Raw genomic sequence first — 56,290 nt, 5'->3', positions numbered from 1 at the left:
CGGTCATCTGCAGAAGCTGCTGCGTTCCGGCCAGATCCGCATCGACGGCGGCAGGGTGAAGGCCGATACCCGCGTCGAAGCCGGCCAGACGGTGCGTGTCCCGCCGCTCGAAGTCGACAAGAAAGGCGAAAGCCCGCTGACCGGCCATTCGATACGCAACCAGGGCGACGCCGATGTCCTGGCCAAGATGCTGATCCATGAGGACCCGAAGGTCTTCGTCTTCAACAAGCCGGCCGGCCTGGCGGTGCAAGGCGGCTCCGGGGTCACCCGCAATGTCGACGACATGCTGGAAGCCTGGCGCAACCAGAAGGGCGAGAAGCCGCGTCTGGTGCACCGGCTCGACCGCGACACGTCGGGTGTTCTGGTTGTCGCCCGTACAAGGCTCGCCGCCATGAAGCTCGCCGAAGCGTTCCGGGCGCGTGAGACGAAGAAAACCTACTGGGCGCTGGTCAAGGGTGTGCCGCCGAAGCGCGAGGACAAGATCTCGACCTGGTTGATCAAGGAACCGACGCCCGACGGCGATCGCGTGCGCATCGCCAAGCATGGCGAAAAGGGCGCCGACCACGCCGTGTCCTACTACCGTATCATCGAGCAGGCTGCACAGACGATGACCTGGCTGGAGATGGAGCCGTATACCGGCCGCACCCACCAGCTTCGTGTCCATGCCGCGCATATCGGCTGCCCGATCATCGGTGACCCCAAATATTTCGAGGCCGACACCAATTGGGATTTTCCCGGGGGCATGCAGAACCGCCTGCATCTGCACGCCCGCCGCATCGTCATCCCGCATCCCGACAAGGGGTTTGTCGACGTCACCGCGCCGATGCCGCCGCACATGCGCCAGAGCTGGAACCTGATCGGCTTCGACGACGCAAGCGCAGAGGATTAAATGAGCGAGGGCGTAAACCATGGATGAAGCGTCGCTCGTTCGTCAGTTGGTGAACTGGTTGCCGTTCATCCTGATTCTCGTCGTCTGGTTCGCTTATATACGCCGCGTTGCAACCCGGCAGGGGTCGATGGCCGAAATCGGCCGTGAGAACACCGAAGCGGTAAGGCAGAATACCGAAGTGCTGAAGGCGCTGCTCGCGAAGCTGGAAAGCCAGTCCAAGCAATGACCGCAGCAACCGCAATGGACCGCCGCAGTTCCGTTGACGCTGCCGCCGCCGCCATCATGGTTGGGCTGACTTTTTCCTGGGGGCTGAACTACGTCGCCGCCAAGATCTCCTATGCCGGCTACGATCCCGTTTTCCTGTCGATCGCCCGCTCGGTGATCGGCGGCCTGTGTGTTTTCGGCTGGTGCCGCTGGCGCGGCATCGCGCTGTTCACGCCCGACAAGACCCTCGTCGCCGGCATTCTGGCAGGCGCGCTTTTCGGTCTCGAGTTCCTGTTTCTGTATGTCGGGCTCGAACACACCACCGTCGTGCGCAACACCTTGCTGGTCAACACCATGCCGTTCTGGATGCTGGTCGGCGGCCATTTCCTGCTGGGTGAAAGCATCACGGCACGCAAGCTCGTTGGTCTTCTGCTCGCTTTCGCCGGACTGGTCGCGGTGTTTTCCGACAAACTGAGCGCCAATGGCGGCGCAACATTGAGCGGCGATTTGCTCAGTCTCGGCGCCGGCATTCTGTGGGCCGTGACCAATATCGTCATCAAGCGGTCGAAGCTGGTCACGGCCAGCGCCGAAAAGCTGCTGCTCTATCAACTGGCCGGGGCCGCCGTCGTCGGGATTTTGGTGATGCCTTTTGCCGGCCCGCCAGTCCGCAGCTTTGCCGTTCTGCCGACCTTGGCTTTGTTGTTCCAGGCCGTCTACGTCGTCGCGTTCACCTATGTTCTGTGGTTCTGGCTGCTCCGGCGCTACCCTGCATCTGGACTGTCGAGCTTCACCTTCCTGTCGCCGGTGTTCGGTGTGCTCTGCGGCGCCGTCTTCTTGAACGAGCCGTTGACAGTTCGTATCTTCCTGGCACTCGGCCTCATCGCCGCCGGTCTTATCATCGTCAACCGGCCGGCCCGAAAACAAGCCCCCGGATGAGCATGCGCGACATATTGAACGACCTCGAAGCTGGAAAGCAGCTCTCCGATCCGGACCCGGTGCGTCGCGCCCAGATCCAGATGAAGACGCAACTGCCGAAGCGCTTCTACAAGTCTGTCGCGGTAGCACCGGTCGAAGACGGTTTTGCCGTCCATCTCGATGGCAAGCCCGTCCGCACGCCGGCCAAGGCGCTGCTGGCGCTGCCAACCGAAAAGGCGGCTGCTCTCGTCGCCGAGGAATTCGCCGCACAGGAGGAGACCATCGACCCGGTGACGATGCCGGTGATGCGTCTGGTCAATACGGCAATCGATGGCGTCGCCAGTGATCCCCAGGCGGTGCTGGAGGACATACTGCGCTTCGCCTCATCCGATCTGCTCTGCTACCGCGCCGATGCGCCCCAAGGACTAGTCGACCGGCAGAACGAGCATTGGGACCCGGTCATCGACTGGGTGCGCAGCGCACTCGGCGCCCGATTCCATCTCACCGATGGCGTGATCCATGTCGAACAGCCGCGCGAGAGTATCGCGCTGCTCGGCCAGCATCTTGCCCAACGTGCCGATCCGCTGCGCCTTGCCGCCATTCACGTCATGACCTCGCTGACCGGATCGGCGCTGCTGGCGCTCGCCGTCGACTTCGGCGAGCTCGACGGCGAGGCGGCCTGGGCTGCCGGTCATGTCGACGAGGACTGGCAGGCCGAGCAATGGGGCCATGATGCAGAGGCGCTCGCGCGCCGCGCTGCCCGCAAGCGCGACATGATGGCCGCAGTCAAGCTGCTCGAAGCTCTCAAAGGCTGACGGCACCGCCCGCCATTTCGCACTGCACATTAGACCAAAGTCATAATCCCAAAGGCGGTCTGCCTCTGGGCACTGCTTTCTGTCATTTTTTGCACCGGTGGCTGCACTGAGTCTGCGTTGCGAGGAAACGCGGACGATGACGCGCAGCATCGAGGGCTGACGGAATCACACGGGAGGATACGCTCATGGCAATGGCATCGACCGCCGGCAAAACAAGCCGCGGCATGACACGCGAGGAGAAGAAGGTCATCTTCGCTTCTTCGCTCGGCACCGTTTTCGAATGGTACGATTTTTATCTCTACGGCTCGCTGGCAGTATTCATTGGTTCGACTTTTTTCAGTCCAACCATTCCGGAAGCGACGCGCAATATTTTCGCGCTGCTGGCGTTTGCCGCTGGCTTCCTCGTGCGCCCGTTCGGCGCATTGCTGTTCGGCCGCATCGGCGACCTTGTCGGCCGTAAATACACTTTCCTTGTCACCATGACGATCATGGGCCTGTCGACCTTCCTGGTCGGCTTGCTGCCTGGCTATGCGACTTTGGGCATCGCCGCTCCCGTGATCCTGATCATCTTGCGCATGTTGCAGGGCCTGGCGCTCGGCGGCGAGTATGGCGGTGCCGCGACCTATGTCGCCGAGCACGCACCTGACGATCGCCGCGGCTACTACACGTCGTGGATACAGACGACGGCAACGCTCGGCCTGTTCCTGTCGCTGGTCGTCATTCTGATCGTCCAGGGGTCGATGGCCAAGGAAACCTACGCCGCCTGGGGCTGGCGCATTCCGTTCATCGTTTCTTTTCTGCTCCTCGGGATTTCGATATGGATCCGACTGTCGCTTTCTGAATCGCCGACCTTCCAGCGCATGAAGGACGAAGGCAAAGGCTCCAAGGCGCCGCTGTCGGAAGCCTTCGGCCAGTGGAAGAACGCAAAGATTGCCCTGCTGGCACTGCTCGGCCTCACAGCAGGCCAGGCCGTAGTCTGGTACAATGGCCAGTTCTACGCGCTGTTCTTCCTAACCAACGTGCTCAAGGTCGACGCGCAGTCGGTCAACATCATGATCGCAATCGCGCTAGCAGTCGGCTCCATCTTTTTCGTCGTGTTCGGCTGGCTCTCCGACAAGATCGGCCGCAAGCCGATCATCATGGCCGGCCTTGCGCTGGCGATCGTCTGCACCTTCCCGTTGTTTAAGGCGCTGACCTGGGCAGCCAATCCGGCGCTCGCCACAGCGCAGCAGAACACACGCGCGACGGTGACCGCGGCACCGGGAGACTGCAAGTTCCAGTTCAACCCGGTGGGCACTGCAAAGTTCACGACCTCGTGCGATATCGCCACGTCGTTCCTGACCAAGAACTCGGTGCCTTACGACGTGGTATCGACTGCGGCGCCTGGTACAGCCGCGTCGGTCAAAATCGGCAACGAGACGGTCGAGTCTTATGACGCCACGGCCGCCGGCGATCAGGCCAAGGCCAAGGATGCAGCTTTCGCCAAGGCGGTCTACACGGCACTTCGGGATGGCGGCTACCCGCTGAAGCGGGCAGCCGCCAAGGTGCCGGACCAGAAGCTCGAGGCCTTTATTGCGGCCAATCCTGAGCTGAAGCTCGATGCCGCGGCAATCCGCGCCGGCGACAAGGCTACCGTTCCGACTGACCAGGCGATCAAGGACAAGCTGCTGACTGCCGACGAGGCTGCGGGAGCCCCCGAGGTCACTGTCTACACCGTACCCGGCGGCGGTCCCTTCGCCATGTTTGCCGACCCTGCAGCGGTCAACTGGCCGATGACGATCGCCATCCTGTTCATCCTCGTGGTCTTCGTCACGATGGTGTACGGGCCGATCGCCGCGATCCTGGTCGAGATGTTCCCGACCCGCATCCGCTACACCGGCATGTCGCTGCCCTATCACATCGGCAATGGCTGGTTCGGCGGGCTGCTGCCGGCGACGGTGTTCGCGCTCAGCGCCTACAAGGGCGATATCTACTACGGTCTCTGGTACCCAGTGGTGATCGCGGCGATGTCGCTGATCATCGGCATGATCTTTATCAGGGACACGCTCGGAACGGACCTGCACACCAAACAGTAGCCGGCCCGTCCCGGTTCAAAGCAAAGCCCGGCGCGAGCGATCGCGCCGGGCTTTTTCAATTTATCGAGTGCAGGGCTTAGCTCTTCCGATCCTGTTTCGCTTCCTCGATCGCTGCCTCATGATACCAGGCACTTCCGAAATCCGTTCGGTTGCGCAAAGAAGCAAGTTCTGCCGCGAACTTAGCCTTTCCGCTTAAATTTGAGGCAGAGGCGCGCGCTGCCACCGGGAACATCAGGATTTTGGCCGACTGACGAGTGGAAGTGATTTCCATTGTCGGTTTCCTTTCTTCGACAGAACCTTGCCGATTCAACCTTTCCCCAACATAGGTTCAGCAACCGAATTAGGCAATATGATTACGAAAAGATCAGTACGTGCACATTATTTATGCAAAATGTGCTTGTGGATGATCCGAGCGCAGCATGACGGCGGACCAGCGATTTTGGGCGGATAGAACCTCACTTTTGCCGCATCCGTCGCCGGCGAGAATGGCACACGAATTGCATTTTAGTAATCCGGCAGGTCGGCTGCTGGATAGGCCGGCTCGCCCCGGCGCCATCCAGGGTTCGGTGATCAAGCAACGAGAGGCTAGAATGACGAAATACAAGCTCGAGTACATTTGGCTCGATGGATACACCCCGGTTCCCAACCTCCGCGGAAAGACGCAGGTCAAGGACTACGCCGAGTTTCCGACGCTCGACCAGCTTCCGCTGTGGGGCTTCGACGGTTCTTCGACCATGCAGGCCGAGGGCCACAGCTCCGACTGCGTTTTGAAGCCGGTCGCCGTCTATCCGGATCCCGCCCGCACAAATGGCGCGCTCGTCATGTGCGAGGTCATGATGCCGGACGGCGTGACGCCGCATGCGTCCAACAAGCGCGCCACCATTCTCGACGACGAGGGCGCCTGGTTCGGCTTCGAGCAGGAATATTTCTTCTACAAGGACGGCCGTCCGCTCGGCTTCCCCGAGAGTGGCTATCCGGCGCCGCAAGGCCCGTACTACACTGGCGTCGGCTATAGCAATGTCGGCTCCGTCGCCAGGCAGATCGTCGAGGAGCATCTCGACCTTTGCCTTGCCGCCGGCATCAATCATGAAGGCATCAACGCCGAGGTGGCCAAAGGCCAGTGGGAATTCCAGATCTTTGGCAAGGGCTCCAAGAAGGCCGCCGACCAGATGTGGATGGCGCGCTATTTGTTGCAGCGCCTGACCGAGAAGTACGGCATCGACATCGAATACCACTGCAAGCCGCTCGGCGACACCGATTGGAACGGCTCCGGCATGCATGCCAACTTCTCGACCGCCTATATGCGCGAAGTCGGTGGCAAGGGCTATTTCGAGGCGCTGATGGCAGCCTTCGACAAAAACCTGATGGACCACATCGCCGTCTATGGGCCGGACAACGACAAGCGTTTGACCGGCAAGCACGAGACCGCGCCCTGGAACAGGTTCAGCTACGGCATCGCCGACCGCGGCGCTTCGATCCGCGTGCCGCATTCCTTTATCAACAACGGCTACAAGGGCTATCTCGAGGATCGCCGTCCGAACTCGCAGGGCGACCCCTACCAGATCGCTTCGCAGATATTGAAGACGATCGCCTCCGTCCCGACCAGCGCCGAGGTTTCGGCCGCGGCTTGAGAATGCGTTCACGGCGCGGACCTCGGGTGTCTGCGCCGTGTGACTTTCTTTCCCATCGCATTGCATCAAAAAACCCCGGCGTCTCCGCCGGGGTTTTTTCTAGGTGACTATGAGGTTCGGGATCACACCGAATAATACATATCGTATTCGACCGGATGCGGCGTCATTTCGAAGCGCATCACCTCGGCCATCTTGAGCTCGATATAGCTGTCGATCTGGTCGTCGTCGAAGACGCCGCCGGCCTTCAGGAAGCCGCGGTCCTTGTCGAGGCTCTGCAGGGCTTCGCGCAGCGACCCGCAGACGGTCGGGATCTTCTTCAATTCCTTCGGCGGCAGGTCGTAGAGATCCTTGTCCATCGGCTGTCCCGGGTGGATCTTGTTCTTGATGCCGTCGAGGCCGGCCATCAGCATGGCGGCAAATGCGAGATAGGGGTTGGCACCAGGATCGGGGAAGCGGACCTCGACGCGCTTGGATTTCGGCGACGAGCCGAACGGAATGCGGCACGAGGCCGAGCGGTTGCGTGCCGAATAGGCGAGCAGCACCGGCGCTTCATAGCCCGGAACCAGGCGCTTGTAGGAATTGGTCAGCGGGTTGGTGAAGGCGTTGATCGCCTTCGCATGCTTGATGATGCCACCGATGTAGAACAGGCAGCTCTCGGACAGGCCGGCATATTCGTTGCCGGCGAAAGTCGGCTTGCCTTCCTTCCAGATTGACTGGTGGACATGCATGCCCGAGCCATTGTCGCCGAACACCGGCTTCGGCATGAAAGTGGCCGTCTTCCCATAGGCGTTGGCGACCTGGTGCACGACATATTTGTAGATCAGCATCTTGTCTGCGTTGCGGACCAGTGTGTCGAACTTGATGCCGAGCTCGTGCTGCGCGGCGGCCACTTCGTGATGGTGCTTTTCAACGCGCACGCCCATTTCGGCGAGCACAGTGAGCATTTCCGAACGCATGTCCTGTGCCGAATCGATCGGCGGCACCGGGAAATAGCCGCCTTTGATGCGCGGCCGGTGACCGAGATTGCCGGTCTCATAGTCGGTGTCGTCATTGGACGGCAGTTCGGTGGAATCCAGCCTGAAGCCGGTGTTGTAGGGATCGGCCTTGTACTTGACGTCGTCGAACACGAAGAACTCGGCTTCAGGACCGACGAAGATCTGGTCGCCGATGCCTTCAGCCTTCATGTAGGCCTCGGCCTTCTTGGCGGTGCCGCGAGGGTCGCGGTTGTAGGATTCTCCCGAGATCGGATCGAGAATGTCGCACAGGATGACCATGGTCGACTGGGCGAAGAACGGGTCCATATGCACCGTATCCGCATCGGGCATCAGCACCATGTCGGACTCGTTGATCGCCTTCCAGCCGGCGATCGAGGAACCGTCGAACATGACGCCATCGGCAAACATGTCTTCCTCGACCTCGACGACATCCATCGTTACGTGCTGCAGTTTGCCCTTCGGATCGGTGAAGCGCAGATCAACGAACTTCACGTCGTTGTCTTTGATCTGCTTCATGATGTCTTTGGCTGTCGTCATGTCCCTGCTTCCCTATGTGATGACGTTTGAACGTGGCCTTTTAACGGGAAAATTCAGACGGCGTCCATGCCGGTTTCGCCGGTGCGGATGCGCACCACTTCCTCGATGTTCGAGACGAAGATCTTGCCGTCGCCGATACGGCCGGTCTGGGCCGCCTTGCGGATAGCTTCGATCGCGGCTTCGACCGCATCGTCGCCGAGCACGACCTCGATTTTCACCTTTGGCAGGAAGTCGACGACATATTCGGCGCCGCGATAAAGCTCGGTGTGGCCCTTCTGGCGGCCAAAGCCCTTGGCTTCGGTCACGGTGATGCCTTGCAGCCCGGCCTCCTGAAGCGCTTCTTTCACTTCGTCTAGCTTGAACGGCTTGATGATCGCTTCGATCTTTTTCATGTAAAAAGTGGCCTCCACTGCCAAAAAAGACGGGTTGTGAGCCCCGCTTGCGCCCCAATCAAGCACGAACTGTGCCAATTGATGGAGCGCCGAGCAGCCTCACATGATTTGGATACCATGCCGCGCAGGAATGTACATTCGCATCATTCGCTGCGTCGGATGTGCCATGAACGCCGCGAGCCTACACACCGCCGGTCCTGCCGTCCGCACAAAAATTGGGCAGATCGGATATTTCATGAGCAGCTGCGCGCCCTCGTCCCGAACGAGGTGCGCCGCCAAATTTGCTTGGGGACCTTCGTTGTTTGCGTCGGATCAAAAACTGGACAATGCTTGGGGAAATGATGTGCATGTCGCCTGATATTTCATGAGCAACGAACTTTTGTCTCCCTCCGAAATGGCCGAGGCCGACCGGCTGGCGATTGCCGCCGGTCCATTCGACGGTATTGGCCTGATGCGCAATGCCGGCGCCGCGGTTGCCGCCGTAGTGCTCAAGCGCTACCCGGCGGCGGCACGCGTCCACGTGCTTTGCGGCCCCGGTAACAATGGCGGCGACGGCTATGTCGTGGCCCGCATCCTTCGGGAGAGCGCAGTCGATGTCTCTGTGTGGGCGTCCGGATCGCCCAAAGGCGGCCGTGATGCGGCACTCGCTGCCTCGGAATGCCCGGTTGAAGCTCGGCCGCTGTCGGATTTCGTTGCCGAGGTGGGCTCCGTCGTGGTTGACGCGCTCTATGGGGCGGGGCTGTCCAAGCCGCTGTCCGGCGACGCCGCCAAGGTGATCGACATTGCGGCCGAATTGAACTTGCCGGTTGTGGCGGTCGACCTGCCGTCGGGCGTTTCAGGGGAGAGCGGCAATGTGTTAGGAAAGGCCTTCCGGGCCCGGACCACGGTGACCTTCGCGCGAAAAAAGCCAGGCCATCTGCTGTTGCCGGGGCGCGAGCTGTGCGGCGACATCGAGCTCGCCGATATCGGCATAGACAACAGCATCGTTGCGCAGCTTCAACCGCGAACATTCGAGAACATTCCGGCGCTCTGGCTTGACCGCCTTCCGGTTCCGGCGGTCGACGCCCATAAATACAAGCGCGGCCATGTTGGCGTCTTTTCCGGCGGACCGTCGGCGACGGGTGCTGCGCGGCTGTCGGCGCTTGCCGCGGCCCGGAGCGGGGCAGGGGCCGTCACCTTGCTGTCGCCGGCGAACGCCATGCAGGTGAACGCGGCGCATCTGACCTCGGTCATGCTGCACAAGATAGACACTATCGCGGATGTGGACGAATTCGTCGGCAGCCGCCGCCCATCGGCCTTCGTGCTTGGCCCGGGATTTGGCATCGGGAAGAAAACGCGCGATTTTGCCCTGATCATACTCGGCAACGCCCATGGGCAGGGCAGCGGGATGGACGGGCTGGTGCTCGACGCCGACGGCATCACCTCATTTCGCGATGCGCCGGATGCCCTGTTCGAAGCCGCCCGTCGACCGAAAACGCCGGCTCTGGTGATGACGCCGCATGAGGGCGAGTTCGCCAAGCTTTTTCCCGATGTCGCCGGGCACCACGATTTGTCCAAGCTCGCCAAGGCCCGCGCCGCCGCTAAGCGTGCCAGTGCTATCCTCGTCTACAAGGGCGCCGACACAGTGATTGCGGCCCCCAATGGCCGGGCAGCGATCAACAGCAATGGTGCCTCATGGCTGGCTACGGCCGGTTCGGGCGATGTTCTGTCGGGCATCATCGCCGGGTTGCTGGCTCAGGGCATGCCAGCCTTCGAAGCGGCCTGTGCGGCAGTCTGGATCCATGCCGAGACCGGCAGCCGTTTCGGACCGGGGCTGATCGCCGAGGACCTGCCGCTGGCGCTGGTGGCGGTGCTGCGCGAACTCGTTGAAAGCCGCGGGATGGCTGCCGAATGAACCGCCTGATTGCGCTGCTCGTTGCGATCATTAGTGCCATGTCCATGGTACATGCCGCGAACGCCGAAACTCCGCTAACCATCGTCGACGACCCGGCCGTTCTCGCCGAGCTTGACAGCGACGGCTATGGTTTCGCCGGCATTTTCGGCGTCGATGGCAAGGGCGATTTGAAGACTCTCTACGACAAGGCGCCGGCCTATCATGCGATCGTCGAAACGATTGCAAGCGACGTCGCAGCATTGTGGGCCGAGATGAAGGCCGGCGGCCGGCCGCTTTACGAGGTGACCGACGGCAATGTCGGCCGTGTCATGGACATGCGCTGGCTGAGGACCGATGCCGCGCGCTTCCGTCTCGTCGGCATAGTCAACCGGCTCGATCGGCGCGACTTCGCCGCGCTGCAAGGCGACACGAGTTGCGGCGAAGTGCGCTTCATCTATCGCCTCGCCTACAGCTTCAAGAAGAACGGCAAGGTTTTGGCCTCGCGCCTGCCGTTCAATTTCAGTGCCATCTACAATGTCGCGCCGGATGCCGATGGCGGTTGTGTCGGCGTCGCCGGACGCTGGGCACCACAACTCGACGAGAGCGTCGATGCCGGCTGGCTGATCGGCGGGCCGCTGGAAAGAGCGGCGCTCACCTTCAAGCAGCTCGAGCTCAATGCGCAAGTGGTCCGCTTCCCCTCCGGCCAGGAGACCGAATTCGGCGGACAGGCCGCCTATCTCATGCGCATTTTCGGCATCGACGGCGGGGCTGTCAGTGAAAGACCGCTGGAAAACACGCCCGACACGGCACGTCTCGCCGACGACGCTGCGCTGAAAGCAAGACTTGCCGACTATGTCCGCACCAATGTCGCGGCAATCGACTCCGGCGTCTACCAAATCCCCGATAAATTCTTGGCAAAGAAGGTAGTCTCATGGTCGACTTTCGGCAGCGCAAGGCAGGCCAACCACCCGTTCACGCCACTGTTCCAGCCCGCGGATTTAGCCGGGCTTGATTATTCCAAGCGGAAGCTGGTGCGCACGCCAGAGGCATTGGTCGAGCGGCTGGACAATGGCGCCTGCCAAGGCTGCCATCAGGCGGGTTCGACCGCCGGGTTCCACTTTATCGGCCTGGATGACAAGACGACCTCGCCGCTCAACCGCATCGAGGTCGGTATCTCACCGCATCTTCACGCCGATGTCCCGCGCCGCGTCGCCTGGCTGCGCGCGACTGCCGGGGGCAAGGAACCGAACCGCTTCCGCCCGCTGTCCTTCGCGCCGCCGGCGACATGGAACGATGCCAGCGAAATTGCCTATTCGCCGGCCGAAATGGCGATGCCGTGCTTCATGCCGGAAGATGCAGCCCGTTTCGGCGCGACTTGGCAATGCGGCGGCGGCACCGTCTGCACGCCGCTGGCGACCGCGTCCGGCGTGCGCACCAAGCTGGCGCAATGTCTGTTGCCCAAGGACAGCGAAAACATATTCTCCGGCCATCCGTGCCTGACCGGCTCGATCACCAGCAACCCGGCGCAACCTTTCAATGACCGCTATATCATCACCGGCCAGTTCGCGGCGTTCGCGCCAGGCATTTCGCGTACTGGCTACACCTGCCGACCGCCGAAGATCGGCGTGCCGGCGGGTATCGCCTATCGCGGCTGCGACGATCGGGATCGCAGCTTTGCCGCCTTCAAACCGGGCAAGCCGATGCCGAACGAGATTTGCGGATTGGTCGGCGGCAAAAAATTCGACACCTGCGTGGCGACCAATAATTTCGACCAGTGCCTGGGCGGCGCTGTCAATCGTGGTAATCGTCCCGCCTGCTCGGCCGACCATTTCTGTCGCGAGGATTACATGTGCCAGTCGCTGCCGCCCGATACGCCGGGCATCGGCAAGGTGAAAGGCATCGGCTTCTGCTCGCCGACCTATTTCATCTTCCAGATGCGCATCGACAATCACGCCACGCCGTGGTCGGGCGCTGTCAGCGCGACGATGGGAGCCGGGTTCGGAGCGGCGGAAGCGGAATAGGCCGACGACTCTGACATTGGCCGCAGTAGCTCCAGGCGGACAGCTATCGATCGAGGTCGTCGGCGATGTTCGATGTCCATTCACCGTCGAAATGCCGGACGCGTTCGGCGACGATCGTATCGCTCAGCAAGCTCGACAAGGCGGAAACCAGAATTGGTTCTATCTTTGGAACCGAGCTAAATCCAAGAGCAATCAGACGGTCGGACCAGGGCGGATGGTCCGCGCTTTCGTTATCGGGCGTGTCCCACGCTTTTTGCGCATACTCCTGCAGGATGGGAAGTCTCGACAAGTGAACTGCCGCCGCGAGGATCCTTTCGAGTGGTGGACGAGGCGGCGTCATGGCGCCAAGCAGTTCACGCCGGATCGGACTGTAGACCTGATCATCGAAAAACGCACTGGCAGCACCGATCAGTAGCAGGGCGCGGGCCGCTTCATATGCGTCGCCGGACATCGCTGCATGGCGATCCGCGTCAATTTCCGCCCGCCGCGACAACCGTATTTCTTCGCGCTCCAGCGTGCGCGACAGCGGACCAAGCATCCAGTAGAACAGGCTGCCCGAAACGGTTTTTCCCGGAGGAGCGAAGTCGAAGATTAGATCGAAGCTTTTTTCGAGTTCGGCCAGGTTGAGGCCGCCGTTTGTGTCCTTGTTTCTCAGATGTGCGTTCTCATGGACCAAGATCGCGGCAAAAGCCTTTTGGTCGGTCACTGCGAGCAGAGGAAGGCCGATGGTGAGAATCGCCCTACGGCCAAGCAGCCCCAGAAACGGCCGCTCTTCACCGATACTGGCGTTGAGATCGGGGCTCAGCACGATGGTAGTCCGGCTGGCGCGGTGTTTGCCGGCAATACTCTCCCAGATGGCCCATAATTTCGGGGCTGATTCCCGAGCGATCCCCTCCACCTTGCTGGGTCGAAAACCGGCGAACAATGTCCCGATCAACAGAACCATGCCCAGCATCGCAGATGGGATCGCAATAGCGCCAGCCGCGATGACGGCGAGCGGATGCCGGTCGAGAAACCAGAACCATAAGACTATTGGGCAGAACAGCGGCAGAGCGAAAAGCAGGACGGCAAACCTGCCGAAGCGCGCTCCCATGTAGAGGATCAGGCGCGACATCAGCGCCTCACAGCGGTATATTGTCGTGTTTCTTCCAGGGGTTCTGCATGTGCTTGTTGCGCAGCATCCTGAGTGCGCGGGCGATGCGCCGGCGGGTCGAATGCGGCATGATCACCTCGTCCACATAGCCGCGCTCGGCGGCAACGAAGGGCGAAAGGAAGCGATCCTCGTAAGTCTTTGTATGCGCAGCGATTTTCTCCGCATCGCCGATGTCTTTGCGGTAGATGATCTCGACCGCGCCCCTGGCGCCCATCACGGCAATCTGCGCCGTTGGCCAGGCATAGTTCATGTCGCCGCGCAAATGCTTTGATGCCATAACGTCATAGGCGCCGCCATAGGCCTTTCTGGTGATGACGGTGATCTTTGGGACGGTCGCTTCGGCATAGGCGAACAGAAGCTTGGCCCCATGTTTGATCAGCCCGCCATACTCCTGCGCGGTGCCGGGCAGGAAGCCCGGAACGTCCACGAAGGTGACGATAGGGATCGAGAAGCAGTCGCAGAAGCGTACGAAGCGCGCCGCCTTGCGGCTGGCGTCGGCATCGAGCACGCCGGCCAGCACCATCGGCTGGTTGGCGACGAAGCCGACGGTGCGGCCCTCGACACGGCCGAAGCCGGTGACGATGTTTTTCGCAAAATTCTGCTGGATTTCGAAGAAGTCACCCTCGTCGGCAACTTTAAGGATCAACTCCTTGATGTCGTAGGGTTTGTTGGCATTGTCGGGGATCAGCCTGTCGAGCGACAGATCGTGATCGGTGACCGACTGGTGGCATTCGATCTCGGGAATTTCCGCCGTGTTGGAGGCGGGCAGCAGATCGACCAGCCGGCGCATCTGCAACAGCGCCTCGACGTCATTGTCGTAGGCTCCGTCGGCGATCGAGGACTTCGTCGTGTGGACGGAAGCGCCGCCGAGGCTTTCGGCGGTGACTGTCTCGTTGGTGACGGTCTTCACCACATCCGGCCCGGTGACGAACATGTAGGAGGTGCCGCGGACCATGAAGATGAAGTCGGTCATCGCCGGCGAATAGACGTCGCCGCCTGCGCAAGGGCCCATGATCAGCGAAATCTGTGGGATGACGCCGGAGGCCAGAACATTGCGCTGGAAGATCTCGGCGTAGCCGCCGAGCGCCGCCACGCCTTCCTGGATGCGGGCGCCGCCGGCGTCGTAGATGCCGATGATCGGCGCGCGGTTGCGCAATGCCATCTCCTGCACCTTGACCACCTTTTCGGCATGTGCCTCGGACAGCGAGCCGCCGAACACTGTGAAATCCTTGGCGAAAAGATAGACCGGGCGACCGTTGATAGTGCCCCAGCCGGTAACGACGCCATCGCCGGCGATCTTGGTTTTCTCCATGCCGAAATCGGTCGAGCGGTGCTCGACGAACATGTCGAACTCCTCGAACGAGCCTTCGTCGAGGAAGACGTCGATGCGCTCACGGGCGGTGAGCTTGCCCTTCTTGTGCTGGGCCTCGATGCGGGCTCGGCCGCCGCCCATGCGGGCGATCTCGCGGCGCCGCTCCAGTTCCTTCAGCACGTCCTTCATGACCGGTCCCCAAAACGGAAAGCTGGATTGTGGTAGTCGTGGCAGCAAGTGAGCGCAAGCGCCGCTTCGCCATGGCTTTTGCTGCGCTGCAGCATCCGACCCCTTGCATTCCGAAGCGAACTGGGCCATATGCGGCGGTATAGGCGCTTGGGCCGGGAAACTCCGGCCTTCTCGACGAATGAGACTGGTTGCGTCTGTTTTCCCTCTTCCCGACATACCGGCAAGGTGGCGAAAAAGCCCCGTGGCATGAAGCCTGCGGGCACGACAGCGCAGCCGTGTGGACGATGACGTCCGCCCGCCTTGTCGTTTCATGACAATTTTCGACGGCAGGTTGCGCCCTGCCGCCATCGATGTTTGCGGCCAGAAGCCGCATGAAAGAAGAATATTTTGACCAATGAAAACACTTTGACCGGTGAGAACACTGGGGAACTGACCGGTTTCGCCGCACTTGGAATTAGCGGTGCACTGCTCAAGGCCACCCATGGCGCCGGCTTTACCGATCCCAAGCCGATTCAGGCGCAGGCTATCCCGCCGCAGCTCGAAGGCCGCGACATTTTCGGCATCGCCCAGACCGGCTCGGGCAAGACCGCGGCGTTCGCGCTGCCGATCTTGTCGAAGATCATCGCGCTTGGCACCAAGCGCCGGCCGAAGACGGCTCGTGCGCTGATCCTGGCGCCGACGCGCGAGCTCGCCGTACAGATCGAGGACACCATCAAGATTCTCGCCAAGGGCGCGCATGTCTCGACCGCGCTGGTGCTTGGCGGCGTCTCGCGCTTCAGCCAGGTCAAGAAGGTTGCACCCGGCGTCGACATCCTGATCGCCACACCTGGCCGGCTGACCGATCTGGTGCGTGAGGGCGATCTCGTACTTGCCGACACCAAATGGCTGGTGCTCGACGAAGGCGACCGCATGCTCGACATGGGCTTCATCAACGACGTCAAGCGCATCGCCAGGGCGACGGCGCCGGACCGTCAGACGGTGCTGTTCTCGGCGACCATGCCGGCCGAAATCGCCGAGCTGGCGAAAGGCTTGCTGAAGAACCCGATCCGCGTCGAAGTCGCCCCCCACAGCACTGCGGCCGCGGAGATCGTGCAGGGCGTCGTCTTTGCCCGCACCAAGCAGAAGCGCCAGGTGCTGTCGACGATGCTCGCCGATGACGCGATGAAGTCCGTTATCATCTTTTCGCGCACCAAGCATGGCGCCGACAGGGTGACCAAGGACCTCGAGCGCGACGGCTTCAAGGCCGCCGTTATCCACGGCAACAAGTCGCAGAATGCCCGCCAGAAGGCGCTCAACGATTTCCGCGAAGGCTCGGTGCGAATTCTCGTGGCGACCGACATTGCAGCACGCGGCATCGATGTGCCCGGCATTAGCCATGTGGTGAATTTCGACCTGCCGGACGAGGCGGAGAGCTATGTCCACCGCATCGGCCGCACCGGCCGTAACGGCATGGATGGCATCGCCATCACGCTTTGCGACCCTTCGGAAAACGCCAAGCTGCGCCAGGTCGAGCGTATCATCCGCACCAAGCTGCCGATCGTTGCCGATCATCTTGGCAGCCCCGATCCGCAGCGCAATCCGGCCGAGAAGAACGAGCGCAGCTTCGAGCCGGCCAACGATCGCAACGACCACAACGGCCGTCGCGACGGCAGGCGTCCCGGCGGCGCCAACAAGGGCTTCGCCAAGAAGCGTTTCGGCGGCGACAAGCCGGCCTTTGCGGGCGACCGCAAGCCGGAAGGCGCCAAACCCTTCAAGGGCAACAACAAGCGCCGCTTCGGCGGCAAGCGGCCGGCTGCGCGGGCGGCATAACCTGACCGTTTTGCGTCCGGCCAAGCCTGGTTTGGTCACTCACGATTGAAAAGGGCGACCGGAGTGATGCTTCGGTCGCCCTTTGCTTGAGGCCTTTGGTTTACTTCACCACCGCCTCGACCCACACGACAGTCCGCTGCGCGAGGGAAGCCGTGGTCGATGGCGCGATCGCGTCGCCGGCAATGACGTGGCGCCCCAGCGACCCGCAAACACGATCCGTCGCCGCGTCACCGATCCTATTCGACCGGTGGCTTGCGGTCGAAATTCAGCGGCCGCGCATTCCAGCGGGTGACCGTGCTGATCACCCATCGGGAGAACGGCCTCGGCAGCATCCTGAGCAGCTTCAGCGTCCAGCTCAGGCGGCGTGGGAAAGTGACTTCGAAGCCGCCGCATTCGATGCCTTTCGCGATACGGCTCGAGGCCAGGTTGACCGGCATCAAGCCCGGCATCGGCAGGAAGTTCTTCTCAGTCAGCCGCGTGTCGACAAAGCCCGGATTAATCACCTGGATGCGGACGTTCATCTTGTCGAAATCGTATTTCAGCGACTCGGCCAGGATATTGACTGCCGCCTTGGTGCCGCCATAGGCAGCGGTAGTGGGCCAGCCGAAATAGGCGGTGACCGAACCGATCAGCACGACATGGCCGCGCGAGCGTACGCGCATGCGTTCGATGACCGGCACCAGGCCATTGATGATGCCGAAATAATTGACTTCGAAAGACCGACGGAAATTGCGCGCGACAAGATCCTCGCCCGGCGTTGCGATATAGCTTCCCGCGTTGAACACTGCCAACACGATCGGACCGAGATTTTTCTCGATCGCTGCAACCGTCTCTGCCATGCGTTTTTCGTCGGTCACGTCGCAAGGAAAGGCTGCGACACGCCCCGACATCTGCGCCGTTTCGACGATGAGCGTATCGATCGGATGGTCATCGGGCGCAGTCACCGCGATGACATAGCCCTGAGCGGCAAGATCCTTGGCCAGCGAACGGCCGATACCGCTGCTGCCGCCCGTAATCCAGGCGACGCCATGCTTCGGATTGGCCAAATAGAGTGTCATGCTGCGCCCCGCCGGCTCTTCTTAACCTGCGCTCTACCGGTGAAGAAATCGAATGAAAAGAGTGCTTTTCGGTACATCGTTGAAATGAATACCGGCTGGGCGCCCCTGGGTGCAGGAATTGCAGTGTGCGAATGCGACTGGACCAGGCAAATTCTTGCCTTGAAACCGAAGCTTCGGGTTTCTAGGGTTTCGCCGCACCCACAAAGGAATCTCCATGCCCCGTTCTGTGATCGACGTGATCGGCAACACGCCCCTGATCCGCCTCAACAAGGCCTCGGAAGAAACCGGCTGCGAGATCCTGGGCAAGGCCGAATTCATGAATCCCGGGCAGTCGGTCAAGGACCGCGCCGGCCTGTTTATCATCCGCGATGCGGAGCAGCGTGGGTTGCTGCGGCCCGGCGGCGTCATCGTCGAGGGGACGGCCGGAAACACCGGCATCGGCTTGACACTGGTTGCCAAGGCGCTCGGCTACCGCACGGTGATCGTCATTCCCGACACCCAGAGCCAGGAGAAGAAGGATACAATCAAACTGCTCGGCGCCGAGCTGATCGAAGTGCCCGCCGTGCCTTACAAGAACCCGAACAACTACGTGAAGCTGTCGGGCCGGCTGGCCGAGCAGATGGCGAAGACCGAGCCGAACGGCGCGATCTGGGCCAACCAGTTCGACAATGTCGCCAACCGTGACGGCCATATCCGTACTACGGCCGAAGAAATCTGGAACCAGACCGACGGCAAGGTGGATGGTTTCGTGTCGGCGGTCGGTTCCGGCGGCACTCTGGCAGGCGTCGGTTTCGGGCTGAAGGCCAAGAACAGCCAAGTCAAGATAGCGCTGGCCGATCCGCTGGGGGCTGCGCTCTATTCCTTCTACACCAGCGGCGAGCTGAAATCCGAGGGCAGTTCGATCACCGAAGGCATCGGGCAGGGGCGGATCACCGCCAATCTCCAAGGCTTTACACCCGATTTTGCTTTCCAGATCCCCGACGAGGACGCACTGCCGATCATATTCGACCTGATCCAGGAGGAGGGGCTTTGCGTTGGCGGTTCGACCGGCATCAACATTGCCGGCGCCATTCGCCTGGCGCGCGAGCTAGGCCCCGGCCACACCATCGTGACCATGCTTTGCGACTACGGCACGCGCTACCAGTCGAAGCTGTTCAATCCTGAATTCCTGCGCGAAAAGAAGCTGCCGGTGCCGGGGTGGATGGAGCAACAGAGCACGATTTCGGTACCGTTCGAAAGGGTTGCGTGATGGCGCACAAGACCGAAGCGCTGTTTCGTGACGACGCCTATCTGGGGACGGCCGACGCCACTGTCGTCGCAGTCAACGATCGCGGCGGCATCATTCTGGACCGGACGGTGTTTTACGCCACGTCGGGCGGGCAGCCGGGCGACACCGGCAGCCTCGAGCGCGCCGACGGCACCGGCATAGCGATTGCCGCTACGATCACCGGCGAAACCAAGGACGAGATCATCCATGTGCCGGCGCTGGAGCAGGCAGTTCCAAAGGTGGGCGAGCGCATGCGGCTCGCCATCGACTGGCCGCGGCGGCAGTTGCTGATGCGCATGCATTCTGCCTGCCACCTGCTTACCGTCGTCTGCCCGTTCCCGATCACCGGCGCGGCGGTTTCCGAGGACGACAGCCGTATCGATTTCGACATCCCGGACGCCGGCTTTACCAAGGAAGACGTGACGGCCAGACTGATGGAGCTGGTGCGGGCCGACCACCCGATCTTCACCCGGCTCATTTCCGACGAGGAACTGGCATACAATCCGGGCCTGGTGAAATCCAAGAATGTGCGGCCTCCGGCTGGCACGGGAAAGATCCGATTGGTCTGCATCGGCGAGAACGCCTCGATCGACAGCCAGCCTTGCGGCGGCACCCATGTAAAGAGCACCGGCGAAATCGGCGAGATCCATATCGGCAAGATCGAGAAGAAGGGCCGCGAGAACCGGCGCTTCCGCATTCGCTTTGGTCCTATGCCGCCAGCCTGATATAGGACTGCGACAGGCGGGACAGGAGAGAAAAGATGGCCGACGACAGTCCTTTCACCATCGATGCCGATTGGTTGCAGAAGCAGCTCGGCAAGCCCGGCCTGACGATTGTCGACGCGTCTTGGTATCTGCCGGCCCAAAAGCGCGACGCGCGCGCGGAGTATGACGCAGCGCATATTCCAGGCGCCCGCTTCCTTGACCAGGATGCGGTTTCGGACCCCGACGTGGCTCTGCCGCACACGCTGCCGTCGCCGCAGCATTTCGCGCAATATGTCGGCGCGATGGGTATTTCGGCCGATGACACGATTGTTGTCTATGACGGGCCAGGGTTCTTTTCTGCACCGCGCGCCTGGTGGTTGTTTCGCGTCATGGGCGTATTCCAGGTCTATATTCTCGACGGCGGCTTCGACCGTTGGAAAGCCGCCGGACGGCCGGTGACGGCGGAGCTGACGAAGATCGCGCCTTGCGTGTTTTATGCCAACTTCGATGCCGCCCGCGTCGCCAGCCTTGCCGATATGCGCCGGATCGTCGAGACGGGGGAGAGCCAGATCGCCGACGCGCGCTCGCCTGGCCGTTTTGCCGGCACCGAGCCGGAGCCGCGCCCCGGCATCCGCTCCGGTCATATGCCGGGCGCGCACAACGTGCCGTTTTCGGCGCTTTCGGAAAACGGCGAATTGTTGCCAAAGGACAGGCTACGCAACGTGATCGAAGGAGCGGGCATCGACCTGTCGAAGCCGGTCGTCACCTCCTGCGGGTCGGGCGTCACCGCGGCAGCCATCACGCTGGCTTTGGAGACGCTTGGCCATGCCGACAACAGGCTTTATGACGGTTCGTGGACCGAATGGGGCGGGCTTTCCGACACGCCCGTCGTGACGGGCAAGGACTGACGGTGATGGAAGACGGATCGCTGGAAGACATCGACGTCACCGTGACGTTTCTCGAAATGCATGTGCCGCCTGCCTATTCGCCGCCTCTGCCGTACAACCGCCAGATCGCGCTGCTCAAGACCAAAGACATTCCGCTGCATTTCTACCGCTATTTGATGGATCGGGTCGGCCGCAAATGGCACTGGGTCAATGTGCTGAGGCTGAGCGACGAGGAGCTTGCGGCGGGCATTCACCGCGAGGACCGCGACATCAGGGTGCTTTATCTGGATGGTGCGCCGGCCGGCTTCTTCGACCTCAAGCCGCATTTGCCGGAGGAAGTGGAACTCGCTTATTTCGGAATGATGGAGCACGCGACCGGGCAAGGCATCGGCCGCTGGTTCCTCGGTGCGGCAATCGCCGCGGCGTGGTCGCACGGGCCAAGGCGGGTAACCGTGCAAACCTGCACCCTCGATCACCCAGCAGCACTGCCGCTCTATCAAAAACTAGGCTTTACGCCAGTGGCGCAAAAAAAAGAGGTCGTGCATCCGATGTCTTTCGCCGAGCGCGCGGCCAGCGTCATGCGGCCCTGATTTCAGGCCCGTTCATCCAGGCTTCAGCTTGTCGTTGCCACGCCCAGGGTCTGGATCAACACTCAAAGGCGGGTCCGACTTGTATGAGCCGGGCACTTTCCATATCGCTGTCGTCTAAAAACCGATGGTGATGGAGGATCGCACGATGACAATACGGGCGGTAATGGCCGGTGCGACGGGCTGGGTCGGCAAGGCGCTAGTTCCGGCGATCGCGGCGCAAGGCGACATGGCGCTGGCCGGGGCCGTGTCCCGCAGCGGTGCTGGGCAGGATTCCGGTCTGCTGGTTGGCATGCCGGCTAATGGTATTGTCGTTTCGGCTTCGCTGGCCGAGGCGCTGGAGGCGCCGTCGGACGTACTGGTCGACTTCACCAAGCCGCATGTCGTGAAAGACCATGTGCTGCTCGCCATCGACAAGGGACGGCACGCTGTGATCGGCACATCGGGACTGGGTGCTGCCGACTATGCCGACATCGATGCCGCGGCGCGCGCCAACGGCGTCGGCGTCGTTGCCGCCGGCAACTTTTCCATCACCGCCACGCTGATGAAGCGGTTTGCACTTATGGCGGCAAAATACGTGCCGGATGTCGAGGTCATCGATTATGCCAGTGCAAAGAAGCCCGACGCGCCCTCCGGTACCGCACGGGAGCTTGCTGAGGCGCTGGCCGACATCCGCAAGGCCTCAACGGCAAAGCCGGTCTCCGAGGTCTCTGGCGTGCCGGCTACACGCGGGGGTGCGGTCGGCGCAGGCGAGGGGGTGCAAGTGCACGCGCTTCGCCTGCCGTCCTACATCCTGTCCTGCGAGGCGCTGTTCGGCCTGCCAGACGAGCGGCTGACCATCCGCCACGACGCCGGCTCGTCCGCGGCACCCTATGTGGCGGGCACGCTGCTCGCCATCAGACGGGTACAGCAGATCAAGGGTCTGGTTCGCGGTCTCGACGCGCTGATGGACTGATCCATTTCGGCAGGAATCGGGTGGGAAGCTCTGTCTTGCGAGCATAATTTCCGGTCAACGACACCGGAGATTTTGCCATGACGATAAGATTCAAAGCCTTGCCAACCGACGCAGTCCGGGCACTTCAGCGCGGCGGGGCGGATGCTTATGGCCTGATGCCAGAGCGGCAGATTTCGGACGGCGACGGCGTGCCTTGCCGTCATTGCTTGAAGAATGTTGCTGCGGGGGAAGCCTATCTTGTTCTGGCCTATAGGCCTTTTCCGGAGCTGCAGCCTTATGCCGAAACCGGGCCGATCTTTCTGCATGCGGAAGAATGCGAACGCGCTGCCGAGGTTGAGTTGCTTCCAGAAATGCTCGAAAGCAGCGATTACATCGTGCGCGGTTATGGCAAGGACGACCGTATTGTTTACGGTAGCGGCGGCGTCATTCCGACCGACGCCATTGCCGCACGGGCAGAGACGTTGTTCAAACGCGACGACATTGCTTACGTCCACATCCGCTCGGCCCGCAACAATTGCTATCAGTGCCGGATCGACCGCGCGTAACCGAACAGGCTGCACCGGCTTGGGCCTGTCGCACTCCCGTCGCATACAAGCGGTAGAAAGAGACTGTCGATCGATTTGCCGACCGCGGATGAATCGGCGGAAATCTCGATAACCGAGGAAGCGGGGCTTTGGCTCCGCTTTTTTGTGCCTGCATTGTTCGCAAAACAAAAAACCCGCCGGGATTAGCCGGCGGGCTTGAACGATTTGCCTGGAGGGCCTTAGTTGAACTTATACTTCGCACCGATACGGACGGTGTGGAAAGAAGGAGTGGTGGTGAGGACATCGCTCGGCCCTCCAAACTCCTCCAGAATATCCTTCTCGGCAAACTGCGAATAACGATATTCGAGACCGACAGTTACGTTGTTGGTCACGGCCGCTTCCAAACCACCACCGACCGAGAAGCCGCTCGAGCCCCAATCGATGATGTCGCCGATGGGTGAAGATGCGTTCAGATCGAAATGCTGCCAGCTGTAACCGCCAAGCACATAGGCGAGGGTTGATTCGTTGACCTTCAAACCGACCCGGCCCAGCACATCGAAACCATAGTCGGTGTCCAGATTAATGGACCCGCCGGGCACTTCCAGCTCCGAGGTCATGCCGGAGTAGCGAGCATCAACCATAACGCCGGCAACCCAGCTGCCGAAGTCATGATCGTAGCCGGCGTTCAATTCGCCAAACACGCCTTCGCCGCCGATACCGTTGAACTCCAGGTCGCCAAGCGGCGGAACATTGATCTGATGCACCGACGCACCCGCGCCGCCCGCACCGCCGATATAGAAGCCGGTCCAGTTGTAGGTAGGTGCCTCAAAGGAAGAGACACCGCCATTCTGGGCGCCAAAACGATAATTGGCTGCTACCTGGAACGTGTGACGCGATGTATCGAGGTTGATTGCGCCATCCGGTACACCGAACTCGGAAAGGACATCATCGTTGGTGCTGAATTGCGTAAAACGATATTCGGTTTTGATGGTCCAGTTGCTGTTGATGGCCGTCTCGACGCCGGCTCCGACGAAGTAGCCGCTCTGGTCCCAGTCGAAGTCAAAACCTGCGCTCGTGTCAAATTTGTATTTCTGCCATGAATAGCCACCAAGGACATAGCCCAAAGTGTTTGGCGTGAAGAGGTAGCCTGCCCGCAAGCCAGCGTCGAAACCATAGGTCTCTTTGACCGATGCGTCGAATCCAGCAACGTCGAGGGAGGTTTCGATGTTGCCGGCATGAGCGTCCAGAAGTCCGCCGATCAGGAACCGCGGCGCCACCATATAGTCATACCCAACGGTGAGTTCACCGTACAGGCCTTCGCCACCAATACCGTTGAACGACACCCCAGGAATGAAGTCGCTGCTCAACTCGTGGACGTTCGCCCCGGCGCCAACGCCAAAGCCGACGTAGATGCCACTCCAGTTGAAGCCCGCCGTCTCCACGACCGGTTCGACCACGTCGGCGGCATGAGAGACCGACCCAAGCGCCAGAACAGAAACTGCGCCGAGAAGAAGAGATTTCGTGAATTTTCTGCTGATCATTACCCTGCCCCTGGTGAACCCGGCATCTACGTAGCATCGGCTCATTGTGGCGGCTGTAACAAAAAAGCCACAGAAAGAGCACATTGCATCAAACGGGCACCAGATGCGGGCAAGACCGGCTGTAGACCGAGAAAATTGCCTGTGAACAAGCAGCCGCCGACAGCATCGGCGACTCATCAGGAACAAACGGTTGGAAATCAGGCCGCGAGAACGGCCTTCGGCTCGACCAGTTCGTAACCGAGCGCTTCGGCCACCGCGCGATTCGTTATCTTGCCCTTGTGGACGTTAAGCCCGTTGCGCAGATGGTGGTCGTCTACCAGCGCCTTGAGGCCCTTGTTGGCGAGCTGCAGGCCATAGTGCAGCGTAGCATTGTTGAGCGCGTGGGCCGAGGTGACCGGCACCGCGCCCGGCATGTTGGCGACGCAATAATGGATGATGCCGTCGACTTCATAGGTCGGCTCGGCATGGGTGGTGGCGTGCGAGGTCTCGAAACAACCGCCCTGGTCGATGGCGACGTCGACCAGCACGGCTCCTTTCTTCATGCCCGACAGCATTTCGCGCGTCACCAGCTTGGGCGCTGCTGCCCCCGGGATCAGCACGGCGCCGACGACTATGTCAGCCGAAAAACATTCTTCCTCCAGCGCCTCGACGGTCGAGTAGCGGGTGTGAACGCGGCCGCCAAAGATGTCGTCGAGCTGACGCAGGCGCGGGATCGAGCGGTCGATAATAGTGACGTCGGCGCCGAGGCCGGCCGCCATCCGTGCGGCATGCAGGCCGACAACGCCGCCGCCGAGCACGGTGACCTTGCCGGGGAGCACGCCGGGCACGCCGCCAAGTAGCACGCCGCGGCCGCCATTGGCCTTTTGCAGCGCCGTGGCGCCCGCCTGGATCGACAGGCGGCCGGCAACTTCCGACATCGGCGCCAAGAGCGGGAGGCCGCCGCGCTCGTCGGTGACCGTCTCGTAAGCTATCGCGGTCACGCCGGAGGCCAACAGGCCCTTGGTTTGCTCCGGATCCGGGGCAAGATGTAGATAGGTATAGAGGATCTGGCCATCGCGGAGCTGAACCCATTCGTTGGCCTGCGGCTCCTTGACCTTCACGATCATGTCGGACTTGGCAAACACGTCGGCTGCCGTCTTGGCGATCGTGGCGCCGGCAGCGCGATACGCGTTGTCATCGGCGCCGATGCCTGCACCGGCGCCGGTCTCGACAAGCACTTCATGGCCATGCGCGACATATTCGCGGACCGAGCCCGGTGTCAGGCCGACGCGGTATTCGTGATTCTTGATTTCCCGGGGGCAGCCGACGCGCATCTTTTTTCTCCTGATCCGGCCCTTTGGGGCTCGTTCCCTGTCTAGAGATAGTGAACCACGAATCGCTCGATAAGTGTTTGCGAATGCGCTTGCCTGAGAGGCGACTCTTCGATAATCGTTGCGCAAAACATTGCAATTGTCGCAGGAACTCGCAAAAATGCCGCTCGACAGGATTGATATCGCCATTCTTGAGACGTTGCAGAAGGATGGGCGCATACCCAATGCAGCGCTCGCCGAGAAGGTCGGCCTATCGCAGTCGGCCTGTTCGCGGCGGCTGGACAATCTGGAGAAATCCGGAACCATCCGCGGCTATCACGCCCGGCTGTCCAACGCTGCACTTGGGCACCAGATGACGGCGATCGTGCATATATCGCTGTCCGGGCAATTCGAGAAGACGTTGTCGGATTTCGAGGCAGCGATAAAGCGCTGCCCGAACGTCCTATCCTGCCATTTGATGTCGGGCGAATATGACTACATCCTGCGTATAGCGGCAAAGGATCTCGTCGACTACGAACGTATCCACAAGGAGTGGCTGTCGGCAATGCCGCATGTGACGAAGATCAATTCGTCTTTTGCCTTGCGCGAAATCGTCGATCGCACAGCGGTGGGAATGAAACCTGAACTCGCCTAGGCCCGAACTCGCCTAGGTGTTGACTGCCTCGGTCACCACACGGTCCATCGGAATGTCGTGCGGCTGCGGGTAGATGGTGACGATGCGCTGCAGTTCGTAGCCGACGCCGATGACCAGCGGTTTGAAGGGCATCGCGGCAAGCGTACGATCGAAGAAGCCGCCGCCATAGCCCAGGCGAAACTGCTCAGGATCGATGCCGACAATCGGCGAAATGACGATGTCGGGTAACACCGGATCGCCGTCAGCCGGTATCGGGATATTCCAGACGCCCTTCTCCAGCCGGTCTCCGTGGGTATAGGCGCGAAAGACAAGCGGCCGGTCTTTCTCGACGACGACGGGCAACGCCGTGCGCCCGCCCCGCGCGTCGACGGTTTCCATCCACGGGCGCAGGTCCGGCTCGCCGCGAAACGGCCAATAGAGGCTGACCACGCGGCCGGCGATGTCACCGATCATCGCGTCGAGCCCTTCGGCAATGCGCTGCGACATGGCTGCGCGCGTGTCGGCTGAAACGGCAAGGCGGGATGCGATCAATCGCTGGCGCTCGGCCTTGCGCCAGCGCCTTACGTCGGTCCAGTCGGATAGCGGCGCTTGGAACTCCGGGTCGAGCTCGTGCATAAAACAAGGCGGCGAGGCGTACTGCGCTGAGCCTTCATCTTCATCCCTAGCCATGCTTCACCTGCAATATACAGTTCCAACCAAGTCGTATCCTGGACGCAGGCTATATCTGGGAACGAGTCTGCAGCATGCGTATTCACGACATCAAGAGACGACTCCCAGTTAGTTGCAGCGCAGGCATTGCTGCACTGCACAACGACACTTACATCAGCCTTGGCGAGAGGGATGAGTGAGATGAACACAGCCAACCATCACGTCGTCGTCGTAGGCGCCGGATTCGGCGGTCTCGAATTCACCCGCGCACTTGCCCACGCGCCGGTGCGCATCACCATGATCGACAGGCGTAATCATCACCTCTTTCAGCCACTGCTCTACCAGGTGGCGACGACGGCGCTGGCCACCTCCGAAGTGGCCTGGCCGATCCGCCATCTCCTGCGCAAGCGCGATGACGTGACGACGCTGCTCGCCACCGTTACCGGCATCGACCGCACCGGCAAGCGCGTGCTGCTGCAGGACGGCGGCACGGTCGCTTACGACACGCTTGTGCTGGCGACCGGCGCGCGGCACGCCTATTTCGGCCATGACGAATGGGAACCGTTTGCCCCGGGCCTGAAGACGCTGGAGGATGCCACCACCATTCGACGGCGTATTCTTTTAGCTTTCGAGCGGGCCGAACGGGAAACCGATCCCGCCAACCGTCAGGCATTGCTGACGCTGGCGATCGTCGGCGGCGGGCCGACCGGCGTGGAACTGGCCGGCACTATTGCTGAGCTGGCGCACGACACGCTGCGCGGCGAGTTCCGCAACATCGACACGCGGCAGACGCGTGTGGTGCTGATTGAGGCCGGCGACCGCATCCTGTCCAATTTCGCTCCCGAACTCTCCGGTTATGCAACGAAGGCGCTCGAACGGCTCGGCGTGACCGTCGAACTCGGCCGGGCGGTTACGCGCTGCGATGCCGAGGGTGTCGTCTTCGGCGACACACACTTGCCGGCCAGGACAATCCTGTGGGCGGCGGGCGTCGCCGCTTCGCCGGCCGCCGAATGGCTCGGCGCGGCAGCGGACCGCGCGGGCAGAGTGCTTGTCGAGCCCGACCTGAGTGTGCCGGGAAACCGGGAGATTTTCGTCATCGGTGACGCAGCGCACGTCCTGCGGCCGGATGGCCGGCTGGTGCCGGGCGTCGCGCCCGCCGCCAAGCAGCAGGGACGGCACGTCGCCGCGACGATCAAGGCAAGGCTTGCCGGTGACGCGACACCGCGTCCTTTCAGCTACAGGCATGACGGCGATCTGGCGACGATCGGCAAGCGCGCCGCGGCCATCGATTTCGGCTGGATCAAGCTCACCGGCCGGCTTGCCTGGTGGCTGTGGGGCTTGGCGCATATCTACTTCCTGATCGGCTTTCGTAACCGGCTTGCGGTTTCCCTGAGCTGGCTATGGATCTACTTCACCGGTCAGCGCAGCGCGCGGTTGATCACCCAGGGCGACGACGATAAGGGCTGATTGTTCGCTGCCGGACATTCATCGGCGCGTCACCTCCTCTTGATGGAATCGGCTTCTGGACTCGGCTGGATTTCGGCGCGAAGCTTTGCTTCGGGCAGGACTTGTCACGTCGTGGAAGAAAGAGAAAACGAATGTCCCAACTGCGCCACCTCGTCTCACGCCGCGATTTCCTCGCCGGCGTTGCCGTGAGCGGAGCGCTGATTATGCTGCATCCGTTCTCCGCCCGGGCTCAAGCCAATCAGGCGCATCTGAGGATTATGGAGACGACCGACATCCACGTGAATGTGCTGCCTTACGATTACTACGCCGACAAAGCCAACGACACGATGGGGCTGTCGCGAACGGCATCGTTGATTGAAGCCGTGCGCAAGGAAGCAACCAACGCGATGCTGGTCGATAATGGCGACCTTCTACAAGGCAACCCGATGGGCGACTACATCGCCTACGAGAGAGGGATGAAGGATGGCGATCTGCATCCGGTCATGAAGGGCATGAACCTGCTCGGCTACGAATGCTCGACGCTCGGCAACCACGAGTTCAACTATGGCCTGTCGTTCATGGACAAGGTGCTGGCCGGTGCCAATTTCCCGTTCGTCTGCGCGAACCTGATCCGCGGCACCGAGCTCGCCGCGAACCCGCGCGACGACAAGCTCTATCTCAAGCCGTATGTCATCCTCGACAGGAAGATCAAAGACGGATCGGGCGCCGAGCAACCGATCAGGATCGGCATCATTGGCTTCGTGCCGCCGCAGATCATGGTCTGGGACCTGAAAAATCTCGAAGGAAGTGTCAAGACGCGCGACATCGTCGAGGCGGCCAAGGCGTGGGTGCCGCAAATGAAGGAAGAAGGCGCCGACATCGTCATTGCGCTCTCCCATTCCGGCATCGACGTGAAGCAAAGCGACATGATGGAGAATGCCTCCGTCTTCGTGGCAGGTGTCGAAGGCATCGATGCGGTGTTCACCGGCCACCAGCACCTCGTCTTCCCTGGCAAGAAGGACTTTCAGTTGCTGGAAGCCGTCGATCCGGCGAAAGGCACGCTGCAAGGCAAGCCCGCCGTTATGGCCGGCTTCTGGGGCTCGCATATGGGGCTGATCGATCTGTTGCTGGAGCGCGACGGATCGACATGGAAAATCGTCTCGGCGACCTCTGAGGCCAGGCCGATCTTTGAGCGGGTCGACAAGACGAACAAGCCGACCGTCGCGGACGACCAGCGCATCGTCGACGCGCTCAAACAGGATCACGAGGCGACGCTCGCCTATGTGCGCCGGCCTGTCGGCAAAACCTCGGCGCCGCTCTATTCCTATTTTGCGCTGGTCGCCGACGATCCATCGGTCCAGATCGTCAGTCAGGCGCAGACCTGGTACTTGAAGGACATCCTGAAGAACACCGAGTGGAAGGATATGCCGCTGCTGTCGGCGGCGGCACCGTTCAAGGCGGGTGGGCGCAACGGCGCCGACTATTACACCGACGTGCCGGTGGGCGATATCGCCATCAAGAACGTCGCCGACCTCTACCTCTATCCAAACACGGTGCGCGCCGTCGAAATCACCGGAGCGGAGGTGAAGGAATGGCTGGAAATGTCGGCCGGCATCTTCAACCGGATCGAACCGGGCAAAGCCGACCAGGCGCTCATCAACACTGACTTCCCATCCTATAATTTCGACGTGATCGACGGCGTCACCTACAAAATCGATCTGTCGCAGCCACCGAAATATGATTCGAAGGGCGGGCTGGTGAATGCTGGCTCGAACCGCATTATTGACTTGATGTTCAACGGCAAACCAATTGATCCCAAGCGGAAATTCGTCGTCGCCACCAACAACTACCGAGCCGGCGGCGGAGGCAATTTCCCGCAGATCAATGCCTCGAAGATCATCTACGAAGCGCCCGACACCAACCGCGATGTGATCGTGCGTTATATCGTCAGCAAAGGCACCATCAATCCGTCGGCGGACGCCAACTGGTCGTTTGCGCCACTACCGGGAACCAGCGTCGTATTCCAGACCGGCGCCAGGGCAAAGGATTTCATTGCGCAAGTGACGTCGCTGAAGATCGAGCCGGCGGGCGAGGGCGAAGCAGGGTTTGCCAAGTACCGCATCACTCTCTAGGTGAGGATTTGAGCGTCGACTCGAAACTGTCTCAGCGCTAAGATACTGTCCGGTATGGCAAACCTTTTTCCAGCAGATGGCCTTGTCACCCACGTGGTGCGAAACGCCGCTTGACGGCAGGCATGACCAGATCCAGTGCGTCCGTCGAAATCCCACCGGAATAATCGTCCGGCAGTTGGTCGATCGAGGCTGGGTCGTCGAGGCCTTGTGAAAAGCCGCCGCCGGAATAGGGACCGAGCAGGTAGACATGGCTGCCGACACCGTCCATACGGTCGAGAAAACGGTCCGGCCAGCCCCACATCCACTTTGCGATATTGACGGGGATGAGCAAAGTGCCCTGGCGGCAGGCATCAGGAACGTAGCCGCTCCAGCCGAGCGCAGTGTAGCGAAGAATGCAGCGCGTCAGGGATGCGCGGCTCAGCGTGTGCGTATCCGGCAATGCTGCCTTGACCGCGTCCATAGGCCTGTCGCCGCCATAGACCGTCAGATTGGGGCGCTCGGCCGGCGTCAATGTGGCGAGCCAGGGCAGCCAGCATCTCGCCTTCCTTGGGATCGTTGCTTTTGACGTTGATGTTGAAGCGCCGGTTCGGGAAGCGCTGCAAGACTTCATCCAGCGACGGCATCATGCCGACACCCTTGCCGCGAAACGGAAAGGTCTTGCCGCCATCGGCAGTGTAGCCATAACCAATATCGAGCGTCTTCAATTCGGACATTGCATGGCTGCGCGTTTCACCCTTGCCGTCGGTGCGACAATCCAGCGTCCAATCGTGGAAGACGGCGAACTTGCCGTCCGTGGTAGGATGGACATCAAGTTCGAGCGCGTCCGCACCGAGCGCGAAGGCGGCTTCCATCGACGGTATCGTGTTCTCGAGGAAGGAATGGCGCGGCGTCAGCATGCGAGCGGCCGTGCATGTTTCCGATCCGAGGTTCGTACGGTCGAAATCCTGAGCCAGGCCGCGATGCGCAAGCACCGAAGGGGTGCCGGCCGGCCGGCTCGAAAGCAGCGAGGTGTTGTTGAGCCAGATGCCGCCCGCAGCGACAAGAATTGCAACGAGGGAGATCGTCCGTCTGCGCATGATATGATTCCCATTGGCCGTTATGGCCGCATCCTGCGTCACGATCGGACTTTTTGACGGCCGGGCAGATCAAACGGCCGCTAAAGATTCCCGGGGAGGGTCCCCAGCAGCGTTGGAATCGTTATGGTTGCAGCCGTCCATATGCGCTAGTTTTAGTCATGCGTTATGTCATCGTCATCACGACCGTCACCTTTTTCCTGATCTGGGACGGCATTTACAACCAAGGCCGCTACCTCGACAGGACGGTCAGGGAGGTGACCCGCATCGTGCACTATGTAACCAGCATGGTGTAGTTTCTCTTCGCTGCTACGGTTCGCAGACGCGACAAACCTGCCGATTGACGGCACGCTGCCGCTGACACAAAAGAACGCCGGTCCAACGGTCGAGGAGGCTGGGTTGATCCGGCATATCGTTTTCTTCAGCGCACGGCATAAAGCGGATGTCGAGGCAGTGCGCACGGGCCTCCTGGCGCTTGGCAAGATACCTCATTCGCGTCATTTCGAGGTAACGCTCAACACCAAGGTCGACCCGCTCTCGGATGAGATCGATGTGGTCGTCTACGCCGAGTTCGAGGACGAAGCGGCGCTCGCCGCCTACAAGGCGCATCCGCTCTATGCAGAGACGACCAGCCGGGTCAAACCGCTACGCGAATTGCGTTATTCGGCCGACATCGTTGCAAGTTGACGAGCCGCCGTCCCCTAGGCGCTGATAATGGTCTTGCCGCTGAGGCGTCGGCCAAGCCCTTGAACCATTTTCAGGAATGAGGCACACCGCGCGGGACATGACCGAGAACACCTCCGCAAGGCCTCATCCGCTCGATCACCTGGTGCTGCCGACCGCGAGCCTCGATATTGCGCGGGCGCGCTTGACCCTGCTTGGCTTTACTGTTGCGCCGACAGGTATCCACCCTTTCGGAACGAAAAACTGCTGTGTCTTCCACACCGACGGCACCTATCTCGAGCCGCTCGTGGTCGCCGACAGACAGGCCGTGGCAAAGGCGATCGCGAACCGCAATGTCTTTGTCGCGCGTGATCGCACCTATCGCGAAGAAAACGGCGATGAAGGATTTTCTGCCGTGGCGCTGGGCACCGAAAGCGCCGCCGCGGACCACGCGCGTTACATGGAAGCCGGTCTGTCGGCGGGGGACGCGCTAAGCTTTTCGCGCGCCTTCACCGATGCGACGGGAAAGAGCGACACCGCATCGTTCAAACTGGCCTTCGCGGCTACAGGCAAGGCAACGGACGCTTTTCTCTTCGCCTGCGAGCGGATCAATGCGCCGAACGTCGACCGCACTGCGTTGCAGGGCCACGCTAATGGCGCAACCGGCATTGTCGAAGTCGTAGCAGTCACTGGCGAACCTTTCGAACAAGGCCGCTTGATTTCGATCGCAGCCGGAATCGAGGCGCAGGGCGGCACTGTCTATGAGCTGCCGAATGCCGTAGTGACCATTCTGGATCCTGCAGCCTATTCGGCACGCTTCGGCATTCCTGCCGGCGCGCCATCTGAACTCCGCTATGCCGGGATCGTCTTTTCGATTAGGCACGCCGACGCCGTCGCCAAGCTGTTTGCAGCCAATTCCGTCGAACACCACACGCGCGGCGGTGATATCATCGTGCCGCCGGCGCCAGGGCAGGGCGCCGCCTTCATTTTCCGGGAGATCGCATGAACAAGCTCAATCCACTGATGCCGAACTCTTCCGTTGCGGTCGGCAAAGTCATTTTCGGCAACAGCGCGCCCTTATCGCTGATCGCCGGTCCATGTCAGCTGGAATCGCGGCAGCACGCTTTCGACATGGCCGGTGCGCTAAAGGAATTGACTGAAAGGCTCGGCATTGGGCTCGTCTACAAGACCAGCTACGACAAGGCCAACCGCACCTCGCTTGGCGGCACGCGCGGCGCGGGACTTGAAGCGGCAATGCCGATCTTCGACGACTTGCGCAAGAATTTTGCGCTGCCGATCCTGACCGACGTCCACACTGAGGAACAATGCGCGATCGTCGCTCCGCATGCCGATATCCTGCAGATTCCTGCCTTCCTCAGCCGACAGACCGATTTGCTGATTGCTGCGGCAAGAACCGGCAAGGTGGTCAATGTGAAGAAGGGCCAATTCCTCGCGCCGTGGGACATGAAGAACGTCGTCGCCAAGATCATCGGCTCCGGCAACGCCAATGTCTTGGTGACCGAGCGCGGCGCATCCTTTGGTTACAACACCCTGGTGTCCGACATGCGGGCGCTGCCGATCATGGCCGAGATCGGTGCGCCGGTGATTTTCGATGCCACCCATTCCGTGCAGCAGCCGGGTGGGCAGGGCGGTTCGTCTGGAGGCGACCGGCGCTTTGTCGAGACGCTGGCGCGCGCGGCCGTCGCGGTTGGCGTCGCCGGCGTCTTCATCGAGACGCACCAGGACCCCGACAACGCGCCTTCCGACGGTCCCAACATGGTGCCGCTAAAGGATCTTCCCGCATTGCTTGAACGACTGATGGCCTTCGATCGCATCGCCAAGAGCGTGGGTTGAACCAGCAGTTGCGCCACAGCAGCGTCGTCAAGAAAACTTTGAAGAATTTCGAACCCGCCTGGAACCTTAGCCCGCGGCCCTCATTGTCAAAATCTAATGTCAACGACGACGAGGAGAACACCATGACGACCCAGACGGGACACACCGAAGCCATCGCCGCTTCGCGGGTTATCGGCACATCGGTCTACAACACGGAAGGCACTCATATCGGCGACATCGAGGACGTTATGCTCGACAAATTGTCGAACGGAATCATGTTTGCCGTGATCGGTTTTGGCGGATTTCTCGGCATTGGCGAGAAATACCACGCCATTCCGTGGGCGAGCCTTGATTATGACGAGGACAAGGGTGGCTATGTCGTGCCGTTCACCAAAGACCAGCTGATGGCCGCTCCTTCTTACTCGATCAACGAGCTGACCGGCGCCGACGGCGAGGCCGCACGTGACGCCTCATACAACTACTACAAGGTCGAGCCTTACTGGCATTGACCTTACTGGCACTGACTAAGTCTCCTGGAATCAAAAAGGCCCCCGGGAAATCGGGGGCCTTTCGATGTGGCGGGTTGCTACTGCGCAATCTGCAGGGCCGGCAAAGGCGACGATCCCTGCGGGGGTTGCTGATTGTCGCACGACGTCAGGAACGCAGCCGCGATCAGGAACAAACTCACAATACCGCTCAACTGGGACATGGCGAAACTCCTCCTGTTTCGCCCCGCGCGACAACAGCCATAAACCAGAAACCGGCATGCGGCCTATGACAAATGATGACAGTGTTTTGTGCTTCGTGAGTCCCAAGAGCGGCAATGGGCGCGGGGCAATATTTGCAACTGCCCCGATTGCGTTTTGCGGCGCTTTGGCTAAGAGGTGCGCGACGCTTCAATCGATCAATCGGGGACATCGCAATGACGGCCATCATCGACATTGTCGGGCGTGAAATCCTGGACAGCCGCGGAAATCCGACCGTCGAGGTCGACGTCGTGCTCGAAGACGGTTCGATGGGTCGCGCCGCGGTGCCGTCCGGTGCCTCTACCGGCGCGCATGAGGCGGTCGAACTGCGCGATGGCGGCCCCCGCTATCTCGGCAAAGGCGTGCTCACGGCGGTCGAGGCGGTGAACGGCGAGCTGTTCGAGGCGATCGGCGGCATGGAGGCAGAGAATCAGATCCATATCGACCAGACCATGATCGAGCTCGATGGTACGGCCAACAAGAGCCGGCTCGGCGCCAACGCCGTCCTCGGCGTGTCGCTGGCGGTGGCCAAGGCCGCGGCCGAAGCGGCCGACCTGCCGCTCTACCGTTATGTCGGCGGTACCAAGGCCCATGTGCTGCCGGTGCCTATGATGAATATCATCAATGGCGGCGCGCATGCCGACAACCCGATCGATTTCCAGGAATTCATGATCCTGCCGATCGGCGCGCCGACGCTGCGCGACGGCGTGCGCTGGGGCTCGGAGATCTTTCATACGCTGCGAAAGAAGCTGAAGGACGCCGGCCATAACACCAATGTCGGTGACGAGGGCGGCTTTGCTCCCAACCTGAAGAGCGCGCCGGCCGCGCTCGACTTCATCATGGAATCGATCGAGCAGGCTGGCTTCAAGCCTGGCGAGGAGGTTGCGCTAGGCCTCGACTGCGCGGCGACCGAATTTTTCAAGGATGGTAACTACGTCTATGAAGGCGAGAGGAAAACCCGCGACCCGAAGGCACAGGCCAGATATCTGGCCAAACTTGCTGCCGACTACCCGATCATCACCATTGAGGACGGCCTCGCGGAGGATGACTGGGACGGTTGGAAAATACTGACCGATCTCATCGGCAAGCAAACGCAGCTGGTTGGCGACGATCTGTTCGTCACCAACACGGCGCGGCTGCGCGACGGCATCCGCATGGGTGTCGCCAATTCGATCCTGGTCAAGGTCAACCAGATCGGCTCGCTTACCGAAACGCTCGACGCCGTCGAGACCGCGCACAAGGCCGGCTATACCGCGGTGATGTCGCACCGCTCGGGCGAGACCGAGGATTCGACCATCGCCGACCTCGCCGTTGCCACCAATTGCGGGCAGATCAAGACGGGCTCGCTGTCGCGCTCGGATCGCATGGCCAAGTACAACCAGCTCATCCGGATTGAGGAGGAGCTCGGCAAGCAGGCGCAATATGCCGGCAAGTCGATCGTGAAAAGCTGATTTCGAGAGAGAAAATCCGTGGCGGCGAGGGCGGGGACATTCCCGCCCTTTTTTGCTTCCTGGCTCTGAATCCAACAGGCTGTAACCGTCCATTAAGCACAATCGGGCGACAAAGGCGGCGTAGAGGATTCGGACCATGTGGACACGCCAGCACAAGCAAAGAAACACCGGCCGGCTGATCATCCCCTCGCTCTGCGTGGTGTTCCTGACTTATTTCGGCTTCCATGCCTATCATGGCGAGTTCGGGATATATTCCAAGTATCGGCTCGAAGCCGAGACTGCCGAATTGCAGGGCAGGCTCGATACCGTCAAGGCACGTCGGATCGATCTCGAGCGCCGCGTTCAGCTGATGCATGAGGGCACGCTGGAGAAGGACATGCTGGACGAGCAGGCGCGCAAGGCGCTTAATCTGTCCCACGCCGACGAGATCACCATCATGTTGCCGGTCGCAAGATAACCCGATTTCAGTTAATCGGCGATATTTGCAATGATTTTAATTGCTTAGATGCATGACAGCCATGCGTTTTCGGCATGGCGAAAGCCTTCCCTGCATGTTAGCCTGCCTCAAATCGGTGGGAGAACTGATCTCCCTCGCTGTCCGCCAAGAGACGCCAACAGGGAGTGATGCATGGCCACCGCCACCAGAAAAGCGCCTGCCAAATCCAAATCAGACGGCAAGATGCCGGGCCTTTCCACCCCGAAGCCTGTTGAATTCACCAAAGACCAGGAGCTTGCCGCCTACCGGCACATGTTGCTCATCCGCCGCTTCGAGGAAAAGGCAGGCCAGCTTTACGGCATGGGCTTCATCGGCGGTTTCTGCCACCTCTACATCGGCCAGGAAGCGGTCGTTACCGGCATGAAGATGGCGCTGATCGATGGCGACCAGATGATCACCGCCTATCGCGACCATGGTCATATGCTGGCGATGGAGTTGTCACCGCGCGGCGTCATGGCCGAACTGACCGGGCGCCGTAGCGGCCTGTCGAGAGGCAAAGGCGGCTCCATGCACATGTTCTCCAAGGAGAAGCATTTTTACGGCGGCCACGGCATCGTCGGCGCGCAAGTGTCGCTCGGCACCGGCATTGCCTTCGCCAACCGCTATCGCGGCAACAACAATGTGACGCTGACCTATTTCGGCGATGGCGCCGCGAACCAGGGCCAGGTCTACGAAAGCTTCAACATGGCCTCACTGTGGAAGCTTCCGGTGATCTACATCATCGAGAACAACCGCTACGCCATGGGCACCTCGGTCTCGCGCTCTTCGGCCGAGACAGATTTCTCGCACCGCGGCGCCTCCTTCAAGATTCCAGGCATCCAGGTCGACGGCATGGATGTGCGCGCCGTTAAGGCCGCCGGCGACCTCGCCGCCGAATGGTGCCGCGCCGGCAACGGGCCGCTCATTCTCGAAATGCAGACCTATCGTTACCGCGGCCATTCGATGTCGGATCCGGCAAAATACCGCTCCAAGGAAGAAGTGCAGAAAATGCGCTCCGAACGTGACCCGATCGAGCAGGTCAAGGCGCGGCTGCTCGACAAGAAATGGGCAAGCGAGGACGAACTCAAGGCCATCGACAAGGAAGTCCGCGACGTCGTCGCCGACGCCGCAGAATTTGCCCAGAACGACGCGGAGCCGGATCCGTCCGAGCTCTGGACCGACATCGTACTTTAACGAGAGGGAAAGGACATGCCGATCGAAATTCTCATGCCCGCCCTCTCGCCGACCATGGAAGAGGGTAATGTTTCCAAGTGGTTGAAGAAAGAGGGCGACAAGGTCGTAGCCGGTGACGCCATTGCCGAGATCGAGACCGACAAGGCAACGATGGAAGTCGAAGCCGTGGACGACGGCACCCTTGCCAAGATCGTGGTTCCTGCCGGCACCGAGGGTGTCAAAGTCAACACACTGATCGCTGTGCTGGCCGTCGATGGCGAAGACGTCGACGAGGCAGGCGAAGGTATCGGCGAGGAGGCCATTGAGTCGCAAGCGGAAGCGCCCGCGGCTGCTCCGGCCAAGAGCGAAGCTGCAGCACCTGTTGCCGCCGCGCCCAAGCTGGAAATTGTCGCCGATCCCGACATCCCGGCCGGCACCGAAATGGTCTCGACCACGGTGCGTGAAGCCTTGCGCGATGCAATGGCGGAGGAAATGCGCCGCGACGGCGATGTCTTTGTCATGGGCGAGGAGGTTGCCGAGTACCAGGGCGCCTACAAGATCACGCAAGGCCTGTTGCAGGAATTCGGTCCGCGGCGCGTGGTCGACACGCCGATCACCGAGCACGGCTTTGCCGGCGTTGGTGTTGGCGCGGCGATGGCCGGCCTGAAGCCGATCGTCGAATTCATGACCTTCAACTTCGCCATGCAGGCGATCGACCAGATCATCAATTCAGCCGCCAAGACGCTCTATATGTCCGGCGGCCAGATGGGCGCCCCGATCGTCTTTCGCGGCCCGAACGGGGCGGCTGCCCGCGTCGCTGCGCAGCATTCGCAATGCTACGCCGCCTGGTACAGCCATGTTCCCGGCTTGAAGGTGGTGATGCCTTATACCGCCGCCGACGCCAAGGGTCTGCTCAAGGCGGCGATCCGCGACCCGAACCCGGTCATCTTCCTCGAGAACGAAATCCTTTACGGCCACTCCTTCGACGTGCCGAAGATGGACGATTTCGTGCTGCCGATCGGCAAGGCGCGCATTCACAAATCCGGCAAGGACGTGACCATCGTCTCGTTCGGCATCGGCATGACCTACGCGATTAAGGCCGAGGCGGAGTTGCGTGGCATGGGCATCGATGCCGAGATAATCGACTTGCGCACCATCCGCCCGCTCGACTTCGACACGATCATCGCCTCGGTCAAAAAGACCAATCGCCTGGTGGTGGTCGAGGAAGGCTTTCCGCAGAACTCGGTCGGCGACCATATCGCCAATCAGGTCTCGCAGCGCGCCTTCGATTTCCTCGACGCACCGGTCATCACCATTGCCGGCAAGGACGTGCCGATGCCCTATGCGGCGAACCTCGAAAAGCTGGCGCTGCCCAATGTCGGCGAGGTCGTCGAGGCGGTCAAAGCCGTGACGTATCGCTGAGCAGGGCGGAGGACAAAATGCCTATCAACATCACCATGCCGGCGCTGTCGCCCACAATGGAAGAGGGCAACCTTTCCAAGTGGCTGGTCAAGGAGGGCGACAAGGTTTCGCCCGGCGACGTGATTGCCGAGATCGAGACCGACAAGGCAACGATGGAAGTCGAAGCCGTCGACGAAGGCACGGTCGCCAAGCTGGTGGTTCCGGCGGGCACTGAAGGCGTCAAGGTTAATGCGCTGATCGCGGTGCTGGCGGCTGAGGGGGAGGATGCGGCGGCCGCCGCGAAAAGCGGTGACGGCGCTGCGCCGGCAAAGGCTGAGGCTCCGAAAGCGGACGCCTCCAAAGCTGAAACACCAAAGCCCGAAGCGCCGAAGCAGGAGCCTGCCGCAGCTGCAGCTAAGGCGGAAGCGGCGCCGGCCGCCAACGGCCATGCAAACGGTGAGCGCATCTTCGCCTCGCCGCTGGCCCGGCGCATCGCCAGCGAAGCCGGTATAGATATCGCGGCGCTGACCGGCTCCGGCCCCCACGGCCGCGTGGTAAAGGCCGATGTCGATGCCGCAATTTCTGGTGGCGGCGCCAAGGCGGCACCAGCAAAAGCGGCCCCCGCTGGCGCTGCGGCGCCTGCCGCCGCAGCACCCAAGGCGATGCCGGACGAGCAGGTGCTCAAACTGTTTGCCGAAGGCTCCTACGAGTTGGCCCCCCACGACAATATGCGCAAGACCATTGCGCGGCGGCTGGTCGAGGCCAAGACCACCATCCCGCATTTCTATCTGACGCTCGACTGCGAACTCGACGCACTTCTGGCCCTGCGCACGCAGATCAATGCGGCCGCCCCGGTGAAGAAGACCGAGAAGGGCGAAACGCCGGCCTACAAGCTGTCGGTCAACGACATGGTCATCAAGGCTCTTGCCATGGCGCTGATAGCGGTTCCGGACGCCAATGCGTCGTGGACAGAAAACGCCATGATCAAGCACAAGCACGCCGATGTCGGCGTTGCCGTGTCGATCCCCGGCGGCCTCATCACCCCCATCATCCGGCGTGCTGACGAAAAGACGATGTCCGTTATCTCCAACGAGATGAAGGACCTTGCCGGCCGCGCCCGCAGCCGCAAGCTGAAGCCGGAAGAATATCAGGGCGGCACCACGGCGTTGTCCAATCTCGGCATGTTCGGCGTCAAGGATTTTTCTGCCGTCATCAACCCGCCGCATGCGACGATCCTGGCGGTTGGCGCCGGCGAGCAACGCGCGGTGGTGAAGAACGGCGAGATCAAGATCGCAACAATCATGTCGGTGACGCTGTCGACCGATCACCGCGCAGTCGACGGTGCGCTCGGCGCCGAGTTGCTCGTCGCCTTCAAGCGCATGATCGAAAATCCGATGGGCATGCTGGTCTAAGCAGGGAACAGGGCGGTGCGGAAATTCTACACCAGCCTTTTCGCCTCCATCCAATCCGGCTCGTAAACGATTATCGTACATTGGCTGTTCGGGCGGTAGCGATTGCGGATAGGTCTTTGTTGGAGCGGGGAAAACGCATGAAAACGGTCCTCTGCTATGGCGATTCGCTGACCTGGGGCTATGACGCGGCAGGCCTTGGCCGTCATCCGCCGGCGGATCGCTGGCCGAGCGTGCTGCAGGCAGCATTGGGCAGCGGCGTCGAGATCATCGCCGAAGGCCTGAATGGCCGAACCACCGCCTTCGACGATCACTTGGCCGGGGCGGACCGCAATGGCGCAAGGCTGTTGCCAACAATCCTGACGACGCACGCACCGATCGATCTGATCGTCATCATGCTCGGCGCCAACGATATGAAGCCGTGGATTCACGGCAATCCTGTCGCGGCAAAGCAAGGCATGCAACGCCTGATCGATATCGTGCGCGGTCACGACTACCCGTTCAATTGGCCGGCGCCGCAGATCCTGATCGTCGCGCCGCCCGTAGTCAGCCGCACGGAAAACGCCGAGTTCAAGGAAATGTTCGCCGGCGGCGATGACGCGTCAAAGCGGCTGGCGCCGCAATATTCCGCCCTTGCCGACGAGGCCGGCTGCGGCTTCTTCGATGCCGGCACGGTGGCCAAAACGACGCCGCTCGACGGCGTCCACCTCGACGCAGAAAACACGCGGAACGTCGGGCAAGCGCTGGCGCCGTTCGTGCGCCTCATGTTGGAATTGTGAAGGAGAAAGCCGTGGCTGAGAACTACGACGTCATCATCATCGGCTCCGGCCCCGGCGGCTATGTCACTGCAGTGCGTTCGGCGCAGCTTGGCTTCAAGACGGCGATCGTCGAGCGCGAGCACTTGGGTGGCATCTGCCTCAACTGGGGCTGCATTCCAACCAAAGCGCTGCTGCGCTCCGCCGAGATCATGCACTATTCGGATCATCTGAAGGACTACGGCCTGAAGAACGATGGCAAGGTCAGCGTCGACACAGCCGCCGTCGTCGATCGGTCACGAAAGGTCTCGCTGCGGCTCAACGGCGGCGTCGGTTTCCTGATGAAGAAGAACAAGGTCGACGTCATCTGGGGCGAAGCCAAACTGACCAAACCTGGCGAGATCGTCGTGTCGAAATCGTCGAAGAAGCCGATGGAGCCGCAGCCGCCGGCGCCGAAGGGCGTCAAGGGCGAGGGCACCTATAGCGCCAAGCACATCATTCTGGCGACCGGCGCCAGGCCGCGCGCGCTGCCCGGCATCGAGCCTGACGGCAAGTTGATCTGGACCTATTTCGAGGCGATGGTGCCGAAAGAGATGCCAAAATCGCTGCTGGTGATGGGCTCGGGCGCCATCGGCATCGAGTTCGCCTCGTTCTACCGCACCATGGGCGCCGAGGTGACGGTGGTCGAACTGCTGCCAGCCGTGATGCCGGTCGAGGACGCCGAAGTGTCGAAGTTTGCGCAAAAGCAGTTCGAGAAGCAGGGCATGAAGATCATCCTCGAAGCCAAGGTAACCAAGGTCGAGAAGGGCGCCAGTTCGGTCACCGCGCATGTCGAGATGAAGGACGGCAAGGTCGAGAAGATCACCGCCGATCGTCTGATCTCGGCCGTCGGCGTACAGGGTAATATCGAAAACCTCGGCCTCGAGACGATCGGCGTGAAGACCGACCGCGGTTGCGTCGTCGTCGACGGCTACGGCAAGACCAACGTGCCGGGCATCTACGCCATCGGCGACGTTGCCGGACCGCCGATGCTCGCCCACAAGGCCGAGCATGAGGGCGTGGTCTGTGTGGAAAAGATCGCCAATTTCCCCGGCGTGCATGCCACCGACAAGCTGAAGATCCCGGGCTGCACCTATTGCAATCCGCAAGTCGCCTCGGTCGGACTGACAGAAGCCAAAGCGAAAGCCGACGGAAAGGACATCCGTGTCGGCCGCTTTCAGTTCGCGGCAAACGGCAAAGCGATTGCGCTCGGCGAGGACCAAGGCTTCGTCAAGACCATTTTCGACAAGAAGACCGGCCAGTTGCTGGGTGCCCACATGGTCGGCGCAGAAGTAACCGAACTGATCCAGGGCTTCGTCGTGGCGATGAATCTGGAGACCACCGAGGAAGAGCTGATGCACACGATCTTCCCGCACCCGACGCTGTCAGAGATGATGAAGGAGAGTGTACTCGACGCCTATGGTCGCGCACTGAATGCATGATAAATTAGTTGGGCGAGTCTCACAGGGAAGACACAAAGGAACTCGACGGCAGAGCAATTCGTTTCGCAGGCATCATCCATCATACAAGGAGAGGGCATATGGAAATGAACGGCGTGGGCTGGGTAGCAGCCATCATCATCGGTGGCCTGGCGGGATGGCTCGCCGAGATGGTCATGAAGAGCAATACCGGCATCCTCATGAACATCGTTCTCGGCATTGTCGGCGCAATCGTGTTGAATGCCATCTTGCAGGCCCTGAACATCGGCATCTTCGGCGTCGGCTGGATCGCCTATCTGATCACCGGCTTCATCGGCGCCTGCATTCTGATTGCGGTCGGACGACTGGTGCGCCGCTAACCTCTGTCGGCACTTGCTATGCGAAAAAGGCCACCGCGGCATGCGTGATCGCGGCCTTTTTCTTTTCGCCGAAAAGTCCTAGATGACGTGGGTAGAGCGAGCGCTGGACAAGCGCTTGCCAATGAGCCGGGTTTCACATGGTCACCGTCCTCGACACGATTGCCAATGCGCCGCGCCTGCGGCATCCCGAAAAGGCGCACAAGCCGGATCAGGACGTACTGCGCAAGCCCGACTGGATCCGCGTCAAGGCGCCGATGTCGAAAGGCTATGCCGAGACGCGCGAAATCGTGAAGTCTCACAAGCTAGTGACGGTTTGCGAAGAGGCGGGCTGCCCCAATATCGGCGAGTGCTGGGAGAAGAAGCACGCCACCTTCATGATCATGGGCGAGATCTGCACGCGGGCCTGCGCCTTTTGCAATGTCGCCACCGGCATCCCGACCGCACTCGATCCCGACGAGCCGGCGCGTGTCGCGCATGCGGTCAAGCAGATGGGCTTGAGCCATGTCGTCATCACCTCCGTCGATCGCGACGATCTCGCGGATGGCGGGGCCCAGCATTTTGCCGATGTCATCCGTGCGATCAGGGCAGCAACCCCGTTGACGACGATCGAAATCCTGACGCCCGATTTCCTGCGCAAGGACGGTGCGCTGGAGATCGTCGTGGCGGCCAAGCCGGATGTTTTCAACCATAATCTCGAGACCGTGCCGTCTAACTATCTGACGGTTCGGCCGGGCGCGCGCTATTTCCACTCGATCAGGCTCTTGCAGCGGGTCAAGGAGCTTGACCCCTCGATCTTCACCAAGTCTGGCATCATGGTTGGCCTTGGCGAGGAGCGGAACGAAATCCTGCAACTGATGGACGACCTGCGTTCGGCCAATGTCGACTTCATGACCATCGGCCAATATCTGCAGCCGTCGAAGAAACACCATCCGGTGATCCGCTTCGTCACGCCTGAGGAATTCAAGTCCTTCGAGACGATCGGCAGGACCAAGGGCTTCCTGCTGGTGGCGTCGAGCCCGCTGACGCGCTCGTCGCACCATGCCGGCGACGATTTCGCCAGACTACGCGCGGCGCGTGAAGCGTTTCTCAGGAAGTCCGCCTAACAAACTGGTTTCATGCCACAATTCGAAGCCCATCGCCGCGTCGCGCATACGCCGGATCAGATGTTCGCTCTGGTCGCCGATGTCGAATCCTATCCGCAATTCCTGCCGCTTTGCGAGGCACTGACGGTTCGCTCACGCAAGGAACGCGACGGACGCACCTTGCTCATCGCCGACATGAGCATCGGCTACAAGGCGATCCGCGAGACCTTTACCACGCAGGTGCTGCTGAATCCGGATGAGAACGCCATCGATGTCAAATACATTGACGGCCCTTTCAAATATCTGAGCAATGTCTGGCGCTTCGACCCGGCGAACGGCAGCGGTTGCAACGTCTGCTTCTTTATCGACTACGAGTTCAAGAGCCGCATTTTGGGTGCGTTGATGGGAACCATGTTCGACCGCGCCTTCCGCATGTTCTCCGAGGCGTTCGAGAAAAGGGCCGAAATCATCTACGGCGCGCCATCGGCAGCCTGATCCGCAGCGAGCGCGCGCAGACCCAGCTCAAGCGCATGCCGGACTGTCTCCCGGCGGATGAAATCACGGCCCTTGTCGGCGAACAGCTGGCATTCGCTGACTACCGGCCGGCCAGCCAGGGCAACGCCGAACCAGACCAGGCCGACAGGTTTTTCCGCCGAGCCGCCGGCCGGACCGGCGATGCCAGTTACCGCCAGCGCAAGCCCGGCCGGCGAATGGGCCAAGGCTCCGGCCGCCATCTCCACCGCGGTCTCGCGCGAGACCGCGCCGTGCGCCTCGAGCGTAGCGGCCGAGACGCCGAGCATCTCGGTCTTGGCCTGGTTGGAATAGGTGATGAAGCCGCGATCGACCACCGCGGAAGAGCCGGCGATGTCGGTCAGGGCGGCGATGATCATGCCGCCGGTGCAGCTCTCGGCCGTCGCCAGCGTGATGCCGCGCTGCTGGCAGGCCTGAAGCAGGGCATCTGCGAGATCGCTATTGCTCACTCGGGGACATCCCCTGGAAACACGACGCTGGCGGTCGCGATGGCCGCTATGCCTTCCTCACGGCCGACGAAGCCGAGCTTCTCATTGGTTGTCGCCTTGATCGAAATGCGATCGCGCGAAATTCGCAGGATTGCGGAAAGCGTTTCGGTCATGGCCTCGCGATGCGGGCCGACGCGCGGCGCCTCGCAGATCAGGGTGATATCGACGTTGGCGATGCGCCCGCCGCGCGCGCGCACCAGCTTGGCCGCGTGTTCGACGAAGATGCGTGAAGCGGCCCCTTTCCACTGTGGGTCGGAGGGCGGGAAATGCGTGCCGATGTCACCGGCGCCGCAGGTGGCGAGCAGGGCGTCGGTCAAGGCGTGGAGACCGACATCGGCATCCGAATGGCCGGACAATTTCCTGTCGTGTGGAATGGCGACGCCGCACAGGGTGACATGGTCGCCGGGCTCGAACGCATGGACGTCATAGCCATTGCCCGTTCGGATGTCGGGAAAACGTGGGGCGCTAGAAAGCCGCTGATCCGCCATTGCAATATCCCGTGCCCAGGTCAGTTTGACGTTCTCCGGCGAGCCGGGAACGATCTTCACCGGAATATGCGCCCATTCGGCGATTGCCGCATCGTCGGTGAAATCCGCTTTGCCCAGATGATGAGCCTTTTCGTGCGCAGCCAGAATCGGCCAGAACGGAAAGCCTTGCGGTGTCTGTGCGGCATACAGCCCGGCCCTGGACACGGTTTCGCCGATCATGCCTTCTGCCGTTTCGCGCTTGAGCGTATCGGCAACCGGCAAAGCAGGCAGTGCCCCCTGGCGCTCGCCAATAGCGGCGATCGTGCGGTCTATCAGTTCCGCATCGACAAACGGCCGGGCCGCATCATGGATCAGGACCCGGCCCGGCGCATTGCTTCTCAACGCCAGCAATCCAAGGCGGACGGACTCCTGCCGTGACGTACCGCCGGTCACAGCGACGACACGGTCGGCGTTCGCACCGGCCGCACGGCGGAAAAGCGCGCCGTCGTCGGCATGAATAGCAACGACGACAGGTCCAATCTTCGGATGCGTCAGAAAGGCACCGAGCGTGCGTGCAACAACGGCGCCGCCGCCAATTTGCTGGTACTGCTTCGGCCCATTGACCTGTCCGGCGCGCGCGCCGCGGCCGGCAGCAACGATGACCACGGCGACCTTGTCGTCCGCAGCTTGCTTTTCGCTCACATCTCTCATGCCGAGACGCTTAACGCATGATCCCGAAAAGTGGTATCGCTTTTGAAAGGCCCAGGATTGATGCGGTGCGGCGATCCGTTTTTTTCCCAAATGCGCCTTAATGTCACGACATTGCGCGTTGCACATTGCCGTCGTTCTGGCTAGAGAATGTGCAGCAACCGAAGGTGCTTGGTTTTTGTGCATGCCTGATGTGACCAAATTAGCTTCGCCGCTGGATGTGGGTGGCGTGAGAATCCGCAATCGCGTATTTCTCGCGCCCATGTCGGGCATCACCGACGAACCGTTCCGGCAACGCGCGCATGCGCATGGCGCCGGGCTGGTCGTATCGGAAATGGTGGCGAGCGGTGAGCTTGCAAAGGGCAGGGCTGGTTCCGGCCTGCGCATCCGTCATTCCGGGCTGCCTGTCCACATGGTCCAGCTTGCCGGCCACGAGGCAATGCACATGGCCGAAGGCGCGCGAATCGCGGTCGGCGAAGGCGCCGACATCATCGACATCAACATGGGCTGTCCGGCCAAAAAGGTGACGGGCGGCTATGCCGGTTCGGCACTGATGCGAGACCTCGACCACGCGTTGTCGCTGATCGAAGCGGTAGTCGGCGCGATCGCGGTGCCAGTCACGGTCAAGATGCGGCTCGGGTGGGACGAAGGCGCGCTCAACGCGCCGATGCTGGCGCGACGCGCCGAGCAGGCCGGGGTGAAGATGGTGACGGTGCACGGCCGCACGCGTTGCCAGTTCTATCAGGGCAAGGCCGACTGGCGTGCCATCGCACGCGTCAAGCAGGCGGTCTCGATCCCGGTCGTTGCCAATGGCGATGTCGGCTCGCCGGCAGAGGCCGCGTCGATCCTCGAGCAGTCTGGCGCCGACGCGGTGATGGTCGGCCGCGCGCACTATGGCGCGCCGTGGACGGCCGGCAGCATTGTAGCGGCCGCGCTGGCCGAGCCGGTATCCAGCATGCCGGAAAGCCCGCAAGCGCTGGCCGACTACGTCATTGCCCATTACGAAGACATGCTGGCGCTCTATGGCGTGGAAAGCGGAGTGCGCCAGGCGCGCAAGCATCTCGGCTGGTATCTCGACCGCCACGCCGGCGGCACAAGCGACCACCGGCGCAAGACCATACTCACGTCTTTCGAGCCTGGGCGTGTCATTGCGTTGCTGCGCGACATGTTTTCAACCGCTCCCGAAGCGGCGAACCTGCGGAGTGCGGCATGAACGCCACCGTCACACAGAGCACGGATATGGCGGACGCCGCGCATATTGTGCTCAACACCATTCGCCGGCCGGTAATCATGGTCGATCCGCAAGGTTTCATCACCTTCGCCAATGCCGATGCCGAGGATTTTTTCCGGTCGAGCGCCACGATGCTCGCCCGCAACACGCTGCACAAGCTCATTCCTTTCGGCAGCCCGCTGCTGACGCTTGTCGACCAGGTGCGCGAGCGCCGGGCGCCGGTCAACGAATACCGGGTCGACGTGTCGTCGCCACGTCTCGGCATCGAGAAGGTGGTCGACCTCTACGTCGCACCAGTGACGGAATTTCCAGGCTCGGTCGTGGTGATGTTCCAGGAACGCTCAATGGCCGACAAGATCGACCGGCAGATGACGCATCGCGGTGCGGCACGCTCGGTCACCGGCCTCGCCGCGATGCTTGCCCATGAGATCAAGAACCCGCTGTCCGGCATTCGTGGTGCTGCGCAGTTGCTAGAGCTGTCGGCGTCCGACGAGGATCGCGCACTGACCAGGCTGATCACCGACGAGACCGACCGCATTGTCTCGCTGGTCGACCGCATGGAGGTGTTTTCCGACGAGCGGCCGATCGACCGCTACCCCGTCAACATCCATGTCGTGCTCGACCATGTCAAGGCAATCGCCAAGAACGGTTTTGCCAAGCGAATCAAGATATTGGAGGACTATGATCCATCATTGCCTCCGGTTTTTGCCAATCGCGACCAGCTCATCCAGGTGTTTCTCAATCTGGTAAAAAATGCCGCCGAGGCGATCGGCAGTGATCCGCAGGGCGAGATCATGCTATCGACCGCCTTCCGTCCGGGCATCCGTGTTTCCGTACCCGGGACCCAGGACCGCGTATCGCTGCCATTGGAATTCTGCGTGCGTGACAACGGTTCGGGTGTTTCCGAAGACATCCTGCCGATCCTATTCGATCCTTTCATCACTACCAAGCCGAACGGCTCCGGTCTCGGTCTGGCGCTGGTCGCAAAGATCGTCGGCGAGCATGGCGGCATCATTGAATGCGAATCGACCCCGCGCGGCACCACTTTCCGCATCCTGATGCCGGCGTGGAAAGAAACCCAGTTTGGCACCGACGACGACGGTGAAGGAGACCGCAAATGACCGTTCGCGGCAATATTCTCGTCGCCGACGACGATGCGGCCATCCGCACTGTCCTCAATCAGGCGCTTTCGCGCGTCGGCCATGACGTGCGCGTCACCTCCAACGCCTCGACGCTGTGGCGCTGGGTGGCGGCGGGCGAGGGCGATCTCGTAATCACCGACGTCGTCATGCCTGACGAGAACGCCTTCGACATGCTGCCGCGCATCAAGAAGGCGCGACCGGAACTGCCGGTCATCGTCATGAGTGCGCAGAACACGTTCATGACCGCGATCCGTGCCTCCGAAACCGGGGCCTACGAGTATCTGCCGAAACCGTTCGACCTGACCGAGCTGCTCAACATCGTCAACCGCGCTCTTTCCGAGCCGCGGCGGCCGAAGATCGATACGCGAGCCGACGAGCCGCCGGAAACGATGCCGCTGGTCGGCCGCTCGGCGGCCATGCAGGACATATACCGCATGCTAGCGCGCATGATGCAGACCGACCTGACGGTCATGATCAGCGGCGAGTCGGGTACCGGCAAGGAACTGGTGGCGCGCGCGCTGCATGAGTACGGCCGCCGCCGAGGCGGTCCGTTCGTCGCTATCAACATGGCGGCGATCCCGCGCGACCTGATCGAATCGGAGTTGTTCGGGCACGAGAAGGGCGCCTTTACCGGCGCGCAGAATCGCTCCACCGGCCGTTTCGAGCAGGCCGAAGGCGGCACGCTCTTCCTCGACGAGATCGGTGATATGCCGATGGAAGCGCAGACGCGGCTGCTGCGTGTGTTGCAGCAGGGCGAATACACCACGGTCGGCGGCCGCACGCCGATCAAGACCGACGTGCGCATCGTCGCTGCCACCAACAAGGACCTGCGCACACTGATCAATCAGGGGCTTTTCCGCGAGGACCTGTTCTACCGCTTGAATGTTGTGCCGCTCAGGCTGCCGGCGCTGCGCGAGCGGTCGGAGGACATTCCGGACCTCGTCCGCCACTTCTTCAAGCTCGGCGTCAGTGAAGGCTTGCAGACCAAGCGCATTTCCACCGGCGGCATCGAGCTGATGAAGCGCTACCCATGGCCCGGTAATGTGCGCGAACTCGAAAACCTCATCCGCAGGCTGGCCGCACTGTATTCGCAGGACGAGATTTCCGCCGAGATCATTGAGGCGGAGTTGAAGACCGGCGAAAGGCCTGTCGTTCCAGGTGGCGGCAACCTCATTCCCGATGACCTTTCCATCGGCCAGGCGGTGGAGCATTTCCTGCAACGCTATTTTGCCTCGTTTGCCGGCGACCTGCCCCCGGCCGGGCTCTATCAGCGAATCCTCTCCGAGGTCGAATATCCGCTGGTCCTCGCCTCGATGACCGCAACGCGCGGTAACCAGATCAAGGCTGCCGAATTGCTGGGGCTCAACCGCAACACGCTGCGCAAGAAGATTCGCGAACTCGGCGTCAACGTCTACAAATCGTCCAGGCAGGTCTAGACGAATCCCTTTACGAGCGCTTTCCAGGGGATCGATTGCCGAAAGATTTCCGTCTCGGCCACACTTGTTGCATAATCGCCACAATGCGTTGCATACATCCGACGTAATCACTGGCTCTAGACGGCGACATGGCCCTGCACGCACCGACACTGAGCAAATCGCTTTTCAGCAATACGGGCGCGCGAGACGGTCGCCGGCTGCTTGCGCTGCCGGGCGTGATCGCCATTGCCGGTGCGCTGGTGACGGCGGCGATCTCCTTCGCCATTCTGGTCGGCGCGACGCCGATCACGCCCGACGCGAGGACGACGCTGGCGCTGATTGCGCTTAATGCGGCGTTCGTCCTGTTTCTGATTTTGCTGGTCGGCCGCGAGGTGCACCGCATCCTGATGGCACGACGGCATGGCAAGGCTGCGTCGCGCCTGCATGTGCGCATCGTGGCGATGTTTGCGCTGGTCGCCGCCATCCCCGCCATCATGGTGGCGATCATCGCGTCGATCACGCTCGACATCGGCCTCGACCGCTGGTTCGAGATCCGCACCAAGACGATCGTCAATTCGTCGTTGTCGATCGCTGACGCCTATGTGCAGGAAAACGCGCGAAATCTTCAGGGCACAACGTTGTCGATGGCTTACGACCTCGACGCTTCGCGCACGCTTTATGGCCTCGATCGTACCGGTTTCCTCGACCTCATGAACAAGGAGGCGGTGGGTCGCTCGCTGGCGCACGCAGCACTCATCAAGCCCGATGGTTCCTTCGTCATGAGCGCCAAGACCGACGCGGACTTTGCCATGCCAGAGCCGCCTGAGGGCGCCGTGGCAAGCGCTGCAGACGGCAAGCCGGTGCTGATAGAACCGCGCACCCGCAACATCATGGGTGCCATCGTCAAGCTGCGCGAGATCGACGGCCTCTATCTCTACACCATCCGCCTCGTCGATCCCGAGGTGATCAAGGCGCGGCAGATCGTCAAATCCAACACAGCCGAATATCGCGGTCTCGAAGACAATCGCCGCACCTCGCAAGTGGCTTTCGCGCTTCCCTATCTGTCGTTGACACTGATCATTATCCTGTCCGCCATCTGGACCGGCATTGCGGTGGCCGACCGCCTGGTGCGGCCGATTCGTCAGCTCATCGGCGCGGCCGACGAGGTCGCTACCGGCAATCTCGACGTAGCCGTGCCTGTCCGCCCCTCCGACGGTGACGTCGCCTCGCTCGGCGACACCTTCAACAAGATGCTGATGGAGCTGAAATCGCAGCGCAACGAGATCCTGTCGGCCAAGGATTTGATCGACGAGCGGCGGCGCTTTTCGGAGGCGGTGCTTGCCGGCGTCACCGCCGGGGTCATCGGCGTCGATCCATATGGCATCGTCACCATCGTCAACCGTTCGGCCGAAACGATGCTGGCCATATCCGCGCCGGCAGCGCTTGGGCAGAACCTTTCCGCGGTGCTGCCGCATGTCGGCCGCGTCTTCGAGATCGGCCGCAAATCGGGCAAGCCGGTCTATCGCGAACAGGTTACCTTCTATCGTGCCGGCACCGAACGGACCTTCAACGTGCAGATCACGATTGAAGCCGGCGACGACGGTTCGGAGGATAAGTCCTACGTCGTGACAGTCGACGACATTACCGATCTGGTCCAGGCACAGCGTTCCTCTGCATGGGCCGACGTGGCGCGGCGCATCGCCCACGAGATCAAGAACCCGCTGACGCCGATCCAGCTTTCGGCCGAGCGCATCAAGCGCCGTTACGGCAAGGTCATCACCGAGGACCGTGAGGTTTTCGATCAATGCACCGACACCATCATCCGGCAAGTGGAGGACATCGGCCGCATGGTCGACGAGTTCTCGGCGTTCGCCCGCATGCCGAAACCGGAAATGAAGGCAACCGATCTGCGCGATTCGTTGCGCGAGGCCTCGTTCCTGGTCGAAGTAAGCCGCGCCGACATCACCTTCGAGCGCGTCTTCGGCAATGAGCCGCTCAAAGGCACGTTCGACAGCCGCCTGATGGCGCAGGCGTTCGGCAACGTCATCAAGAATGCTGCCGAAGCCATCGACGGACTTGATGCAGAGGATCGTCCGCACGGCATAATCCGGATTCAAGCCGGGCGTCAGAATGGCGCGATTCGAATCGACGTCATCGACAACGGCAGGGGCTTGCCGCGCGAAAACCGGCAGCGCTTGCTCGAGCCTTACATGACGACACGCGAGAAAGGCACCGGGCTTGGCCTCGCTATCGTCAAGAAGATCGTGGAGGACCATGGCGGGCGACTCGAATTGCACGATGCACCAGCGGACTTCCACGATGGGCGGGGTGCAATGATCAGCATCATCCTGCCGGTTGCCGCCACAGTTCCGATACGCGGCGAGGGCAAGACGGAACACGAAAAAGAAACTGAAAAGGTCGGTAATGGCGTCTGATATTCTCATCGTCGATGACGAGGAAGACATCCGCGAACTCGTCGCCGGTATCCTGAGCGACGAAGGTCACGAAACACGCACGGCGTTTGACGCCGACAGCGCGCTGGCGGCGGTCGCCGACCGAGCACCCCGGCTGATCTTCCTCGACATCTGGCTGCAGGGTTCGCGGCTCGATGGCCTCGCTTTGCTGGACGAGATCAAGACGATGCACCCGAACCTGCCGGTGGTGATGATCTCGGGCCACGGCAATATCGAAACGGCGGTCTCGGCCATCCGCCGCGGCGCCTATGATTTTATTGAAAAGCCGTTCAAGGCCGACAGGCTGATCCTTATTGCCGAACGGGCGCTTGAAACGTCCAAATTGAGACGCGAGGTTTCGGATCTCAAGTTGCGCAGCGGCGAGACTTTCGACCTCATCGGCATGTCGTCGGCAATGAGCCAATTGCGCCAGACCATCGAGCGCGTCGCGCCGACCAACAGCCGCGTCATGATTATCGGCCCCTCCGGCTCGGGCAAGGAACTGGCGGCGCGCGCCATCCACGCATTGTCGGCGCGCAAGAGTGCACCTTTTGTGACGCTGAGCGCCGCCAACATCACGCCTGAGCGTATGGAGATCGAGCTGTTCGGCACCGAATCGAACGGCGTCGAACGCAAGGTCGGCGCGCTGGAGGAAGCCCATCGCGGCATTCTCTACATCGATGAAGTGGCCGACATGCCGCGCGAGACGCAAAACAAGATCCTGCGCGTGCTGGTCGAACAGCAGTTCGAGCGGGTAGGGGGCACCAAGCGGGTCAAGGTCGACGTGCGCATCATCTCGTCGACCTCGCAGAACCTCGAAGCCATGATCGCCGACGGCCGTTTCCGTGAGGACCTTTATCATCGCCTGGCCGTGGTTCCGGTCATGGTGCCGGGACTGGCCGAGCGTCGCGAGGACATTCCTTATCTGGTCGACAATTTCATGAAGCAGATCGCTCGCCAGGCCGGCATCAAGCCGCGTCGCATCGGCGACGACGCGCTGGCGGTGCTGCAGGCGCACAACTGGCCGGGCAACGTTCGGCAGTTGCGAAACAATGTCGAGCGTCTGATGATCCTGGCGCGTGGCGACGATGTCGATGCGCCGATCACCGCCGACCTTTTGCCTGCCGAGATCGGCGACGTCATGCCGCGCACTCCAAACAAGTCCGATCAGCACATAATGGCGCTGCCGCTGCGTGAAGCACGCGAACAATTCGAAAAGGATTATCTGATCGCCCAGATCAACCGTTTTGGCGGCAACATCTCGAAGACGGCAGAGTTTATCGGCATGGAACGCTCTGCATTGCACCGCAAGCTGAAGTCGCTGGGCGTCTGACAGCCAAACCAGTCGTGGCCCACGCAATTATCGGTTACTGCGGTCCTTGGAATCGCATAAGAAAGCTGGGACTTCTTCCAGGGATTTGCCATGCCGCGCATTGCCTATGTTAACGGGCGCTATGTCGCTCACGCCGAAGCTTCCGTGCATATCGAAGACCGTGGCTATCAATTCGCCGATGGCGTCTACGAGGTCTGCGAGGTGGCACGAGGCTTCATCGTCGACATGTCGCGCCATCTCGCTCGATTGAACCGCTCACTTACCGAACTCTCGATCGATTGGCCGATCACGCGCGGCGTGCTGCCGCTCGTCATGCGCGAGGTGGTGCGCCGCAACCATGTCGTCGACGGTCTGGTCTACGTCCAGGTGACACGCGGCGTCGCCAGCCGCGAGTTTTTCTTCCCGCCGGCGGGCACGAAGCCGTCGCTGGTGGTGATCGCGAAAAAAGCCGATCCTGCAGTTGCCGCGAAGCGGGCCGAGAGCGGGATCCGGGTCATCACGGTGCCGGAGAACCGATGGGATCGGGTCGATATCAAGTCGGTCGGGCTGCTGCCGAACGTGCTGGCCAAGCAGAAAGCCAAGGAAGCCGGCGCTCAGGAGGCCTGGTTCGTTGATGTTGACGGTACCGTCAAGGAAGGTGGATCGTCGAACGCGTGGATCATCACCAGGGACGGCGTGCTGGTGACACGGCCCGCCGAGCACGGCATCCTGCGCGGCATCACCCGCACGACGCTGTTCGATGTCGCCGCCAAGCTCGGCCTGAAGATTGAGGAGCGCGGCTTTTCGGTTGCCGAAGCCAAGGCCGCGCGCGAGGTTTTCATCAGCTCTGCAACCACGATTGCCATGCCGGTGGTGGCGATCGATGGCGCTCCCGTCGCCAACGGCCACCCGGGCTCGATAACAGTTTCATTACGGCAGGCCTTTTTTGACGTTGCGGAAAAAAGTCCAGCCTGATAACCGCACAGATGGAATGAACATCAATATATCTCGTTCTGCTTGTCGTTACTGACGGCAAGATGGTGTTTGCGTGCTTGACATGTGCCGGCTAATTTGGCGCATTGGCCTGCAAACCGAAGGGGATCGGCGAAAGACAAGAACAATGGCGGAACGATCGCAAAATCTCCAGGACCTGTTCCTGAATTCAGTTCGCAAGAGCAAAAACCCACTCACCATCTTTCTCATCAACGGCGTGAAGCTGACCGGCGTGGTCACTTCGTTCGATAATTTCTGTGTTCTGCTGCGTCGCGACGGCCATTCCCAGCTTGTCTACAAGCACGCTATTTCCACGATCATGCCGAGCCAGCCGGTTCAGATGTTCGATGGTGAGGAAAGGCAGGGCGCCTGATTGGCACATGAGAAAGACGCGGACCGCAGCGTTCGCGGAAAACCAGCACATCAGACCGGGACAGAGGCCAACGGTCGGACCCGGGCGGTGGTCATCGTGCCGGTGCTTACCCGGCAGCCGCGTGGCGACGACGATACCAATCGTCCGCGCCTGACCCGTTCCGCCGAGGCCCGTCGCGACGAGGCGGTCGGCCTCGCCAGCGCCATCGACCTTGACTTGGTCCACACGGCGGTGTTGACCGTCAATGATCCACGTCCGGCGACCCTGCTCGGCAGCGGCAAGGTCGCGGAGTTCGCCGAGATCGTCAAAGAGGGCCACGCGGAAGTGGTCATTGTCGATCATCCGCTGACCCCGGTACAGCAGCGCAACCTCGAAAAAGAGTTGAACGCCAAGGTGCTCGACCGCACCGGGCTGATCCTGGAGATTTTCGGCGAGCGCGCCCGCACCAAGGAAGGCACGCTGCAGGTCGACCTTGCCCATCTCAACTACCAGAAGGGCCGCCTTGTCCGAAGCTGGACCCACCTCGAGCGCCAGCGCGGCGGCGCCGGCTTTCTCGGCGGTCCTGGCGAGACCCAGATCGAGTCGGATCGGCGTGTGCTGCAGGACAAGATCACCAAGCTGAAGCACGAGCTCGAAACCGTGCGCCGCACCCGCGACCTGCACCGCGCCAAGCGCAAGAAGGTGCCATTTCCGGTGGTGGCGATCGTCGGCTACACCAATGCCGGCAAGTCGACGCTGTTCAACAGGCTGACCGGAGCAGGGGTGTTGGCCGAAGA

53 protein-coding genes and 1 pseudogene (2 of these 54 only partly in view) are annotated in these 56,290 nt (G+C 61.4%); 41 read left to right on the top strand and 13 right to left on the bottom strand.

The features are described 5' to 3' along the window. The 5 genes from NKH83_RS19845 to NKH83_RS19825 all read left to right on the top strand — a co-directional run. On the top strand, positions 1-889 hold the 3' portion of the coding sequence (locus NKH83_RS19845) for an RluA family pseudouridine synthase (protein WP_352801477.1). It extends 92 nt beyond the left edge of the window; only the last 889 of its 981 coding nucleotides appear in the window; its start codon lies beyond the left edge, outside the window; it ends in the stop codon at positions 887-889. 19 nt (positions 890-908) lie between these two features. After that, a complete protein-coding gene (locus tag NKH83_RS19840; protein ID WP_254817160.1) occupies positions 909-1,115 on the top strand; it encodes a hypothetical protein in 207 nt (68 codons plus the stop codon). Next, complete coding sequence (locus tag NKH83_RS19835; protein ID WP_352645829.1) at positions 1,112-2,029, top strand: DMT family transporter; 918 nt, start codon at positions 1,112-1,114, stop codon at positions 2,027-2,029. The genes NKH83_RS19840 and NKH83_RS19835 overlap by 4 nt, the downstream gene beginning before the upstream one ends. Before the next feature lie 2 nt (positions 2,030-2,031). Further along, positions 2,032-2,823 carry an ATP12 family chaperone protein gene (locus tag NKH83_RS19830; protein WP_352806832.1) on the top strand — a complete coding sequence of 264 codons (792 nt, stop codon included), beginning with the start codon at positions 2,032-2,034 and terminating at the stop codon, positions 2,821-2,823. Between the two features lie 185 nt (positions 2,824-3,008). Next, on the top strand, positions 3,009-4,898 hold the full coding sequence (locus tag NKH83_RS19825) for an MFS transporter (protein ID WP_352478803.1): 1,890 nt from the start codon (positions 3,009-3,011) through the stop codon (positions 4,896-4,898). 76 nt (positions 4,899-4,974) lie between these two features. On the opposite strand, the gene NKH83_RS19820 is transcribed toward NKH83_RS19825, so the two are convergent. Next, on the bottom strand, positions 4,975-5,169 hold the full coding sequence (locus NKH83_RS19820; RefSeq protein WP_292660390.1) for a DUF2735 domain-containing protein: 195 nt from the start codon (positions 5,167-5,169) through the stop codon (positions 4,975-4,977). 319 nt (positions 5,170-5,488) lie between these two features. Here NKH83_RS19820 and NKH83_RS19815 point away from each other — a divergent pair, with 319 nt between their 5' ends. Next, a complete protein-coding gene (locus tag NKH83_RS19815; RefSeq protein ID WP_254817165.1) occupies positions 5,489-6,529 on the top strand; it encodes a glutamine synthetase beta-grasp domain-containing protein in 1,041 nt (346 codons plus the stop codon). A gap of 122 nt (positions 6,530-6,651) precedes the next feature. Here NKH83_RS19815 and glnA read toward each other — a convergent pair whose 3' ends face one another. Then, positions 6,652-8,061: a type I glutamate--ammonia ligase gene (gene glnA / locus NKH83_RS19810; RefSeq protein WP_254817166.1), complete on the bottom strand. Its 1,410-nt coding sequence runs from the start codon at positions 8,059-8,061 to the stop codon at positions 6,652-6,654. Between the two features lie 53 nt (positions 8,062-8,114). Further along, positions 8,115-8,453: a P-II family nitrogen regulator gene (locus NKH83_RS19805; protein ID WP_019857988.1), complete on the bottom strand. Its 339-nt coding sequence runs from the start codon at positions 8,451-8,453 to the stop codon at positions 8,115-8,117. 364 nt (positions 8,454-8,817) lie between these two features. Here NKH83_RS19805 and NKH83_RS19800 point away from each other — a divergent pair, with 364 nt between their 5' ends. Then, entirely contained in the window at positions 8,818-10,347 is a 1,530-nt protein-coding gene (locus NKH83_RS19800; protein ID WP_352478805.1) for an NAD(P)H-hydrate dehydratase, read from the top strand. Then, positions 10,344-12,347: a hypothetical protein gene (locus NKH83_RS19795; RefSeq protein ID WP_352806826.1), complete on the top strand. Its 2,004-nt coding sequence runs from the start codon at positions 10,344-10,346 to the stop codon at positions 12,345-12,347. Before NKH83_RS19800 ends, NKH83_RS19795 begins: the two co-directional genes overlap by 4 nt. A 43-nt stretch (positions 12,348-12,390) precedes the next feature. On the opposite strand, the gene NKH83_RS19790 is transcribed toward NKH83_RS19795, so the two are convergent. Next, on the bottom strand, positions 12,391-13,461 hold the full coding sequence (locus NKH83_RS19790; protein WP_352806823.1) for a M48 family metallopeptidase: 1,071 nt from the start codon (positions 13,459-13,461) through the stop codon (positions 12,391-12,393). 7 nt (positions 13,462-13,468) lie between these two features. Further along, entirely contained in the window at positions 13,469-15,001 is a 1,533-nt protein-coding gene (locus NKH83_RS19785; protein ID WP_352806820.1) for an acyl-CoA carboxylase subunit beta, read from the bottom strand. Positions 15,002-15,388: 387 nt separating this feature from the next. On the opposite strand from NKH83_RS19785, the gene NKH83_RS19780 reads away from it, so the two are divergent. Next, entirely contained in the window at positions 15,389-16,810 is a 1,422-nt protein-coding gene (locus tag NKH83_RS19780) for a DEAD/DEAH box helicase (protein WP_352806817.1), read from the top strand. Between the two features lie 236 nt (positions 16,811-17,046). On the opposite strand, the gene NKH83_RS19775 is transcribed toward NKH83_RS19780, so the two are convergent. Then, complete coding sequence (locus tag NKH83_RS19775; protein ID WP_352806815.1) at positions 17,047-17,868, bottom strand: SDR family oxidoreductase; 822 nt, start codon at positions 17,866-17,868, stop codon at positions 17,047-17,049. Between the two features lie 214 nt (positions 17,869-18,082). Here NKH83_RS19775 and NKH83_RS19770 point away from each other — a divergent pair, with 214 nt between their 5' ends. The 6 genes from NKH83_RS19770 to NKH83_RS19745 all read left to right on the top strand — a co-directional run bounded on the left by NKH83_RS19770 (position 18,083) and on the right by NKH83_RS19745 (position 22,813). Continuing rightward, the gene (locus NKH83_RS19770; RefSeq protein WP_352478810.1) at positions 18,083-19,117 is read left to right on the top strand and encodes a cysteine synthase A; all 1,035 of its coding nucleotides are present in this window, start codon (positions 18,083-18,085) and stop codon (positions 19,115-19,117) included. Next, positions 19,117-19,860, top strand: a complete 744-nt coding sequence (locus tag NKH83_RS19765; protein WP_352806812.1) for an alanyl-tRNA editing protein — start codon at positions 19,117-19,119, stop codon at positions 19,858-19,860. Before NKH83_RS19770 ends, NKH83_RS19765 begins: the two co-directional genes overlap by 1 nt. Positions 19,861-19,895: 35 nt before the next feature. Then, positions 19,896-20,747, top strand: a complete 852-nt coding sequence (gene sseA / locus NKH83_RS19760; protein ID WP_352478812.1) for a 3-mercaptopyruvate sulfurtransferase — start codon at positions 19,896-19,898, stop codon at positions 20,745-20,747. A gap of 5 nt (positions 20,748-20,752) precedes the next feature. Beyond that, positions 20,753-21,316, top strand: a complete 564-nt coding sequence (locus tag NKH83_RS19755; RefSeq protein WP_292655364.1) for a GNAT family N-acetyltransferase — start codon at positions 20,753-20,755, stop codon at positions 21,314-21,316. A gap of 145 nt (positions 21,317-21,461) precedes the next feature. Then, a complete protein-coding gene (gene dapB / locus NKH83_RS19750; protein WP_352478813.1) occupies positions 21,462-22,268 on the top strand; it encodes a 4-hydroxy-tetrahydrodipicolinate reductase in 807 nt (268 codons plus the stop codon). 77 nt (positions 22,269-22,345) lie between these two features. Continuing rightward, positions 22,346-22,813: a DUF1203 domain-containing protein gene (locus tag NKH83_RS19745; RefSeq protein WP_254817179.1), complete on the top strand. Its 468-nt coding sequence runs from the start codon at positions 22,346-22,348 to the stop codon at positions 22,811-22,813. A gap of 218 nt (positions 22,814-23,031) precedes the next feature. Here the strand turns inward: NKH83_RS19745 and NKH83_RS19740 are convergent, their stop codons facing one another. Both NKH83_RS19740 and ald read right to left on the bottom strand, forming a co-directional pair. After that, the gene (locus NKH83_RS19740; RefSeq protein ID WP_352478814.1) at positions 23,032-24,333 is read right to left on the bottom strand and encodes an outer membrane protein; all 1,302 of its coding nucleotides are present in this window, start codon (positions 24,331-24,333) and stop codon (positions 23,032-23,034) included. 197 nt (positions 24,334-24,530) lie between these two features. Continuing rightward, complete coding sequence (gene ald, locus NKH83_RS19735; protein WP_352478815.1) at positions 24,531-25,646, bottom strand: alanine dehydrogenase; 1,116 nt, start codon at positions 25,644-25,646, stop codon at positions 24,531-24,533. Between the two features lie 157 nt (positions 25,647-25,803). Between ald and NKH83_RS19730 the strand changes: the two genes are divergently transcribed. After that, positions 25,804-26,277, top strand: a complete 474-nt coding sequence (locus tag NKH83_RS19730) for an Lrp/AsnC family transcriptional regulator (RefSeq protein ID WP_023675099.1) — start codon at positions 25,804-25,806, stop codon at positions 26,275-26,277. Between the two features lie 12 nt (positions 26,278-26,289). Here the strand turns inward: NKH83_RS19730 and NKH83_RS19725 are convergent, their stop codons facing one another. Next, entirely contained in the window at positions 26,290-26,946 is a 657-nt protein-coding gene (locus tag NKH83_RS19725) for a 5-formyltetrahydrofolate cyclo-ligase (protein ID WP_352478816.1), read from the bottom strand. 180 nt (positions 26,947-27,126) lie between these two features. Between NKH83_RS19725 and NKH83_RS19720 the strand changes: the two genes are divergently transcribed. After that, complete coding sequence (locus tag NKH83_RS19720) at positions 27,127-28,392, top strand: NAD(P)/FAD-dependent oxidoreductase (protein WP_352806806.1); 1,266 nt, start codon at positions 27,127-27,129, stop codon at positions 28,390-28,392. Positions 28,393-28,523: 131 nt separating this feature from the next. Continuing rightward, positions 28,524-30,503 (top strand): bifunctional 2',3'-cyclic-nucleotide 2'-phosphodiesterase/3'-nucleotidase, encoded by a 1,980-nt coding sequence (locus NKH83_RS19715; RefSeq protein WP_352478818.1) that lies wholly within the window; start codon positions 28,524-28,526, stop codon positions 30,501-30,503. A gap of 85 nt (positions 30,504-30,588) precedes the next feature. On the opposite strand, the pseudogene NKH83_RS19710 reads toward NKH83_RS19715, so the two are convergent. Further along, positions 30,589-31,579 (bottom strand): annotated as a pseudogene (locus tag NKH83_RS19710) (glycerophosphodiester phosphodiesterase family protein). A 158-nt stretch (positions 31,580-31,737) separates the two neighbouring features. Between NKH83_RS19710 and NKH83_RS19705 the strand changes: the two are divergent. The 5 genes from NKH83_RS19705 to NKH83_RS19685 all read left to right on the top strand — a co-directional run bounded on the left by NKH83_RS19705 (position 31,738) and on the right by NKH83_RS19685 (position 34,581). Continuing rightward, positions 31,738-31,872 (top strand): hypothetical protein, encoded by a 135-nt coding sequence (locus NKH83_RS19705; protein ID WP_292655342.1) that lies wholly within the window; start codon positions 31,738-31,740, stop codon positions 31,870-31,872. A 103-nt stretch (positions 31,873-31,975) separates the two neighbouring features. Beyond that, on the top strand, positions 31,976-32,263 hold the full coding sequence (locus NKH83_RS19700) for a Dabb family protein (RefSeq protein ID WP_254817185.1): 288 nt from the start codon (positions 31,976-31,978) through the stop codon (positions 32,261-32,263). Between the two features lie 97 nt (positions 32,264-32,360). Further along, a complete protein-coding gene (locus NKH83_RS19695; RefSeq protein WP_352478819.1) occupies positions 32,361-33,245 on the top strand; it encodes a VOC family protein in 885 nt (294 codons plus the stop codon). Beyond that, entirely contained in the window at positions 33,242-34,093 is an 852-nt protein-coding gene (kdsA, locus tag NKH83_RS19690; RefSeq protein ID WP_254817187.1) for a 3-deoxy-8-phosphooctulonate synthase, read from the top strand. The genes NKH83_RS19695 and kdsA overlap by 4 nt, the downstream gene beginning before the upstream one ends. 122 nt (positions 34,094-34,215) lie before the next feature. Beyond that, complete coding sequence (locus tag NKH83_RS19685) at positions 34,216-34,581, top strand: PRC-barrel domain-containing protein (protein ID WP_352478820.1); 366 nt, start codon at positions 34,216-34,218, stop codon at positions 34,579-34,581. Between the two features lie 77 nt (positions 34,582-34,658). Here NKH83_RS19685 and NKH83_RS19680 read toward each other — a convergent pair whose 3' ends face one another. After that, positions 34,659-34,781, bottom strand: coding sequence for a hypothetical protein (locus NKH83_RS19680; protein ID WP_084642452.1), 123 nt, complete (start codon positions 34,779-34,781; stop codon positions 34,659-34,661). A gap of 213 nt (positions 34,782-34,994) precedes the next feature. Between NKH83_RS19680 and eno the strand changes: the two genes are divergently transcribed. The 10 genes from eno to NKH83_RS19630 all read left to right on the top strand — a co-directional run bounded on the left by eno (position 34,995) and on the right by NKH83_RS19630 (position 44,896). Beyond that, positions 34,995-36,269: a phosphopyruvate hydratase gene (eno, locus tag NKH83_RS19675; protein WP_352478821.1), complete on the top strand. Its 1,275-nt coding sequence runs from the start codon at positions 34,995-34,997 to the stop codon at positions 36,267-36,269. Positions 36,270-36,405: 136 nt separating this feature from the next. Beyond that, positions 36,406-36,726, top strand: coding sequence for an FtsB family cell division protein (locus tag NKH83_RS19670; protein ID WP_352478822.1), 321 nt, complete (start codon positions 36,406-36,408; stop codon positions 36,724-36,726). A 222-nt stretch (positions 36,727-36,948) separates the two neighbouring features. Then, complete coding sequence (gene pdhA / locus NKH83_RS19665; protein WP_245274631.1) at positions 36,949-37,938, top strand: pyruvate dehydrogenase (acetyl-transferring) E1 component subunit alpha; 990 nt, start codon at positions 36,949-36,951, stop codon at positions 37,936-37,938. A 15-nt stretch (positions 37,939-37,953) separates the two neighbouring features. Beyond that, complete coding sequence (locus tag NKH83_RS19660) at positions 37,954-39,339, top strand: pyruvate dehydrogenase complex E1 component subunit beta (protein WP_352478823.1); 1,386 nt, start codon at positions 37,954-37,956, stop codon at positions 39,337-39,339. Positions 39,340-39,356: 17 nt separating this feature from the next. Continuing rightward, positions 39,357-40,730, top strand: coding sequence for a pyruvate dehydrogenase complex dihydrolipoamide acetyltransferase (locus NKH83_RS19655; protein ID WP_352478824.1), 1,374 nt, complete (start codon positions 39,357-39,359; stop codon positions 40,728-40,730). 137 nt (positions 40,731-40,867) lie between these two features. After that, the gene (locus tag NKH83_RS19650; RefSeq protein WP_352478825.1) at positions 40,868-41,506 is read left to right on the top strand and encodes an SGNH/GDSL hydrolase family protein; all 639 of its coding nucleotides are present in this window, start codon (positions 40,868-40,870) and stop codon (positions 41,504-41,506) included. 11 nt (positions 41,507-41,517) lie between these two features. Then, positions 41,518-42,963: a dihydrolipoyl dehydrogenase gene (gene lpdA / locus NKH83_RS19645; protein WP_352478826.1), complete on the top strand. Its 1,446-nt coding sequence runs from the start codon at positions 41,518-41,520 to the stop codon at positions 42,961-42,963. A 98-nt stretch (positions 42,964-43,061) separates the two neighbouring features. Then, on the top strand, positions 43,062-43,319 hold the full coding sequence (locus NKH83_RS19640) for a GlsB/YeaQ/YmgE family stress response membrane protein (RefSeq protein ID WP_023675081.1): 258 nt from the start codon (positions 43,062-43,064) through the stop codon (positions 43,317-43,319). Positions 43,320-43,456: 137 nt separating this feature from the next. Beyond that, the gene (gene lipA / locus NKH83_RS19635) at positions 43,457-44,422 is read left to right on the top strand and encodes a lipoyl synthase (protein WP_352478827.1); all 966 of its coding nucleotides are present in this window, start codon (positions 43,457-43,459) and stop codon (positions 44,420-44,422) included. A gap of 12 nt (positions 44,423-44,434) precedes the next feature. After that, positions 44,435-44,896 carry a type II toxin-antitoxin system RatA family toxin gene (locus NKH83_RS19630; RefSeq protein ID WP_352478828.1) on the top strand — a complete coding sequence of 154 codons (462 nt, stop codon included), beginning with the start codon at positions 44,435-44,437 and terminating at the stop codon, positions 44,894-44,896. On the opposite strand, the gene NKH83_RS19625 is transcribed toward NKH83_RS19630, so the two are convergent. Both NKH83_RS19625 and NKH83_RS19620 read right to left on the bottom strand, forming a co-directional pair. Beyond that, positions 44,872-45,381 (bottom strand): CinA family protein, encoded by a 510-nt coding sequence (locus NKH83_RS19625; RefSeq protein ID WP_352645786.1) that lies wholly within the window; start codon positions 45,379-45,381, stop codon positions 44,872-44,874. The genes NKH83_RS19630 and NKH83_RS19625 overlap by 25 nt on opposite strands. Next, positions 45,378-46,598 carry a bifunctional 2-C-methyl-D-erythritol 4-phosphate cytidylyltransferase/2-C-methyl-D-erythritol 2,4-cyclodiphosphate synthase gene (locus tag NKH83_RS19620; RefSeq protein WP_352478830.1) on the bottom strand — a complete coding sequence of 407 codons (1,221 nt, stop codon included), beginning with the start codon at positions 46,596-46,598 and terminating at the stop codon, positions 45,378-45,380. The genes NKH83_RS19625 and NKH83_RS19620 overlap by 4 nt, the downstream gene beginning before the upstream one ends. A gap of 181 nt (positions 46,599-46,779) precedes the next feature. Between NKH83_RS19620 and dusB the strand changes: the two genes are divergently transcribed. The 8 genes from dusB to hflX all read left to right on the top strand — a co-directional run. After that, positions 46,780-47,808, top strand: a complete 1,029-nt coding sequence (gene dusB / locus NKH83_RS19615; protein ID WP_352478831.1) for a tRNA dihydrouridine synthase DusB — start codon at positions 46,780-46,782, stop codon at positions 47,806-47,808. Further along, positions 47,805-48,947, top strand: coding sequence for a two-component system sensor histidine kinase NtrB (locus NKH83_RS19610; RefSeq protein ID WP_023675075.1), 1,143 nt, complete (start codon positions 47,805-47,807; stop codon positions 48,945-48,947). The genes dusB and NKH83_RS19610 overlap by 4 nt, the downstream gene beginning before the upstream one ends. Then, the gene (ntrC, locus tag NKH83_RS19605) at positions 48,944-50,404 is read left to right on the top strand and encodes a nitrogen regulation protein NR(I) (protein WP_254817199.1); all 1,461 of its coding nucleotides are present in this window, start codon (positions 48,944-48,946) and stop codon (positions 50,402-50,404) included. The genes NKH83_RS19610 and ntrC overlap by 4 nt, the downstream gene beginning before the upstream one ends. Positions 50,405-50,532: 128 nt before the next feature. Further along, positions 50,533-52,818: a sensor histidine kinase NtrY-like gene (locus NKH83_RS19600; protein WP_352806792.1), complete on the top strand. Its 2,286-nt coding sequence runs from the start codon at positions 50,533-50,535 to the stop codon at positions 52,816-52,818. Then, positions 52,808-54,169: a nitrogen assimilation response regulator NtrX gene (gene ntrX, locus NKH83_RS19595; protein WP_254817201.1), complete on the top strand. Its 1,362-nt coding sequence runs from the start codon at positions 52,808-52,810 to the stop codon at positions 54,167-54,169. The genes NKH83_RS19600 and ntrX overlap by 11 nt, the downstream gene beginning before the upstream one ends. A gap of 90 nt (positions 54,170-54,259) precedes the next feature. Next, positions 54,260-55,123 (top strand): D-amino-acid transaminase, encoded by an 864-nt coding sequence (locus NKH83_RS19590; RefSeq protein WP_352478833.1) that lies wholly within the window; start codon positions 54,260-54,262, stop codon positions 55,121-55,123. 145 nt (positions 55,124-55,268) lie between these two features. Continuing rightward, positions 55,269-55,514 carry an RNA chaperone Hfq gene (gene hfq / locus NKH83_RS19585; protein ID WP_352806788.1) on the top strand — a complete coding sequence of 82 codons (246 nt, stop codon included), beginning with the start codon at positions 55,269-55,271 and terminating at the stop codon, positions 55,512-55,514. Next, positions 55,515-56,290 carry the 5' portion of a GTPase HflX gene (gene hflX, locus NKH83_RS19580; RefSeq protein WP_352478834.1) on the top strand. It continues 616 nt past the right edge of the window, so 776 of the gene's 1,392 nt are visible here — the first part of the coding sequence; the start codon lies at positions 55,515-55,517; its stop codon lies off the right edge, out of view.

The organism is Mesorhizobium sp. M0909, assembly GCF_040319515.1.
In the GTDB taxonomy this organism is placed as follows: Bacteria; Pseudomonadota; Alphaproteobacteria; order Rhizobiales; family Rhizobiaceae; genus Mesorhizobium.
Note: the sequence above shows the minus strand (reverse complement) of the source record. Positions and strands in the feature narration are given on the sequence as shown.

Excerpts from the sequence above, each read along its gene's own strand:
- NKH83_RS19740 (WP_352478814.1), bottom strand. The coding sequence starts at position 24,333 with ATGATCAGCAGAAAATTCACGAAATCTCTTCTTCTCGGCGCAGTTTCT.
- NKH83_RS19805 (WP_019857988.1), bottom strand. The coding sequence starts at position 8,453 with ATGAAAAAGATCGAAGCGATCATCAAGCCGTTCAAGCTAGACGAAGTG.
- NKH83_RS19695 (WP_352478819.1), top strand. The coding sequence starts at position 32,361 with ATGACCGAGAACACCTCCGCAAGGCCTCATCCGCTCGATCACCTGGTG.
- NKH83_RS19670 (WP_352478822.1), top strand. The coding sequence starts at position 36,406 with ATGTGGACACGCCAGCACAAGCAAAGAAACACCGGCCGGCTGATCATC.
- NKH83_RS19790 (WP_352806823.1), bottom strand. The coding sequence starts at position 13,461 with ATGTCGCGCCTGATCCTCTACATGGGAGCGCGCTTCGGCAGGTTTGCC.
- NKH83_RS19725 (WP_352478816.1), bottom strand. The coding sequence starts at position 26,946 with ATGGCTAGGGATGAAGATGAAGGCTCAGCGCAGTACGCCTCGCCGCCT.
- NKH83_RS19840 (WP_254817160.1), top strand. The coding sequence starts at position 909 with ATGGATGAAGCGTCGCTCGTTCGTCAGTTGGTGAACTGGTTGCCGTTC.
- NKH83_RS19765 (WP_352806812.1), top strand. The coding sequence starts at position 19,117 with ATGGCGCACAAGACCGAAGCGCTGTTTCGTGACGACGCCTATCTGGGG.
- NKH83_RS19800 (WP_352478805.1), top strand. The coding sequence starts at position 8,818 with ATGAGCAACGAACTTTTGTCTCCCTCCGAAATGGCCGAGGCCGACCGG.
- NKH83_RS19620 (WP_352478830.1), bottom strand. The coding sequence starts at position 46,598 with ATGAGAGATGTGAGCGAAAAGCAAGCTGCGGACGACAAGGTCGCCGTG.
- NKH83_RS19590 (WP_352478833.1), top strand. The coding sequence starts at position 54,260 with ATGCCGCGCATTGCCTATGTTAACGGGCGCTATGTCGCTCACGCCGAA.
- NKH83_RS19745 (WP_254817179.1), top strand. The coding sequence starts at position 22,346 with ATGACGATAAGATTCAAAGCCTTGCCAACCGACGCAGTCCGGGCACTT.
- NKH83_RS19730 (WP_023675099.1), top strand. The coding sequence starts at position 25,804 with ATGCCGCTCGACAGGATTGATATCGCCATTCTTGAGACGTTGCAGAAG.
- NKH83_RS19835 (WP_352645829.1), top strand. The coding sequence starts at position 1,112 with ATGACCGCAGCAACCGCAATGGACCGCCGCAGTTCCGTTGACGCTGCC.
- NKH83_RS19820 (WP_292660390.1), bottom strand. The coding sequence starts at position 5,169 with ATGGAAATCACTTCCACTCGTCAGTCGGCCAAAATCCTGATGTTCCCG.
- ald (WP_352478815.1), bottom strand. The coding sequence starts at position 25,646 with ATGCGCGTCGGCTGCCCCCGGGAAATCAAGAATCACGAATACCGCGTC.
- NKH83_RS19685 (WP_352478820.1), top strand. The coding sequence starts at position 34,216 with ATGACGACCCAGACGGGACACACCGAAGCCATCGCCGCTTCGCGGGTT.
- NKH83_RS19655 (WP_352478824.1), top strand. The coding sequence starts at position 39,357 with ATGCCTATCAACATCACCATGCCGGCGCTGTCGCCCACAATGGAAGAG.
- NKH83_RS19755 (WP_292655364.1), top strand. The coding sequence starts at position 20,753 with ATGGAAGACGGATCGCTGGAAGACATCGACGTCACCGTGACGTTTCTC.
- eno (WP_352478821.1), top strand. The coding sequence starts at position 34,995 with ATGACGGCCATCATCGACATTGTCGGGCGTGAAATCCTGGACAGCCGC.
- NKH83_RS19830 (WP_352806832.1), top strand. The coding sequence starts at position 2,032 with ATGCGCGACATATTGAACGACCTCGAAGCTGGAAAGCAGCTCTCCGAT.
- NKH83_RS19680 (WP_084642452.1), bottom strand. The coding sequence starts at position 34,781 with ATGTCCCAGTTGAGCGGTATTGTGAGTTTGTTCCTGATCGCGGCTGCG.
- NKH83_RS19770 (WP_352478810.1), top strand. The coding sequence starts at position 18,083 with ATGCCCCGTTCTGTGATCGACGTGATCGGCAACACGCCCCTGATCCGC.
- ntrX (WP_254817201.1), top strand. The coding sequence starts at position 52,808 with ATGGCGTCTGATATTCTCATCGTCGATGACGAGGAAGACATCCGCGAA.
- NKH83_RS19630 (WP_352478828.1), top strand. The coding sequence starts at position 44,435 with ATGCCACAATTCGAAGCCCATCGCCGCGTCGCGCATACGCCGGATCAG.
- NKH83_RS19705 (WP_292655342.1), top strand. The coding sequence starts at position 31,738 with ATGCGTTATGTCATCGTCATCACGACCGTCACCTTTTTCCTGATCTGG.
- NKH83_RS19600 (WP_352806792.1), top strand. The coding sequence starts at position 50,533 with ATGGCCCTGCACGCACCGACACTGAGCAAATCGCTTTTCAGCAATACG.
- NKH83_RS19720 (WP_352806806.1), top strand. The coding sequence starts at position 27,127 with ATGAACACAGCCAACCATCACGTCGTCGTCGTAGGCGCCGGATTCGGC.
- kdsA (WP_254817187.1), top strand. The coding sequence starts at position 33,242 with ATGAACAAGCTCAATCCACTGATGCCGAACTCTTCCGTTGCGGTCGGC.
- NKH83_RS19795 (WP_352806826.1), top strand. The coding sequence starts at position 10,344 with ATGAACCGCCTGATTGCGCTGCTCGTTGCGATCATTAGTGCCATGTCC.
- lipA (WP_352478827.1), top strand. The coding sequence starts at position 43,457 with ATGGTCACCGTCCTCGACACGATTGCCAATGCGCCGCGCCTGCGGCAT.
- dusB (WP_352478831.1), top strand. The coding sequence starts at position 46,780 with ATGCCTGATGTGACCAAATTAGCTTCGCCGCTGGATGTGGGTGGCGTG.
- sseA (WP_352478812.1), top strand. The coding sequence starts at position 19,896 with ATGGCCGACGACAGTCCTTTCACCATCGATGCCGATTGGTTGCAGAAG.
- NKH83_RS19815 (WP_254817165.1), top strand. The coding sequence starts at position 5,489 with ATGACGAAATACAAGCTCGAGTACATTTGGCTCGATGGATACACCCCG.
- pdhA (WP_245274631.1), top strand. The coding sequence starts at position 36,949 with ATGCCGGGCCTTTCCACCCCGAAGCCTGTTGAATTCACCAAAGACCAG.
- NKH83_RS19650 (WP_352478825.1), top strand. The coding sequence starts at position 40,868 with ATGAAAACGGTCCTCTGCTATGGCGATTCGCTGACCTGGGGCTATGAC.
- NKH83_RS19640 (WP_023675081.1), top strand. The coding sequence starts at position 43,062 with ATGGAAATGAACGGCGTGGGCTGGGTAGCAGCCATCATCATCGGTGGC.
- dapB (WP_352478813.1), top strand. The coding sequence starts at position 21,462 with ATGACAATACGGGCGGTAATGGCCGGTGCGACGGGCTGGGTCGGCAAG.
- NKH83_RS19825 (WP_352478803.1), top strand. The coding sequence starts at position 3,009 with ATGGCAATGGCATCGACCGCCGGCAAAACAAGCCGCGGCATGACACGC.
- NKH83_RS19610 (WP_023675075.1), top strand. The coding sequence starts at position 47,805 with ATGAACGCCACCGTCACACAGAGCACGGATATGGCGGACGCCGCGCAT.
- hfq (WP_352806788.1), top strand. The coding sequence starts at position 55,269 with ATGGCGGAACGATCGCAAAATCTCCAGGACCTGTTCCTGAATTCAGTT.
- NKH83_RS19660 (WP_352478823.1), top strand. The coding sequence starts at position 37,954 with ATGCCGATCGAAATTCTCATGCCCGCCCTCTCGCCGACCATGGAAGAG.
- NKH83_RS19785 (WP_352806820.1), bottom strand. The coding sequence starts at position 15,001 with ATGAAGGACGTGCTGAAGGAACTGGAGCGGCGCCGCGAGATCGCCCGC.
- NKH83_RS19715 (WP_352478818.1), top strand. The coding sequence starts at position 28,524 with ATGTCCCAACTGCGCCACCTCGTCTCACGCCGCGATTTCCTCGCCGGC.
- ntrC (WP_254817199.1), top strand. The coding sequence starts at position 48,944 with ATGACCGTTCGCGGCAATATTCTCGTCGCCGACGACGATGCGGCCATC.
- glnA (WP_254817166.1), bottom strand. The coding sequence starts at position 8,061 with ATGACGACAGCCAAAGACATCATGAAGCAGATCAAAGACAACGACGTG.
- NKH83_RS19775 (WP_352806815.1), bottom strand. The coding sequence starts at position 17,868 with ATGACACTCTATTTGGCCAATCCGAAGCATGGCGTCGCCTGGATTACG.